The organism is Aliivibrio sp. S4MY1 (assembly GCF_028765545.1).
Lineage (GTDB): Bacteria > Pseudomonadota > Gammaproteobacteria > Enterobacterales > Vibrionaceae > Aliivibrio.
On the sequence record NZ_JARACP010000001.1, the window covers coordinates 57,672 to 113,131 of the forward strand.

Here is a 55,460-nt window from a genome sequence, read left to right on the forward strand (position 1 = left end):
TGAACATCATCAACGGTGGTGAGCACGCTGATAACAACGTTGACATCCAAGAGTTCATGATCCAACCAGTTGGCGCTAAAACTCTTAAAGAAGCTCTACGTATCGGTGCTGAAGTATTCCACAACCTAGCTAAAGTTCTTAAGTCTAAAGGCTACAGCACTGCAGTTGGTGATGAAGGTGGTTTCGCTCCTAACCTTAAATCTAACGCTGAAGCTCTAGAAGTTATCGCAGAAGCTGTTGCAGCTGCTGGTTACGAGCTAGGTAAAGACGTTACTCTTGCTATGGACTGTGCTGCTTCTGAGTTCTTCAACAAAGAAGACGGCATCTACGACCTTAAAGGCGAAGGTAAGAAATTTACTGCTGAAGAGTTCAACCATTACCTAGCTGGTCTTGTTGAGCAATTCCCAATCGTATCTATCGAAGATGGTCTTGATGAGTCTGATTGGACTGGTTTCAAACACCAAACTGAACTTCTAGGCGACAAAATCCAACTAGTTGGTGACGATCTATTCGTTACAAACACTAAGATTCTTGCTCGTGGTATCGAAGAAGGCATCACTAACTCAATCCTTATCAAGTTCAACCAAATCGGCTCACTTACAGAGACTCTAGCTGCAATCAAGATGGCTAAAGATGCTGGTTTCACAGCAGTTATCTCTCACCGTTCTGGCGAAACTGAAGATGCAACAATTGCTGATCTAGCAGTTGGTACAGCTGCAGGTCAAATCAAAACTGGTTCTATGAGCCGTTCTGACCGTGTTGCTAAGTACAACCAACTAATCCGTATCGAAGAAGCTCTAGGTGAACTAGCGCCATTCAACGGTCTTAAAGAAGTTAAAGGTCAATAATCTCAATTTTTGAGAGTATGACTTGATTCTTTAATCGTTCGATTAGAATTTAGATATAAAAACCGTCTCATTTGAGGCGGTTTTTTTTATTTCAGTAAGACAGCTAGTGAAGTTCTAATGATGGATTGATATAGTTAGCTTTCTTTTATCATTTCTTATTTTCGGAGCCATTATGCGTACATTTGCCATTTTCTTATTGATTGCTTTAGGGTGGTTGCAATACACCTTATGGTTTGGAAAAAATGGAATGTCCGATTATTCGCAAGTATCAAGTGATGTCGCTCTGCAAAAAGAAGTGAATCAAGGCTTAAGAAATCGTAATCAACAGATGTTTGCTGAAATTGACGATTTGAAAAAAGGCTCTGAAGCGATTGAAGAAAGAGCTCGCCATGAATTAGGAATGATAAAAAAAGGCGAAACTTTTTACCGAATCATAGATGAAAATAGTGAGGGGTAATTGATGACATCAACCAAACCGTCTTCTATTGTTGCAATTGTCCCAGCAGCAGGTGTTGGTAGCCGCATGAAAGCGGATCGCCCAAAGCAATATTTAGTTTTAAATGGAAAAACCGTTTTAGAGCATACTATCGAGCAGCTCCTTTCTTATCCTTTGATTGAAAATGTGGTTGTTGCTATTACCGATGGGGACCCCTACTTCCCTGAACTTGCTATTGCGCAAGACAGTCGTGTTATTCGAGTTTCTGGTGGTAAAGAAAGAGCTGACTCCGTATTATCAGGCCTATTGTATATTAAAGAAAATCAATTAACTGAATGGGTTATGGTTCATGATGCCGCTCGTCCTTGCATTCGACATTCTGATATTGAAAAGCTGATTGGTGACGTTATTCCAGAACATGTAGGAGGCATATTAGCTACGCCTGTTCGGGATACAATGAAACAAGCAAATACAGATACAACAATAGAGAAGACAATCGATCGTAGTGTATTGTGGCATGCACTTACGCCACAGTTATTTACCACAGAACTGCTTTATTTAGCTTTAAAAACAGGGCTAGATAAGGGGCTATCAATAACCGATGAATCTTCAGCCATTGAGTTGATGGGGTATCAACCTAAATTGGTTCAAGGTCGTGCCGATAACTTAAAGATCACTCAACCAGAAGATCTTGATTTAGCAGCTTTCTATCTTCAAAAAATGAAAAAGGAAACCAAAGAATGAGAATTGGACACGGATTTGATGTACATAAATTTGGTGGTGAAGGCCCTGTTATTATCGGCGGGGTTAGCGTTCCTTATGAACAAGGGCTTATTGCGCACTCTGATGGTGATGTTGCTCTGCACGCTTTATGTGATGCCTTATTAGGCGCGATTGCAGAAGGTGATATCGGTCGTCATTTCCCAGATACTGATGATAAATGGAAAGGGGCGGATAGCCGAGCTTTGCTAAGAGATGTTTATCGTCGAGTAAAAGAGAAAGGTTTAGTGCTAGGTAACGCTGATGTCACTATCATTGCTCAGGTACCTAAAATGGCTCCTCATATTCAAGCTATGTGTGCTGCTATTGCCGAAGATTTAGAAACCGGCTTAGACAACGTGAATGTAAAAGCAACAACATCTGAACGTCTAGGTTTTACAGGAAGAAAAGAAGGCATTGCTTGTGAAGCAGTAGTGCTATTAGTTAACGCATCTTAAGAGATTCATTCTATGTCAGACATTATGTCTACTTTTTCGTGGTTATACGGAAAGCCAGTAGCAACAGGTAAATTAAAGCAATTACCTGAGCATTTTATCGTTAAAGAAGTATTAGGTTTTACGTTCACAGGAAAGGGTGAACACTTAATGGTTAAGATCCGTAAAACGGGTGAAAACACTAAGTATGTAGCAAACGAGCTAGCAAAGTTTTGTGGTGTAAAATCAAAAGATATTAGTTGGGCTGGCCTTAAAGACCGTCATGCAATAACAGAGCAATGGTTGAGTGTTCATTTGCCAAAAAGTGATCATCTTAAATTTGCTTTGTTTGAAGCTACGCACCCAGGTGTTGAAATTTTAGAAATGACGCGCCATAACAAAAAATTGCGTCCTGGTGATCTTCTAGGAAATAGCTTCCAGTTAATTGCAACTGAAGTGACTGACATGGAAGATGTATTGGCTCGTTTAGAAAAAGTGAAGTTAACTGGAGTGCCAAACTATTTTGGTGCTCAACGTTTTGGTCATGAAGGCAATAACGTAACAGAAGCTCGCCGTTGGGGTCGTGAAAATGTACGAACTCGCGATAATACAAAACGTAGCTTCTATTTATCTGCAGCGCGTTCATGGATCTTCAATCACATTGTTTCTCAAAGAATAACAGAGGGTTACTTCACTCAGCCTGTTGATGGTGATATTCTCCTTGATCAAAATGGTCGTACGGTTAATGAGAATGTAACCTCGGAAGAGAATATTCAAAAAGTTCAAAATGGTGACTGGTCAATTAGTGCTGCATTAGCGGGTGATAATCAATTACCAACAAGTGAAACTGCATTAACTCTAGAGCAACCACAACTTGATGCTGAACCAGATTTAATGGCCTTGATCCGTGGTAATCGTATGCGCCATGAGCGTCGTGCTATTGAGTTACATCCAGAGAATCTTAGCTGGTCAGCTGAAGGCGATACGTTAACGCTTAATTTCTCTTTAACATCGGGCAGTTTTGCAACCGTAATTATGCGTGAACTATTACAAGAAATTGAAGTAGAACGTACATACGAGTAATTCAATTTTAAAGAAAGGAATGGAGATAAGAGTGAATAAGTTACGCATATTGTTAAGTAATGATGATGGTGTCTTTGCTGAGGGGATAAATACTCTCGCGGCCGTATTATCAGATATTGCGGATATTACCATTGTTGCTCCTGATCGTAATCGTTCTGGTGCATCAAATTCATTAACTCTTGAATCTCCACTTCGAGTTCGCCAAATTGAAACAAATATTCATTCAGTGCAAGGCACACCAACCGATTGTGTACACTTTGCATTGAATGAATTAATGAAAGACAACCTACCTGATTTAATTATTGCTGGTATTAATCATGGTGCGAATCTGGGAGACGATACGCTTTATTCCGGAACAGTTGCAGCAGCAACAGAAGGGCACTTTCTTGGATTACCCGCAATTGCCATGTCATTAGTAGGGCGTAATCATTTTGATACCGCCGCTCAAGTTGCCTTAGAGTTAGTTCGCAATCATATAGAAAAACCGCTAACAACGGAGAGGGTATTAAACGTTAACGTCCCCGATTGTGCTTATGCACAAATAACGTCTTGGGAAGTGACTCGTTTAGGTGCAAGACATCATTCAGAAAGTATGATTAAAGCAACAGATCCTCGTGGCGAAACGATTTATTGGCTAGGCCCTCCTGGTAAAAAACAAGATGCAGGCAAAGGGACTGATTTTTATGCAATTAAACATAATCAGGTGTCGATTACTCCGCTGCAGGTCGATTTAACCGCTCATGACTCCTTGGCCATGATGGCGGATTGGTTATCAATAGAGAGTGCTAAATAATGAATAATTCGCGTACTGAATTGCTTGTTCAATTTTTACGTCAAAAAGGCATTCAAAATGAGCAGGTACTGGCTGCTATTCGAGCTTTACCGCGCGAGCGCTTTGTATCTGAAGCATTAGCTCATCAAGCTTATCAAAATAATGCGCTTCCTATTGGTGAAGGGCAGACAATCTCTCAACCTTATATTGTCGCTAAAATGACAGAGCTTCTTGCTTTGCAACGTGATTCTACTGTTCTTGAGATTGGTACTGGGTCGGGCTATCAGACTGCGGTATTAGCGCAATTACTTGATCATGTAAACTCAGTAGAGCGTATTAAATCATTACAATGGAATGCAAAACGGCTTTTAAAACAGCTAGATATTTATAATGTATCAACAAAGCATGGCGATGGTTGGCAAGGTTGGGCAAGCAAAGGCCCATTTGATGCGATAATTGTAACCGCTGCTGCTGAGTCCATTCCTAATGACTTATTATGGCAACTTAAAGATGGGGGGCGATTAGTGATCCCTATCGGTGAGGAAACACAGCATTTATTGCTTATTCTTCGACATGGTGATGAGTTCAGCTCTGAAACTATTGAAGAGGTACGCTTTGTTCCATTAGTTGCAGGTGAATTAGCATAGTAGTAATGAATAAGATGATATTTATCCCCTCTCGTTTGTGGCTCATGGCTGCACTTTTTAGTTTATTACTTTCGGGTTGCTCTATGGGGCCGCACCGTCCTGCTCCCGTATCTAGTGTTAATAATACGAGTACTTCCTCTTATGGGGGCGCTGAACGTGGTAGCTATCGAGGCAGTTATTATCGAGTTGAAAAGGGAGATACACTGTATTTTATCTCTTATGTTACCAATAAAGATGTCAAAGAATTGATTGCCTATAATGAACTTCAAGCACCATATGTGATTCACCCAGGACAAAAAATAAAATTATGGGGCCCTAAGTATGTCGCTCCGGCTTATGGTGATGATGGGCATTTAGTTAGTAAAAAGAACACCTCCCCAACAACCACTGCAATAGCGGTTGCCGTAGTTCCTGTTGCTAATAATAAACCAGTCAGTAGTTCGACGCCAGTAAGTACAAGTAACAATAAAATATCACCTGTTCAAAAAGAAAGCACAAAAAAGGTTGAAAATCCGAAACCTAAGGAGTATGTTAATTCTAACAAATCGATAACATCTTCCAAGCCAAAGCCGGTTGCGAAACCTGCACCAAAACCGACTCCTAAACCACAGCCGGTAGAAAAAAAATCGGAAAAGGTTGATTCTTGGTTATGGCCAACAAAAGGAAGAGTTATAGCTAAGTTTTCAACAGGAGACCAAGGTAATAAAGGGATCGACATTGCAGGTCAACGAGGCCAAGACGTCATCTCAACCGCAAAAGGAACGGTGGTTTATGCGGGTAATGCACTAAGAGGTTATGGCAATTTAATTATAATTAAACATAACGATGATTACTTAAGTGCTTATGCTCATAACGAATCTCTTTTTGTTAAAGAAGGTCAAAATATCGCTGCGGGACAAAAAATCGCATCAATGGGTAGCTCAAGTACGAGCAGTGTTCGTTTGCATTTTGAGATCCGCTTTAGAGGGAAATCGGTAAATCCACAACGGTATTTACCGTAACAAGGATGACATAGCTGAGTTGTAATGTCTTGCTGGCTCGCCATGGGGAGGCGCTATGAGTAAAAGCAATGCAGTAACTAAAGAAGTTGAAGAGTTCGATTTAGAGACGATTAATGACAATGAGGTTGTTATTGAGGATGAATCGGAACGCCTTGAGGTAAGCAGTTCGCAAAAAGTAATGGATGCAACGCAACTATACTTAGGTGAAATTGGCTTTTCTCCACTACTAACAGCAGAAGAAGAAGTTTATTTTAGTCGCTTAGCCTTAAAAGGAGACGAAGCAGCACGAGCTCGAATGATTGAAAGTAATCTTCGATTAGTGGTTAAAATTGCCCGTCGATATAACCACCGTGGCTTGGCATTATTAGACTTAGTTGAAGAAGGTAATCTTGGGCTAATTCGTGCGGTTGAAAAGTTTGACCCAGAAAGAGGTTTCCGCTTTTCTACTTATGCGACATGGTGGATCCGTCAAACGATTGAGCGTGCGATTATGAATCAAACGCGAACTATCCGCTTGCCTATTCATGTCGTTAAAGAGTTGAATGTCTACTTGCGTGCAGCACGTGAGTTGTCACAAAAACTTGATCATGAACCGACACCTGAAGAAATTGCAGAAAAGCTCGATAAACCAGTGAGTGACGTCAGCCGTATGTTACGCCTTAATGAGCGAGTTACGTCTGTTGATTCCATGGTTGGTGGTGAATCGGATAAAGCGCTTCTGGATATTATTCCTGATACTAAACATTGTGATCCAGAGTCTGAAACCCAAAAAGACAACATAAATGCTTCTCTTGTTGGTTGGCTTGGTCAACTCAATCCAAAGCAGAAAGAAGTTGTCGCTCGACGCTTTGGTCTACTTGGCTATGAAACGGCAACGTTAGAGCAGGTCGGTAAAGAGATAGGATTGACGCGTGAGCGAGTAAGACAGATCCAAGTAGAAGGTTTGCGTCGATTAAGAGAAATTATGACGCAACAAGGTTTAAATATGGAAACGCTATTTGCGGTTGAAGAATATTAACCACGATTAATATCAGCATAGATTGATATACATAATTAAATAATAAGAAAGCCACAGCACATTATGTTCTGTGGTTTTTTATTTTTGGTTTAGTTAATTTTGATAATACGCTTTATTACCTATATCAAAATGAAGTGGCATTCGCCATTTTTTTATTGATAGGAAAAGAAAAATAATTCCGCAGAGAGCAAAGCAAATTATTGGAATAATCCAGACCTCAAGTGCAAACATGAAGGTCGAGATACATAAGAGAATAGGAACCATTTTTAATCCTGCCACTCTAAAGCAGAATGATTCTTTAAGTGCAATGCCTGAAAAAACAACAAACATAAAGCCTAAAGGTATCCAAAGGAGTTGAGAGTCATCAAGTTGAGTGAGTAATATCAGTCCAATCCATGCTGACCAAGTGATGATCATTCGTACCTTTTTATCATAAACATGTAAATTAGCCGCACTCATTGCACAAGATAAGGGAAGCAAAGCTAGCGAAAGTGTTTTAATTGGCAAGTTGATTAATATGAGTGAGATATCATCAGCAATAGCAAGGCTACTTAACAGCAATGCTAAGGAAAATAATGTTATCCCTGAGCGATAAGTCACGACGCTGATTTTATCGAGGAGATCAAGTGTTTCAATGTGTTCTGTATTTGCCATTTTGAGGCCTTATAGTAGGGAGCTCTTTATATTAACTCTAGCATGCTTGGCTTGATGAACTTATGTGATATTCGTAGTTAATGCGTTTTTTTGTTATTTTTGTAACTAGTTGTTTTTGTGATTTGTGTGTATTTGCTATAAATATTTTTCATGTAAGTAAAATTTGTGATTTAACTCACATATTTCGTGATTTTAAATCTGCTCTATGTATACTCCTACCCCCAATACAAGCCGTCACATGGAACAGTGAATGACCCCAAGGACTTGGACCAGCTACTGTTAAACAGCTTGTAAGGGTAATCAATGAACATACTTATTTCTATCATCACTTCCTCTTGGTGTAGTCACTCTTCACCGATCTCGTCATCTACGATGGCAACCCCTTTTGTTTCTTCTTTTTATTCTAAAATTTCATAGGCGTAATTATGACTATTTTATTTAGCCTATTAGGCATGTGTGCACTTATCTTTTGTGCATGGGTATTTTCTGAGAAACGTTCAGCAATTAATTGGAAGACCGTATCTAGAGCCTTTTTATTACAACTATCTTTTGCTGCTCTGGTGTTGTATTTTCCATGGGGGCAGGCCGCATTGGCAGGATTAAGTAATGGCGTCGCTAGCCTACTTGGTTTTGCTGATGAAGGTATTGCTTTCTTATTTGGTGATTTAGCTTCCAGTGGTTTCATTTTTGCAATTCGTGTTCTTCCTATTATTATCTTTTTCAGTGCTCTTATCTCCGCGTTATATTATTTAGGCATCATGCAAAAAGTCATCGCAATTCTTGGTGGTGCAATTCAAAAGTTCCTCGGTACAAGTAAAGTAGAATCTCTCGTTGCAACTGGTAACATCTTCCTTTCTCAAGGTGAATCTCCCCTTCTTATTCGTCCATTCCTAGCTCAAATGACACGTTCTGAACTGTTTGCTGTAATGGCGGGTGGTATGGCATCAGTTGCAGGTAGTGTGCTTGGCGGTTATGCAGGTTTAGGGGTAGAGCTTAAATACCTAATCGCAGCAAGCTTCATGGCAGCACCTGGTAGCTTATTAATGGCGAAAATCTTAGTTCCTGAGCAATCAACACCAGTTGACCAACATGAACTAACCATTGATAAAAGCGAACAAAGTAATGTGGTGGATGCGTTAGCAAGTGGCGCAATGAACGGCATGAAAGTCGCGGTTGCTGTAGGTACTATGCTGATTGCGTTTGTAAGTGTTATCGCAATGGTAAACAGTGGCCTAGAAATGGTAGGTGAATGGTTTGGCTTTGCAGGCATTACATTACAAACGGTATTTGGTTATTTATTTGCCCCAGTAGCTTGGATCATCGGTGTACCAAAAGCTGAAATGGTAATGGCAGGTTCTTATATTGGTCAAAAAGTCGTATTGAATGAGTTCGTGGCTTTCATTGATTTTGTTCAGCATAAAGACCAATTATCTGCTTATACTCAAGTTATCATCACGTTTGCATTATGTGGTTTTGCGAATATTGGCTCTATTGCGATTCAATTAGGATCTATTGGCGTGATGGCTCCTGAGCGTCGTGCTGAAGTTGCGAACATGGGCTTTAAAGCGGTACTGGCTGGTACTTTAGCAAACTTAATGAGTGCATGTTTAGCAGGTCTATTCTTTAGCTTATCGATGTAATTGTCTTAAGCTAAAACAAAGCCCATGCAGTATGAGAATACGCATGGGCTTTTTTATTTTTTAAATGACTATTTTAATTAACCAATTACTATTTGGCCTAATACATAGCCAAGCATACAGGCAGAAACTACCCCTATTAAACCGACTGACATAAATGAGTGGTTAAAGTAGTACTTACCAATTTTGGTTGTGCCTGAGCTATCAAAGTTCACTGTTGCAATGTCTGATGGGTAGTTCGGAATGAAGAAATAACCATATACCGCAGGCATTAAACCAATCACCAAGGCAGGCTCTAGCCCTAGAGCTAAACCAACAGGTAACATCATACGAGCAGTTGCAGCTTGTGAGTTTACTACAACAGATACAATGAATAATGCTAAAGCAAACGTCCAAGGATGAAGCGTAACCATATCTACAATCCCCGCTCTAAACTGAGGCATAGCGTATTGGAAATACGTATCAGACATCCATGCGATACCAAAGATAGCGATTGCCGCAACCATACCTGATTTAAATACCACACCATTAGGCACATCACGCGGATCGGTTTTCGTTGCTAATAGAATGACACCACCAAACGCCAGCATCATCATTTGGATAACAACAGACATTTTTATTGGCACACCGCCTTCAGTGATAGTTCTCACTTCTGGCCACATTGCGATAACAACGATAGAAATAATTGCACTTAAAAAGATAAGTACCGCGTTACGTGCTGTTGTTGGTAGTTTCTCATCTAAAGAAGTAGAGGTTGTATTTAAGATTTTTTCACGCCAAACAGGATCTTTTAAACGAGCTTGGTATTCTTCATCATCTTCTAATTCTTTACCACGGCGTAAGCTGTAAAGCGCTAACATTAATGTACCGAATAGCGTTGCAGGTACGGTTACCATTAAGATAGACATTAAAGTAATAGAAGCGTCAATATCCACTAGTTGTGCTAGATAATACACAACCGCAGCAGAAAGAGGTGAGGCAGTAATAGCGATTTGAGATGCGACAGAAGCCGCTGCCATTGGGCGCTCAGGACGAATGCCATTCTTTAATGCCACATCACCAATGATAGGCATAATAGAATACACAGCATGACCAGTACCTAGTAAAAATGTCATTGCATACGTAACAAAAGGGGCAATGATCGTGACGCGTTTAGGGTTCTTTCTTAAGATCCGCTCAGCCACTTGTAACATGTATTTCAACCCACCCGCCGCTTCTAATATAGAGGCGCAAGTAACAACGGCTAAAATGATCAACATGACGGTGACTGGTGGAGAGGTTGGTGGCATTTTGAAGATAAAGACCTCAATCACCAAACCAATCCCTGAAACAACCCCTAAACCTATTCCGCCAAAGCGAGAACCGATATAGAGTACGAGTAATAAAAAGAGAAATTCAAAATACAACATAGATCCACCTACATAAATTTTATTAATAATTAAAATTAACTACAGGCATTAATACCTTATATTTCATAGGGTTTTATTGAGCGAGTTCTCATTTGAATTGTTGTTGATTTTATAAATAGAGGCTTAATTGATCTGAATTAAATGAAGGAGTTGTTTCCATTTTAAAAGAAAAAAATGGGCTCTAGTTATCAGATAACAAAGACTGTTTTGTGCTTGTATTAGGCATTAACCGCGCATTAATGCCTGAAGATAAATTAATCTCGTGTAAAGTTCTGCTCTGAAAAGTGCTCAAGGTCGTACGGTGTTTGTTGGTAAACACAGTAATTTAGCCAGTTAGAAAACAGCAAATGTCCGTGACTGCGCCACGTTGCCTTAGGGGAAAGTTCTGGATTGTCATCAGGATAATAATTGAGTGGGATGGTTGGTTCCATGCCTTCACCAAGATCACGAACGTACTCATTATGCAGAGTAAAAGAGTCGTATTCAGGGTGACCTGTAACAAACACATTTCGTTTATCTTTAGTTGCTGCTAAGTAGACCCCAGCTTGTTCAGACGTTGCTAGAATGTCTAAATCAGTATGTTCGTTTAAGTATTTAGCTGAAAAATCAGCGTAACGCGAGTGAGGAGCTAAAAACTGATCATCGAAACCACGTAAAATAGGATGGTGTTGATCGAGGTTATCATGCTTATATACACCAGATAATTTCTCTTTACGTGTACGTTTTGGTAAATCATAAAGCAGTTTTAAGCCAGCCTGTGCAGCCCAGCAAACATAGAGACTTGAAGTCACATGATCTTTTGCCCATGTCATAATGGTTTGTAAGTGATCCCAATAAATCACATCTTCAAATTGCACTAAACCTAATGGTGCGCCAGTGATGATCAGTCCATCAAAGTTACGATTTTTAATACCTTCAAATTGACGATAAAAAGTATCTAAATGCTCGGTTGGTGTATTTTTGCTAGTGCGATTATCAATGCGTAATAGCTCTACATCTACTTGTAGTGGGCTATTAGAGAGTAAGCGTAAAAATTGAGTTTCCGTTTCAATCTTCTTTGGCATCAAATTTAAAATGATCACCTTCAAAGGACGAATGGCTTGCGTGGTGGCACGAGATTCTTGCATGATAAAGATATTCTCTTCACGCAATATTTCAGCAGCAGGGAGTTGATCTGGTATTTTTATCGGCACAACTTATCCTTAAGTTATTTTTCATCTATAGCATTCTATACGTCTATACCCCTAAACTACCTTATTATGAATAGTGTGTCGATAGTAGAAAGGGATCCTATATGCCCTTTCGATATTTATTCACTTTATTATTTTATAACAATTAAGCTTTTGCAAAAAGGTAGCTGCGATAGCCGCCAATAAGGTTACGAGCTTTAAAACCATTATTCACCAATTGACGATAAGCGACATTGCCACGTAAACCAACCTGACAATAAATAATGATCTCTTTGTCTTTTGGGAGCTCACCCATTCGTTGACGAAGTTGATCTACAGGGATATTAATCGCGCCTTCAATAAAACCTACATTTTGAAGTTCAGCAGGATTACGTACATCAAGTAAGATTTGGTTTTCATTTAGATTATCCACCTCATCAAAATGAATCGCTTTTGTATCGCCTTTAATAAGATTATTCGCTACAAAAGCTGCTTGGTTTATGACATCTTTCGCACTACCAAATGGTGGGGCATAAGTGAGCTCTAAATGCTCAAGTTGATCTACTGTCATTCCTGCTCGTTGAGCCACAGCCATCACATCAATTCGTTTATCTATGCCGTCTTTACCGACAGCTTGAGCCCCTAAGATCTTTCTTGTTTCAGGAGAAAATAACAATTTGAATGAAACAATCTCGGCACCAGGGTAGTAACTTGCATGGCTTGCAGTATGAACAAATACTTTTTCATAGTTGATGCCTTCACGTTTCAGTGCTTTCTCATTTTTACCTGTCGAGGCCACTGCTAAATCGAATACTTTACAAATCGCAGTACCTTGAGTTCCTTGGTAGCTTTCATTACGCCCAAGCATATTATCTGCCGCCATACGACCTTGACGGTTCGCAGGGCCAGCAAGTGGCACTAGAGTTTGGTTACCAGTAACGAAATCTTTTTCTTCAATAGCATCGCCAACCGCATAAATAAATGGATCGCTTGTTTGTAGTTGAGCATTGGTATAAATGCCGCCCAACTCTCCAAGTTGTAAGCCTGCTTCACTCGCTAATTTTGTTTCTGGTTTTACACCAATAGCCATAATTAATAGGTTGGTATCTAATGTTTCTCCCGTACTTAAAGAAAGTGTTAAGCCTTCTTTCGTTTCTGTCACACTTTGAAGTGCAGAACCTAATCGAAGATCTATACCTTTATCTTTGATTTCTTTATGAACAAAGCCAGCCATTTCACGATCAACCGGAGTCATAACTTGATCTGCTAGTTCTAATAGCGTTGTTTTAATACCTAGTTGATGGAAAGCTTCCATCATTTCTAATCCAATAAAACCGCCACCAACCACCGTTGCGTGTTGTGGTTTATTTTCTCTAATTGAGGCGATAATGCGATCCATGTCTGGCACATTACGCAAAGAGAAAGTTAGTGAGTTTTTAATGCCTGGAATAGGAGGAACAATAGGACCAGCTCCTGGGCTTAATAGAAGAAAATCGTAACTCTCTTGATATTCACTGTCATCAAGAAGACTTTTAATAGTAATCGTTTTTTCACTGCGGTTGATGCTTATCACTTCATTCATTACTCGAACATCGACATTAAATCGAGCAAGGAAACTATCAGGAGTTTGTAGTAGTAAATTATCGCGATCTTTGATGTCACCACCAATGTGATATGGCAACCCACAGTTAGCAAAAGAAACAAAAGGCCCACGCTCTAGCATGATAATTTGTGCATTTTCACTTAAACGACGTGCTCTTGCAGCGGCAGATGCGCCACCAGCAACGCCACCAATAATTACAATCTTAGTCATTCCGATTTACCCCATAATGAAAAATCAGAGCTATTTACGCTCAATTGTTTTTTACTATAGTTACTTAAATTAGCCTTGTCTAATATTTGTTTTGTTAAATTTGCAATAGCTAAATAAGCATTGACTAATATATGAATCATACGTATTCTTACTGATATGTTTAAAAAACAAACTAATGGGTAAGAATGATGACGATTCCATGGAGCTCTTTATTTGGCGGTATGTTGCTAGGTGTATCTGCAACGTTACTGCTTTTACTTAACGGTAAAATTGCGGGTATTAGTGGTGTACTTACAGGGTTAATGACACTGAAAAAACGCGATTATGCATGGCGATGGTTATTTGTTATTGGCATGGTAAGTGGTGGTTTAGTTGGGGTTTATTTTTTAGGTGCGGAAGTGCCAAAAGAATATCAAACTTCAATCAGTATGCTTATTATAGCAGGGCTCTTGGTAGGCATTGGCACTCGTTTAGGTAATGGTTGTACAAGTGGTCACGGGATTTGTGGGATTGGTCGACTTTCTGTTCGCTCAATGACAGCAACGGGGATCTTTATGTTTGTTGCTGCGGTAACCGTGTTTGTTCGATTGCATGTACTTTACTAAGGGATGGTTATGAATAATGTATTATTTCGTTTAGTTGCGCTTGTCTCTGGCCTTCTATTTGGTTTAGGTATGGCAATATCTGGCATGGCTGATCCTGCAAAGGTGATTGGCTTTTTAGATGTTGCTGGTCACTGGGACCCAAGCTTAATGTTTGTAATGGGTGGGGCGTTATTGGTGTTCATGCCTGCGTACTTCTTATTGATTAAATCAAAAGCAAAACCACTCAATGCTGAAGAGTTTTGTTTATCTACAAGCAAAAAAATTGATGCGAAATTACTATCAGGTGCAGCCATCTTTGGTCTAGGTTGGGGGATTGCTGGAGTTTGTCCTGGGCCTGCGGTATCGAGTTTAGGCCTTGGAAATGGGGATGTTGTTATATTCATTTTTGCCATGATGTTAGGGTTAGGAAGTACTCACTTTATTCTTAATCGAAATACATAACACCGAACCGTCCTCAAGGAGGAGCTAATCTCAGCATTAGCTCCTTTGCATTTATTTAAGTACGGATAACCTATTATTTACTCATAGAAATAGCGTTCTTCTTCTTTATCACTGCTGTATTCGACTAATTCCCATTCAAAGTGTGCTTTATCATAAAAATATAAGCGTCTGCCATGCTTCTCTCGCATGATCTCTCCATTCTGCTCATACCCTAAAGATAGTAATTTCTGCTGTATTTTATCTAAATCTTCAACGATTAAGCCAATATGGTTAATCCCTATATTTTGATACGGAGAGCGCGTGTCTTTTGAACTACTCATCTCTTGTGGTTCTTGCAGTGCAAAATAACAATTCGCATTTCCTATGTGAGCCCAACGATGAGCACCATCAGGCGTTTTATCTGCCTTGATACGAAAATCAGGCGCTGCGTTTAAAAGAAAAGCGGTAGCGGCATCAATATTAGGTACAGTGATATTAGCGTGTTCAAATTGTGTCATGGATGACTCCTTGTCATTGGCCTATCTTGTTAATGTCCGTTCACTTTAAAACCTCAACTTAACATTAGGTCAACCGTTTATTTTTTGTTTTCTTTTTAAGGCATGTTGAGATCAATTTCCCATAGTTGGTGGATATATTAATAATTTTTTAGATTTTATTTATCCTTATTATTTTTAATGATTTAAAAATGACAGGTTGAGGTATCTTGATCTATTTATATTCTATTTACATGGTGTTCATATTGGACGAATTATATTCATACTAATAACAGCTCTGTTAATGTAGTAGATAAAAAAGTGACAATGAATTATTCAAAACTCAGCTCGAGATGATGATTATTTATCTCTATTAAAAACATTAACTTATGATTTATTAATGGTTTTTTTTAATGCGTGTTTTTGCTTGAATTCTAAGATTGCATTTTTGAAAGTGAAATCCCATATAAAAGAGAGTAATGGTTATCTATAATCCATTTTTCATTTTATATAGACGTAAATATCACGCTAAAGATTATTATTTTTGAGGCGTTTATTTCACTCGTTTTATATTAATATTTAATCAAATATGAGTATCTTATGGTCGGGATCTGTTTTCAAATTAATGACTGGACACTAGTTATTGAAGAAAATAAGTTGTATCGCCAAGATAGGGAAGTCTCAGTCGAACCTCGTTTAGTCAACTTATTACAGTTTTTAGCCCAGCATTCCGGGGAAGTATTTTGTCGTGATGAACTGATTAAGCACGTCTGGGATGGTGCATTTGTCACTGACCAAGTCGTAACGCAATCAGTATTTGAGCTACGAAAAATATTACGTGATGGTCGATTAGACAATACTCGCTATTTAGTCACTGTGCCTAAACGAGGGTATAAACTGGTTGCTGAAACTCATCAGGTTCGTCTTGAAGATACCCCATATTGGAAGCCGTGTGATGGTGCAAAATTACCGTTAGAGAACGTAGTGTCATCAGATGGTGATTCGCAAGACATACATCAACACCAAGAAACAGAATCGCAGAGTGTATTGCCTTTTCCCGCTGCGCCACTGACTCGTTCTGTAACGGCAATTTCAGATCACGTAAATAGTGAAAAGAAAAAACAAGGTGAAAGCTTTAATAGCTTACATCGTTGGAAGCTACTCGCGTTTGATGGTTTTTTAATTCTTGTATTAATAGCCGTTATCTTTTCTGTGACCTATCAACAAACATCAACACATATTACCAAAGCTATTGATACTGATTTAATTGAATTTACCTTTCATACTAGTCGAAATGATAACAATGAAACGGAGTCTCTCGCTGATGGAATAAGCCAAAAATTAATGGCTGATTTAGCAAGCATTGGTGACTATCGCGTTCAATTAAACAAAACGACTTTTACCACTGGGATATTGCCTGGGAAAGCGGTGAATGTTCGTGTTGAGGAGCAGCAAAATAAAACGTATTTGGATGTAGAGTATCGCAGCAATACTTCAAATCGAGTCCTGTTTAGCCGTCAATATTTAATGACCAATGCAAATCTTGAGCATGTATTACGTCAGTCTTCTTTAGATTTAATGAGCGCGCTTAGTGTCACAATAACAGAAGCCGAGATGGATAGATTGATGCTTGGTTTACCGAAAGAGCGCGGTTTACTTGAAATGCTTATTCGAGCGAATCATTTTATTAATCAGTCTGATCCCGCAGAGTTTGAACAAGGGATTGCTTTATTAGAGAAAATTTCGTTAGCGGAGCCAAATAATGATTATGTACTTTCAGAGTTATACATTGCTTATAATGCTTTCTCTGCGTTAAATCCTGAATTGGATCTCGATGATAATACCACTAAGATCGAAAAGTTAAGTCAGGACCTAGCATTACGTTATTCGACGTTAAATGAAGAGGTGTTGCCTTCTCGTATCTATGAAGCGCTAGCAATGATAGCAATTAAGCAAGATAACAAAGAGGTTGCAGCTGAATATTTAACCTTGGCATTTAAGCATAGAGAGTCCGCATTCTCATACATACTAGAAGGGAAGTTAGCAGAGTTGAATGGGAATTTAGATAAAGCAGGAGATGCATACAGCAGAGCTTTCTTTATGGATACGTCTCTTGAAACTTATATGTTAAGTGAAAATCTTGCGTTCTATAGTGACTTAGAGACCGTCGCTTATTTTATGTATCGAGCGGTTAATCCAAGTGAAGTTCGTTTACTTGGATGATTGGTATAAATAAGAAAAGCCCGTCTAACTTATGTTCGGCGGGCTTTTTGTTTTTATGAAAGTAGGTTATCTAAAGTAGATTATGCTTTCTTTTTCTTTGGATGCCATGCACCGTCTAGGTCATCAAGTTCAGGGAACTTAGTTCTATCAAACTCAGGCGTTTTACCTGCTTTAAGTTGAACTTCGTAATCCTTGATAACGTTGATTGCTAGTTTAGACAGTAGAACTAAAGCAACAATGTTGATTAGCGCCATCATACCCATAGAAGCATCAGCTAGGTTCCATACTACAGGCAGAGAAGCTACTGAGCCGAACATAACCATTGCTAGCACACACAGACGGAAGCCAAATAAGCCCTTCTTAGAGTTACCGTTCAAGAACATTACGTTTGTTTCAGCATAGCTGTAGTTTGCAATGATAGAAGTGAAACAGAACAGAAGAATAGCTAGTGCCATAAAGTAGCTTGTCCAGCCGCCTAACTCGTTAGTTAGTGCTTGCTGAAGAAGGCTGATACCCGTAGCAGCATCTGGCTGATCCATTACGCCAGAAAGCATAATCATCGCAGCAGAAGCAGTACAGATAACCAACGTATCAACAAAAACACCTAGCATTTGCACAAAACCTTGTGATGCAGGGTGGTTAGGGTTTGGTGTTGCACTTGCTGCGATGTTAGCAGCAGAACCCATACCCGCTTCGTTTGAGAATAGACCACGAGCGATACCAGATTGCATTGCTTGAGCGATAGTGTATGCAACACCACCTGCCGCCGCTTCTTGCCAGCCGAATGCACTCTTAACGATAAGCGTTAATACTGCAGGAACTTCAGTAATGTTCATCACTACAATAATTAGTGCAATCGCAAGGTAACCAATTGCCATTACAGGAACGATTTTCGATGATGCGCTAGCAACACGACGTAAACCACCCATGATAAAGAAGCCAGAAACCGCAACAATTACCACACCCATGATAGTTTTATCAAAACCAAATGAGTGATTCAGAGCATCAGTAATTGTGTTTGCTTGAACCGCGTTGAACACTAAACCAAAAGCGATGATTAAGAAGATAGAGAAAAGTGTTCCCATCCAGCGTTGACCAAGGCCTTTTTCCATGTAGTAAGCAGGGCCGCCGCGGTATTGACCGTCAACGTCTTTAACTTTGTATACTTGAGCCAGTGTCGATTCAATGAATGCTGTCGCCATACCAAATAGAGCGATAACCCACATCCAGAAGATAGCACCAGGGCCACCAACGGTTAAAGCGACTGCCACACCTGCCATGTTACCCGTTCCCACGCGAGCTGCCATAGAGGTGCAAAATACTTGATAAGAGCTGATTCCGCTGTCGATCTCTTGACCGCTGCGTAAGATTTTAACTGAGTGACCAAGCTGGCGTAGTTGAATAAAGCCAAGACGTACCGTGAAGTAGATGCCGACACCAACAAGAAGATAAACGAGGACTTGTCCCCAAAGAAGGCCATTGATAGTGCCAATGACAGACATTAACGCCTCGTTCATTGACTCAATTAGCGTTGAATCTGTGTTTGTCATGAAATTTCCTTATTATTAATCGTTAATTTATTTTTCCTAAACAATGGATAACGAAATGCCAATCTTTAAGAAATATAAGTAACTTTGTTATAAAGTTGTATAAAATATCGTTTGCTAAGGATTTGCGGCGATTAATATAGTTCAGTCGACTTTAGCTAGTCAATCATAATGAAACAATATGTCGTACTTTTTTTACGTGTGGCGATAAATATTTACAATTTTTTCATTGAAATTTTCTCACTCAATTAACCATGAAAAAAATCTGGTCTTTAGTTGGTTGGTATTTTTATAACGAAGAGATAAAGGTCATAAATAAACCCTTATTCTTATCAATATTAGAGGTTTATATTTTTTGTTTTTTTTAATTAAATCTAAAGTTGAAATTTTAACTTGTTGAAAATAATCGTAATTTAATTTTTGGCATCTTCGCTTATCAGTGTTCTTCTTTATTTTTTTATCATTATTTTATTGATAATTTTATCCTTATTTTTTTTCGATTCATTGGGCGTAATCTTCATCTCAACATTCGAGCGGGATGTTGTGTATTTACCCCAACAGAGTTTGCATGCTCCGTCTAAATAACACCTCGCCCTCTTAAATAAAATTTCGCATCACGGGCTAAATAATAGAGCCCATTCGATAATCCCTGGAGATGTTATGGAATCGAATACAAAAAAAATTGGCTTAATTGCCTGTACGGGTGTTGTTGCCGGCAACATGATGGGGAGTGGTATTGCACTATTACCTTCTTCATTAGCGGCAGTTGGCTCAGTATCCATCTTTAGTTGGATTATCTGTTTAGTGGGTGCATTAAGTTTGGCGTTTGTTTTTGCCCGCTTAGCAACGAAAAACCCTCAAGAAGGTGGCCCAATTGCTTATGCAGGTGAAGTCTCTCCTGTATTTGGTTTCCAAACCGGTGTCCTTTACTACCACGCAAACTGGATTGGTAACTTAGCCATCGCGATTACTGGCGTTTCTTACCTATCTGTTTTCTTCCCTGCTTTGAATGACCCTATCCCTGCGGCTGCCGCGACGATTGCATCAGTATGGTTATTTACCTTAGTTAACTTACTAGGTGGTAGCTGGGTAAGTCGTCTTTGTACTTTAGGTTTAGGTCTTATCCTTATTCCTGTTGTGGGGACTGGTCTTGTGGGTTGGACTCACTTTGATCCTGCTTTATATAACCAAAACTGGAATGTATCTTCAGGCACAAGTAGCCACGCTATTATCAGTGCTGTGCTTATCTGTTTATGGTCTTTTGTTGGTGTTGAATCAGCAGCGGTATCGTCTGGTATGGTAAAAAATCCAAAACGCACCGTTCCTCTAGCAACAATGTTAGGTACAGCGATTGCGGGTGTGATTTATATCCTATCAACTCAAGTAATCAGTGGCATGTTCCCAGCAGCAGAAGTGGCAGCATCAGGTGCGCCATTTGCTCTAGCAACCACTGAGATTTTCGGTAGTTGGTCAGCCCCATTTGTTGCTGCATTTACTGCCCTAGCATGTTTCACATCACTGGGTTCTTGGATGATGTTGGTTGGTGAAGCCGGTAAACGTGCGGCTCACGATGGTAATTTCCCTAAAATCTACGGTGAAGTTGATAAAAACGGTGTTGCGAAAAAAGGTCTTGTACTTGCCTCGCTAAAAATGACAGCACTAATGGTTGTATTGACCGTGTTCAGTTCTCAATCTGCACATACTGCTGACTTATTTAACCAGTTAACGACTGATGCCGTACTACTAACAATGCTTCCTTACTTCTATTCAAGCATTAACTTAATTCGATTCGAAGGTATGACAACACGCAGTGGCTTTACCATGTTCTTCTCTGGTATCGCTTGTGTGTTCTGCATGATTGCTCTTGCTGGTGCAGAAGGCGCGACATTGACTGCAACCTTCATCGTGTCACTTGTTATCTTAATGTTCTACGCAAAGAAAATGGGCTTAAAACAAGCAGAGCAACACATTAGCACTGAAGCTACTGCCCATGAATATCACTCGATAGCGTAACGACATAACGCTACCAACTTAATAAATTTACCCTCTGGCGCTCCACTACCTCACCATCAAAAAGATGGGGAGCGCCTTGTTTCGTCTTGGAGATATAAAATGAATATTTTTGCTATCCTAAACCACTCAGGTGTTTTCTTTAAAGAAGAGCCAGTTCGCGAATTGCATGCTTCTTTAGAAAAAGCAGGCTATAAAGTGGTTTACCCAGTAGATGCACAAGATCTATATAAAATGATTGAAATGAACCCACGCATTTGTGGTGTGTTATTTGACTGGGATAAATACTCACTAGACCTATGTACTGAAATTAATACCTTGAATGAAAAATTGCCGCTATATGCATTTGCTAACCAACATTCAACATTAGATATTTCATTAACTGATTTACGTCTAAATCTACATTTCTTCGAATATGCCCTAGATATGGCTGACGACATCGCTCTGAAAATTAATCAAGCGACTGAAGAATACAAAGACCAAATAATGCCTCCTTTTACTAAGGCATTATTCAAATACGTAGAAGAGGGTAAATATACCTTCTGTACTCCAGGTCATATGGGCGGTACGGCTTTCCAAAAAAGTCCAGCTGGTAGTATCTTTTATGATTTCTATGGTCCAAACGCATTTAAAGCAGACGTATCAATCTCAATGCCTGAACTGGGTTCATTACTTGATCACTCAGGTCCTCATAAAGAAGCTGAAGAGTACATCGCTCGTACCTTTAATGCAGACAGCTCTTACATCGTAACTAACGGTACTTCTACATCAAACAAAATTGTAGGTATGTACTCAGCTCCTGCAGGTAGTACAGTACTTGTTGACCGTAACTGTCACAAATCTCTAACTCACATGATGATGATGAGTGATGTAACGCCTATCTATTTCCGCCCAACGCGTAATGCTTACGGTATTTTAGGTGGCATTCCACAAAGTGAATTCACTCGTGAAGTGATTGAGCAAAAAGTAGCAGCAACACCAAACGCAACCATGCCGGGTTATGCAGTTATTACTAACTCAACTTACGATGGTCTGCTATATAACACTCAATACATCAAAGAAACGCTAGATACTAAATACATTCACTTCGACAGTGCTTGGGTTCCTTACACTAACTTCAATAAAATTTATGAAGGTAAGTGCGGTATGAGTGGCGAAGCAATGCCGGGTAAAGTGTTCTATGAAACACAATCAACTCATAAATTATTGGCGGCGTTCTCTCAAGCATCAATGATCCATGTAAAAGGTGAGTTTGATAAAGAGTCATTTAACGAAGCATTCATGATGCACACATCAACATCACCTCAATACGGTATTGTTGCATCAACTGAAACAGCTGCGGCAATGATGCGTGGTAATACAGGTAAGAAACTGATCCAAGACTCAATTGATCGTGCGATTCGTTTCCGTAAAGAGATCAAACGTCTACAAGGCGAAAGTGACAGCTGGTTCTTTGATGTATGGCAACCAGAAAACATCGATACAACGGAATGTTGGAAACTGGATCCTAAAGATACATGGCACGGTTTCAAAGACATCGATGATGATCACATGTACCTTGATCCAATCAAAGTAACGCTATTAACTCCAGGAATGAACGAAAATAGCGAAATGAGCGAGACAGGTATTCCTGCATCAATCGTTGCTAAATACTTAGATGAACACGGTATCGTAGTAGAGAAAACAGGTCCATATAACCTATTGTTCCTATTCTCTATCGGTATTGATAAATCAAAAGCAATGCAATTACTACGTGCATTAACTGACTTTAAACGTGGCTTTGATCTAAACTTAACAGTGAAAAACTTCCTTCCTTCACTGTACAACGAAGATCCAAGTTTCTACGAAGGCATGCGAGTTCAAGAGCTGGCACAAGGTATTCATGACTTAACTCGTCAATACCGTTTACCAGAGCTAATGTTCAAAGCGTTTGACGTATTACCTGAGCTTAAAGTAACCCCACACGCAGCATGGCAAGAAGAGCTACGCGGTAATGTGGAGGAAGTGAAACTGGAAGAAATGGTTAATCGTGTAAGTGCCAATATGATCCTTCCTTACCCACCAGGGGTTCCACTAGTACTTCCAGGTGAAATGGTAACGGCTGAGTCTCGTCCAGTACTTGATTTCTTAGAAATGCTATGTGCTATCGGCGCACATTACCCTGGCTTTGAAACGGATATTCACGGTGTATATGCTCAAAAAGATGGCAGTTACACAGTGAAAGTTCTAAAAGAAGATTAAGCCCTAGGGTTTTGAAGGAATATCGTTTATTTTAGGGCACGGAAGCCCTTACTCTATTTAAAATTATGGTGATGTTATGAAACGTATTCTTTCCATTCAGTCTCATGTGGTATTTGGTTGTGCAGGCAACAGTGCTGCGGTTTTTCCAATGCGAAGAATGGGAATGGAAGTATGGCCTATTAATACGGTACAGTTTTCAAATCACACACAATATCAACAAGGTTGGAAAGGCATTGCCATGCCTGCTGGCCACATTTCAGAATTGGTTGATGGTCTATCAGCGATTGAAGCAACTCATGTTTGTGATGCGGTGTTAAGTGGTTACTTAGGATCAGCAGCGCAAGGTCAAGAGATCATCACAGCGGTTCAGAAAATAAAACAAGACAATCCAAATGCAATTTACTTCTGTGATCCAGTGATGGGACATCCTGAGAAAGGCTGCATTGTTGCACCAGAAGTGACCACTTTTTTTAAAGAGTCCGCACTTGCATCAGCAGATATTATTGCGCCTAACTTATTAGAGTTAGAAAGTTTAACCGGTATGACGATCAACACCTTAGAGCAAGTGATTGATGCGAATAATCAACTGCTTGAGCAGGGCGTTAAGATGGTGGTAGTAAAACACTTAAGTCGTGCGGGTATTAAAAAAGATCGCTTTGAAATGCTATTAACCACCAAAGAAGGTAGCTACCACGTTTCTCGTCCTTTATATGACTTTGATGCAAAGCGTCAGCCAGTAGGGGCAGGGGATTTAATCAGTGGTGTAATGCTTGCTAACTTAATGGCGGGATATTCTCCAATTGATGCGTTTGAACGTACTAATGCTGCGGTTGATTCGGTAATGCAAGAAACCTTCAATCGTGGAGCGTATGAACTGCAACTTATCGCATCACAAGAGCATTTCAATACACCAGAGATCACAGTGAAAGCAGAAAAGGTCGCTTAATTAATTCGATATAAAAATCACAAATAAAATAGAAAAGCCCATGGTGAGCAATATGCGTATCATGGGCTTTTTGTTTATTTTTAGCTATTTAATTACACCACAAACTAAACGAGCTCCACCGCCACCTAGTGCTGCTGGATGATCTGAGTGGTTATCTCCACCAGCATGAATCATGATTGAGCGACCTTTAAGATCACTCAGTTTAATTCTAGGTGCAATTACTGGTTGATTTGCCATACCATGGTGGTCAACGTATAGGGCTGGTAGATCTCCTAAATGATTATTACTGGTCCATGGAAAACCATGTTTTCCTGTATTTTCAGGATCATAGTGCCCACCAGCGGCACCGCCTAAGATTTTTTTGTTATTTATTGTTGCACTCTCACAAGATGAGTTGGTATGTATATGAAAACCATGTAAACCTGAAGGCAAGTTAGATAGTTCAGGTGTAAAAACAGTACCATACTCAGTACTGGTTATTGTGATAGTTCCAGCGGGTGTGTTGCTATTTAATTCAGTCATATCTACAACAGCTGAATGCGCTATTGAGCTGCTAGACAAAAAGCAAAAGACAGCAAAAAAAGTATGCTTTGTCATTTTATTTCCTTTTTAGTTATTAAATAGGTCGGATTGACCATATATTTTTGCGAATTCCTTGAGTGTTAAGCCTGTGTTATTTTTTATATCTTTAGAGCAATTTACAGCATATAGGCGCTTTACTATAGAAAGTTCACCTTTGATTACCGCACCCATAATGGCTGTATTTCCTCGTTTATCTTGTATACAGGCATTTGCGCCTTTTTCTAAGAGTAATTCGATTGATGAAGCATGTCCGTAATACGCTGCGGTCATTAGAGCGGTATAACTTTGATTATTTATTTGATCGACTGGAAATCCAGCAGTTAAGAATTTATCTAATACTTCATTATTGCCAACTCTTGCAGCAGCGAAATATAGTTCGATAAGCGTTTGGTAATCGTCTTTTGTTTGTTCTTTTTCTAAGGCTAGGCTAGGTATAGGTAGTAATAAAAAAAACAGATAAAAAGAAGTAATTAGTCGCTTCATATGATTACCCTTTATGTTATTTTTAATAAAATGGTTCACAGGAAAGACTATTTCTGGGCAGAAAAGAGTCATTATTAATCCTGTGAACCAAAGCTTTTTATATAGACGCTAATTGAATTACTTGTTTTATATTTCCTTTTACAGCTTTTGTTAGCCGAGTGCCGTAATCTTTATCTGCACGATAAAAGAAGCTCAGCATTGTAGTTTTAATCTTTTCATCTTTTACCTGTGCGAGGTCTCCTGAAAGATTATGGATTAAATCCATTTTATCCTGCTCATTAAGGCTTCGATAAAACTCACCAGCTTGATAAAAGTTTCGTTGTTGAGTTATTTCTTTTTGTTGTGTCACTCCTGAAAGAGACATTTGAGTTGTTTTATATTTAGGATTTTCAGATAGGTTTAAATACTGGCTTGGTTCGTAATTAATATCTGAATTTTTCGATTCTGTATTTCCGAAACCGTTTTGGTTGTGATTATTGACTGCAACTTTAGGTTGGTTTATCGGAAGCTGAAATAAATTAGAACCTAATCGATATAATTGGGTATCGGAATAAGCAAACAAACGGCCTTGTAATAAACGGTCTTCAGAAGGTTCGATACCTGGAATTAAATTAGCAGGTGAAAATGCTGATTGTTCTGTTTCTAAAAAGAAGTTATCAGGTATTTTATTTAGCGTCATTGTACCTACCTTTGTTTCAGGTACGTTTAACCACATTTTTGTTGCGTCTAATCCGTTATAATCCAATGAGTTGAGTTCGGTAGGAGATAATACTTTTACAAATAAGTCCCATTTAGGATAATTTCCCTGTTTTATTTGAGAATACAGGTCATTGGTTAAATGATTAAAATCTTTACCTTGGATTTCAATAACTTCATTTGAACGGAGGCTCTTTATACCTTGTTGGCTTTTCCAATGAAATTTAACGTAATTGATCTCACCAGATTGATTAATCCATTTATAAGCATGAACACCAAACCCATCCATTGTTCGGTAGCTTGCAGGTGTTCCAAGATTACTGTAAACCCAACTGAGCATATGGGTACTGCCAGGTTCCTGACTAAAAAAATCAAAGAAACGGTTTGGGTCTTGAATATTAGTGATTGGTGATGGCTTTAATGAGTGAACCATATCTGGAAATTTCATTGAATCACGGATAAAAAACACGGGTAAATTATTACCGACGAGATCCCAGTTACCTTGTTCGGTATAAAATTTGGTAGCAAATCCACGAGGGTCTCTAAGTGTTTCAGGAGAACCTTTTGGATGTATAACAGTTGAAAAACGAACAAATACAGGTGTTTCTTTATCGACTTTATTAAAAGGAGGTGATGCTGTTAGGTGGCTAAAGTCTGCGCTAGATACAAAATTACCGTGTGCTCCGGTGCCACGAGCATGTACAACTCGCTCAGGAATTCTTTCTCGAGCAAAGCGCTGTAGTTTTTGAATAAGATGAACATCTTGCAGCAATACACTTCCATTTTCACCAGCGGTAAGAGAGTTCTGGTTATCACCAATAGGTGCACCATTATCTCGTGTTAATATATCTGCTTGAACAGATGTTGCTGTTGCTAGACTTAATGTTATATATAAAAAGCTCTTTGACATTTGCATGGCAATTCTCCAACGTTTCATCAAACTCCTTTCTGCCCGCCAAAAATATATAATAAAATAAGTATTTAACTTAACTGAAAATAACTATTAATTTAATAGTCAAAACTTATCAAAGTTAAAACGTTAATTTAACCAATGTTCTACATGATTAAAGGTTGTTTTGTTGAATTTAGTAAAAATCCATTTTTATAAAATTGATCTAAAATAAGAAACCAGTGGCTAGTAATTTAACAAAAAACACACAAGTAAAAGTCTAATGTAATTTATCATTATGAAAAGTAAGGTTATTTAATGTTATCAGGTTGGGGTATCGATTAAATCGATGATTCTGATGATATTTCTTCCTTGGAAAGCGTTTTTTTTTCACTCTATCGTGTGCGCATATTCAGATTGCAGGAGAGAATGATGAAAAAAATAGGATTAATAATAGGACTTGGCGTCATTGCCTACCTTGGTACCGTTTATGTAGTTGACTCATCAGATGACGCTCGAAGTCAAAGAAAGCTAGCGAACTCACAAATTAAAGATGACCCTATATCTTCAGCTGCATTTCAAGTATTAACAGAGAATGGGTGTGGTTATTGCCATACTGAAAATAGCGAAATGCCTTTTTATGCCAATCTTCCTATAGCTAAACAATTGATGAAAAAAGACGTAAAAACTGGCTTACGTCATTTTCAATTTGATGAAGTGCTAAGTAGTTTTGAAGAGGGCAATCAAATTTCAGACGTCGCATTGGCTAAGATCAGTGGTGTGTTGAATGATAATTCTATGCCACCAAAAGCCTATTTATCTATGCACTGGCGCTCAAACTTATCCGACGAAGAAAAACAAACGTTACGCACATGGATACAACAGGAACAAACGAATAAACACTCATTGGCTAGTAGTGAATATAAATACGAAGCGATTCAACCGATTAATGAAAATGTAATTGTAGATGAACAAAAAGTGGCACTAGGTGATGCGCTATATCATGATAAACGTCTTTCTGGTGATAACACGGTAGCTTGTTCTAGCTGTCATTCATTATCAACGGGAGGGGTGGATAGATTAACCACATCAACAGGTATTAATGGCTCAAAAGGCCCAATTAATGCACCGACGGTGTTTAACTCATCTTACAATATTCATCAATTCTGGGACGGTCGCGCGAATGATTTGCAAGAACAAGCAGGTGGACCACCGATGAATCCTATTGAGATGGGGTCAACCTCATGGGATCAAATTACAGGCAAACTTGAACTTGATGAAGAGATGAAAGCGACCTTTGCTGCGATTTATCCTGATGGGATCACTGGTGACAACATTACAGATGCGATTGCTGAATTTGAGAAAACCTTGATCACACCAAACAGTCGATTTGACCAATTCTTAAAAGGTGATGCGTTAGCGTTGAATGCGCAAGAGCAACACGGTTATGAATTATTTAAACAAAACAAATGTTCGACTTGTCATGCTGGTCAAGCAATGGGTGGACAAACGTTTGAAGTCATGGGCTTAAAAACGGATTACTTTGGTGAGCGAGGTAATATATCTGAGGTGGATAATGGCCGCTTTAATGTGACTAATAAAGCACATGACATGAATCGTTTTAAAGTGCCCACCTTACGAAATATTGCACTAACTGCACCGTATTTCCATGATGGTAGCGCAGAAACATTAGATGATGCAGTTGCAGCGATGGCGCAATATCAAGTTGGTGTAACTTTATCTCAAACTGAAGTTGAAGATATTAGCGCTTACTTAAAAACTTTAACTGGTGAATATAATGGTGAAATGCTGAATTAGAACAAATACTAATAATAAAAAGGAGATCATATGATCTCCTTTTTTCGTTTTATTGCTGAGCAATATCATTTAAAAATCGCAGGCGTTCTTTTTCTTGTTCTGACATTTGATAGGGCTCATCACTTAAACTTGAAATATCAAAAGATGAAATAGTAAATACGGTTTTCCGACTTGTGCCATAACGCGTTTTCTCTTCTGGAAAATCAGACATTTTTTCAACCGTGATATTTCGTAGTTCAAACTCTGTCACATCATTTTTAAGTACTGAACTGTGTGCTTTTAGTTCAAATACAGCATCACCTTGAGAGAGTTTTTCTTTATTGTTCAAAGAAGCAATCGGCTTTCCATTTTGTTGAAATAAGTTGGCTCTAATTCGGTAGTTACCGGACTCTTTCACTTCAATGTTCAGCGGTAATATCATATCGCTTCCCGCAGAGTAAGGCGGCTCTATTGAGTTAACATAAGCCACTGGATTTGAAAATTGAATATCGGTAGTCAGGGTGTCCTTTCCATCAACAAAAGAGATTACCGCTTTAATTCTAATCTCTTGAGGCCACTCTTTTTGAGGTGAAAACTCAGTAGTTAACTCTTGTGTATATTGAGTTGTGAGGGATTTTCGAGTTTCTGGGTCTAATAACTCATACTCGATATGATCAACCGCGAGATCTGAATTGAGAGTGACGGTAATAGGCTCAGGGTAAGAAAATCGATATTTATCTAAAGAAAGGGAAGCTTTATGAGACCCGTCTAATACGGGGATCTTAACTTCACTGAAGTGATTCGGCTCAAGATAACTTTTATCGTTAGAAAGCAGTGGCGTTGAGTAAGATGGATAAATCATCTCTTCGGCGTAAGCTTTAGATAATAAGGCAAACTGTCTGCTTAGCTCTTGCGGTAAAGCCTTCTGTACCTCATCTTGTTCTTGTAGAGAGATAAGGTCTGTTTTTGTTTGCACGACTTCTTTTTTTAATTGCCTTGCTGAAGCTGCTTTTATTTTTTGGTGAGTTTTTACTGAAGAATGCTCTCCTACCATCGTTTGGGCGGTGCTATCCTGCATTATCCAATGAAAGGTCGCCGCTGAAGTCATCAGCAGCGCACCAATAAATAAAGCGTTTTTATTCATCACAATAAATCACTAACCAGTTCAGACATGCTTTCATTTTTTGAGTTATCAACGTAACGATATGTATTGCCGCTTAACCAATAAGTAGAATCTGTCGTACTTACTTTAATGATTGTACCATCGAGCAATGTTTTTTCTTGGCTTACGGCCGTTACTTTACCTTGATGTTTTGTGCCAATTAATCCGCTATGGCTGTAATTATCCCCCATTAATAGTGGGTAATGATAAGGAATAAAATTAGTCACCGCTTGTGGTTGGTTTTCTATTTTTCCATCAAAAGCGAGAGTTGTTGAGCAACTTGTAAATGAGCCAGATTGACTTGAACCACAAGAAGAATGGCTTGATACCACGCCATCATCTTTACCCGGTAAAAATCCACTGGTTGATCCAAAATAGTCACTGCCTTTACCGACAAAGCGAATGCGAGGAATACGGTTATCAGGTAAAGGGGCTAATTGACGTGCATTGGTAATTTTTAAATCATTAAGTACGCCAGTATTTCCTATACTAGGTGTTTCACCTAACCATAATGACATTGCATATTTTAAGGGGGCATTTAATACGCCACTGCCTTCTGAAATATTAATCGCCATATCACCCAGCTCAGAGCCACCACCTGCACCGGCAAAATCGAAGGTCGCAATAATATTAAGTGGCGTTAACCCTGCATTGATGAGCCAGTTTTCTTGATTGTCTAATAGATAACGAGCAACCAGATCCCCAGTAGAATGAGTGACTAAAATACAGCCATTTTGACAGGTGTTATTTTCAGAAAGAGCTTTTAATTTTGGCCACACATAATCGCTTGAGATCTTTCCTGTGACACGTTCGTGCGAAGGCCAGTCGATACGCTCATCGGCTTTAGCTAGCCAAAAATCTTGCCAGTAGGCTTTTCCATCAGTAATAACCGCATCATGATCGGGCTTGGTTTGAAGTTGACCAGCTTGAAAACCATGAATCAAGATAATGGGATGCTCACCTAGTGCAGCCAAACTAGGAAGAGAAGCTGTCGCTGTTATTAATAGGAATAGACGTGAAAGAAACTTCATAAGAGTTAACTCTTTTTGAGTAATTATATTTATAGAGTAATTGCTCAACTCTTATTTCGCAAATGGAGGTATCGATTGCGTTCTCATTTATGAGGCGGGAAGTGTTGATTGATTATTATTTAATCAACACTAACCTTTTTCTCATGACATATTTCTGAATGTAAATGAAGGGCCTATTTGCAATACCTCCTTACACACCGTAATGGTATCTTTTGCTGTTATTGGGTAAAGTCCGCCCGTCTTTGAATGCAGTTTCGCTGCTATCCATTAACCCATCTTGTTTATACAAGGAGACACATCATGAACACCAGTAAACAGGAACCCCCAAGTTGGTGGTTTAACTATTTTTCTACATGATGATCTGAGGGTGATATGTCTTCAGATCTGGAGACGTATTTATGGAATTTGTACAACAAAAAACGCATACAGAGCATGCACAAAAAAATGATAACCTTCACCATGAAGGACATATTAGTAACCTTGAAACCAGCATAAAAAACGCCTCAATTAGTGTGCTTTATAAAAAGCGCGTATTTTGGTTAGTGCTGCTTGTTTTTGGTAATGTATTTTCAGGGGCGGGTATTGCTTACTTTGAAGAAATTATTACCTCTTATGTCGCGTTGGTTTTTTTCTTACCTTTATTAATTGATAGCGGTGGTAATGCCGGCTCTCAATCTGCAACCTTAATGGTTCGAGCGTTAGCTACCGGTGATGTAAAACCAAATGACTGGGGCAAAATGCTTGGAAGAGAAGTATTTGTTGCTCTAGGGCTTGGTTTGAGTATGGCTGCTGCCGTTTACCTATTAGGGTTATATCGCGGTGGCTATGAAATAGCGATGGTCGTTGGCTTAAGCATGATAGCTATTGTACTTATCGGCAGCTTAATTGGCACGATACTTCCTTTTGGTTTACATAAACTCAATTTAGATCCCGCTTCTGCTAGTGCCCCAATGATAACCTCTATTGCTGATATTTCCGGCGTATTAATTTATTTTGCGATAGCTTCTGCGGTATTAGAGATAGGCTAACCACTCTCTTATTTAAAAACATTCGCTCATTGATGAATGGATTAAAGACACTATAAAGCTCAATGTCATTTGTGATATTGGGCTTTTTGCTTATATAAGAGATTATCGATTACAATCAGGTATCAGCGAGTTATTTATTCTTCGCATTTTTCAAGAAACATACCTTCAATAGATAAAGTCATTTAATGAATAAAAGTGAGTCAGCCTAGTAAAAGGAACATGATGATCTTATTGCTAATAAAGAGACTTTATTCTTGAGTTTAAGAGCCATAAAAATGAATACAGACAATAAACGATTAGTTTCTCAGCAAGTAATTGAAGACGCTTGTGAGTGGGCGATTATGCACGGTGTGGCTTTTCGACAAGCAGATAATACGGCAAGACACTGTCCGTTTAGTATTGCACCAATGACGATTGAGCGTGATGTATATCAGCACTTATTAGCAGTGACCCCATTGATAACTAAGCTTATTCATAATGTCTCTGAAGATCATAATTTTCTACAAACATCATTAAGTAATATGGCAAAAGCCGATCCTTTCTTTGGTTTATTAATGTCACGACATCAACAGTTGCATGGTGATGCAGGTAATAAACTAGTTGCTAAGCGTCAGCCATTATTATTGATGCGAACTGATTTTATGGATGACCGTCAGCACGGCGCAAAAGTCATTGAATTTAATGGTATCGCAGCAGGAATGGGGCCGTTTGGTCAACGTGCTGCAGAGTTTCACTCATTTATGAAAAATCAATGGCCAGAAACGTATGATCAATGGATTGAAGACAGCTCAGCGGTACCAGCAGATAATCATGCCTTAGAGCAATTGGCCTATGGTATTGCAACTACTGCGAGAGCGATTAAAACGGATTTTTCAGACCAAGGTAAACCCACGCTTTTAATGGTGATTCAGAAGAATGAAGATAACGTTTATGACCAACATTTACTTGAAGTTGAGTTGCAGAAACAAGGAATACGCACTGTAAGACGCACCTTTGAGCAGTTAAGTACTCAACTTTCTAGTGGTGAGAATAAGCGCTTACTATTAGAAAATGTCGGTGCAATTGATGTTGTTTATTTACGTGCTGGTTATCAATATGAAGATTATTTCGCACCGGAATTAAATGAACCTGTGTGCTGCCATACATTAAGTCAAATTAGACTGTTTATCGAGCTGCATCATGTCGCCGTGAATGCCACCATCAGTCAGCAATTAGCGACCAGTAAAACAATGCAAATGCTATTAACCATGATGCCAGAAAGTGAATATGCACGTTGGGGACTAACATTAGAAGAGGCTCAATTAGTAAAAAGTGTACTGGCAGAGATGAAGCCTATTAATACCCAAACAATTGATTGGTTTATGACAGAGGCAGACCAAAATCAATGGGTATTAAAAAACCAAGGAGAAGGTGGCGGTCATTGTATCTTTGGTCAGGATATCGCGAGAAAATTAAATCAGTTAGCACCAGAAGAATATGATGCTTGGGCGTTAATGCAACGCTTATATCCACATGAGCGTGATACTCCAACCATTGCTGTGCGTGATGGAGAGCAAACGCTAGTGAACGATTTAGTCAGTGAAATAGGTTTATTTACTGCGTACTATAATGGTAAGCCGGTAACAGAGTTTAATGGTTATGCAGGGTATTTAATTCGCAGTAAGCCAGCCAGTGAAAACGAAGGTGGGATCCACAGCGGTAAAGGAATTTTAGATTCATTGGTGTTAATTGATTAGTAAGGCATAAAAACAAAAAAGCCCAACCTCTTTCGAAGTTGGGCTTTTCCAAACGTTTGGTGGAGCTGGGGGGATTTGAACCCCATCATATACAGTAAAAACAAGCACTTATTTTACTTATCAATTAGTTATAGCGCTGTTAGCTACCATCTAAAGCCATAAACAGCCATGAATGCCGCCATTTAACCGCCATTTTTGGCGAGTGGGTTTAGCTTAATAGCATCTTCTAAGTGAGCTGGTGAAAAGTGTGCATACTTCATTGTGTCAGTGATACTAGCATGACCAAGAATCTGTTGTAATACCAAAATATTCCCCCCATTCATCATAAAATGACTCGCAAACGTGTGACGTAATACGTGTGTTGATTGCCCTTTAGGGAGTTGAACTCCCGTCCGATTTACTGCCATTTTAAAAGACTTAATACAATTGCTAAATAAACGGCCGTTCTTTTTTGGTAGTTCTTCGTAAAGTTCTTTACTGATAGGAACGGTTCTGTGCTTATTGCCTTTTGTATGAGTGAAAGTGATCCGGTGAGGTGTGAGTTGTGTGCCGGTTAATGATTCCGCTTCACCCCAACGACAACCCGTTGATATGCATATTTTAGAAATTAAGTACGCATCAAAGTTGCGGCACTTTTCTAATTCATCAAAAACAAGTGTGATCTCTTCGCTTGTTAAAAACCCCATTTCAGGTTGTTTGTATTTTAATGCCCTCAGTTCTGCGAGTGGATTATTGTAGTTCCATTCACCAAGGCGTTTTAATTCATTAAATAATGCGTTGAGATAAGTTTGATCATTATTGGCTGTTTTGATTGAAACGGTTTCAATACGCAGCTGGCGATACTTTGAAAAATCGCTGGCGGTAATCTCTCTTGCAATTGGATTTTTCATCATAAGAGACATGGCAAGCAGTTTGTTTTTTCTTTTTGGTCCGTCACTTAATGCTTGGCCGTGTAAGCCATACCACAATTCTATTAATTCATTGAGTGTACGGTTATCGTCTTTGGCTGGCATCCACGGTTTTTGAATAGATTCCGTTTGCGTAAATTGTTCAAAGCGTTTCGCTTCGCTTTGGGTAGCAAAGGTTTTTCTGATGCGTTTTTTATTCGGTAGGTAAATCTCAACAAGATACTTGCCGTTTGGTTGTTTTCTTATAGACATAATTTAATCTTAAAGTTTGAATTGCATCTCTTAGTAGAAACAACGAATTGTTTCAATATGGTTAGTTGGTTTGACGTTATGGTCATTATGTCGCATAATCTAAATGCAAACTTAAACAACAGATCGGAATTGTTGTTCAATGTTTTAGTTTTATTATCGGTAATCTAGCCTTTGTGGAGGTTATCATATGAAATGGTTTAAGAGTGATATCATGGGTAAAATGCTACGTAAGTTATTAGGTATTCCTGAGCTTCAAGGAATGATGAAAAAATCTGAGCTAAAGGTAACAATGCCTGATAAAGACACTATTGTTGTAGATATGAGCTCTTTAAGCTCAAGTAAAGTTGCGCAAGCTCAAATGAAAGCAGCGCAAGAAATTTATACTTAATAAAAAACGACATGTTCACTATATAAAGAGATGCTTGGGCATCTCTTTTTTATTGGGAGTTATAATTAATGCTTAGAGCAACATCATTGATTCTTATTCTTGCAATTTGTTTAATAGGCTATTTTTTATTAGACCGCTTACCTAATCGTAGGCATATACTTAGAGATGGTAGCGGGTACCATACGTTCTTCTCATCTGCAGCGGCGGGTTTAGTGTTAATGGTGCCAGCACTGCTGTTGTATGTATTGGCTGATTGTATCTTTACGAGCTTAAGTTGGTATTTTTCTTTAGGTGATATCATCCTTAATGATGTGCTTAAGTCTGAATCAACTGAAAGTACCGTCATATTATTTGACATGATGGCGTTTGCTTTCATTCTTAGTTTTGTTATTCCTTACATTGCCACACGAGGCGATAATGAGTATTTCTTTGAAAGTTTTGCGGATTATGGTGATAGTCCTGAGTTCACTGATTTGCTCTTGCGATCGACAAGAAAAGGGCTACCTATTTTATTTACTATGAGTGATAGAAAAGTATATATCGGTTATGCAAGAGAGATTCACGCTCAACATTTTACAGATATAAATATCATTCCAGTATTTGCGGGCTATCGAGATAAAAATACCCTTAAGCTTGTATTAACAACGCCTTATCGAAATGTGATTGAACAATTAAAAACGACGGATAAAGATACGCCAGGATTATTTACAATTACGCTTCCGGTTAAAGAAATTACCCATGCGCATATGCATAGTTTTGAGCATTATAAAAACTTTCAAGAGGCCGAAGGGCATGTTGAAGAATATTTAAAAAGTATCTAAATTAAAAAAAGCCTCCAGTTTGGAGGCTTTTTTGTATTCTATTAATATAAAACAATTTCATTTAAGAGATAACCACACCAACAATTGTGCAATTTCCATTAATAGGAATGTTCGGGGTTATCCAGTCAGGGTCGGTGGCTTGTTTAAAGAAATACTTCGCCAGATTTAACATCACAAATATTATTTATACGGTCTGCTCTAAACGTTCGAGCGTGCTCTCTTAGTAAGCAATGAGCTTTTATATATGGTGTATTTTCTTTACTTAACTGAATTGAATTTATTACGATGTGTCTATTACTCACCATTCCTGAACTATCTTCATAGCCCATAGCATACTCTTTTCCATTTTTTAGGTGCTTTAAAAAAGCATATGATGGTGTGTAGTCTGATTCTGTTAAAAATCTTGGTTGTGATTTTGTTGTTTTAATCGTGGATTTTTGTTCTTCTACAAAGTCACAGAAATCTGACAGAAGTGAGAATAATTCAAGTGATTCACTTTCATCTAACTCCTTATCATCTAAAGCTTGTTCAGCTGCGATGTAAAGTTTTTCTGTTCTGTAATCGTCTTTAGATTCAGGATAGCGTTGAAGCCAATTGCGTAGTTTTTCTGCTTCTTTTAGGTCAACTTTATCATCGTTTAATATGTCTAGAGCTAGTTTATACAGGTAAGTAACTCTTCGTGATGTTAATGTTTCAGTCCCTTTTATATCTCGTGTTTTAGGGGTAGAGCTTGTAGTAGTGATATTTCCATCGTAGGTAAATTTATTTAGCAAGCCAAGTAATGCGGCTTTAGGATTTTTGAATGTCCACAGGCTCAGGGTTAGTGTGGATAAGGTAAGGCTAGTGAAAAGATTAACGAGTAATCCAAAAATAGTTTTAGAACTCAATAGATCATCATTAAACATAAAACCTATAGCTAAAACTAAAAAACATAAGGCAAAGAAACCCGTAACAATAGAGAGTAACTTAGCTAGAAATTTCATTCCAATATCCTAAAACAATTTCATTGAAGAGATAACCACACCCACTATTGTGCAATTTCCATTAATCGGAATGATCGGGGTTGGCCAGTCAGGGTTGGCGGCTTGTAAAAATTTCTTACCATCTTCAATGATAAGCTGCTTGAATGTGGCTTGGTTCTCGTCATCTAAACGCGCAACCACATACTTGCCATTAACTGCTTCTACATCAGGGTCAACAAAAATCAATTCCCCTTCTCTAAAAACAGGATTCATGCTTTTACCAACCACTTTTAATAGAAACGTATTTTTACTGCAGCGCACCGGGCACGGATAATAATCCGCATCGTGCAAATCGGTTAAATGAATGTCGTTCCACCCACCCGCTTGCACCCAAGAAATAACCGGATAAGAGCCTTGTGGTTTTAATGCCACAGAAACCACCGTTGTTTCTTGTTCTTGTTTTGCAGGTTCGGGAGATCCTTGGCCTGTTAAAAGCCAATTCACATCACATTTTAAGGCTTTGGCTAAGAGAGTTACGTACATTCCTTTCGGTGTAGTTTCTCCTTTTTCCCATAGCGAAACAGAAACACGGCTAACGCCGACAGCCTTTGCAATATCTGCCTGGGTTAAGCCTAGTTCTTTTCTTCTTTTTAAAATATTTGCGTCACTCATGTAAGAAATCTTACCAGTAAGTAAGTAAAGTTTTATTTTTATTTGACGTAAGTTTGTTTACATTTGTAATTTTCATAGTTATTATTGCGAAAGTTAAGTTTCGTAGTAAGGAAAAGTTATCATGAAGAAAAGTGAAGCTATTGAACATTTCGGTTCAGTTACAGAGCTAGCTAAAAAGTTAAATGTTACTACCCAGTCGATATCTCAGTGGGGGAATGAAATTCCTCTTCGTCGCGCTTTTGAAATTGAGCGCATTACCAACGGTGCATTAAAAGCCGATTTCACACCAAACCAAGATCACGCCTAGAGGTGAATCATGAGCATGACATTAGCGATTGATGTTCCGATGCTGAGCATTCCTGAATACGCAAGACGCTCCGGTACCACCGTTGAGTCAGTAAAAAAGCAATGTGATAAAGGGCATTTACCTTTTATTCAAAACGAGCCACGCGGTACTCGTTACATCAACATGGTGCAGCTCATGAAACGCTGCGAAGAAGCCAACGCTGCAAAGCCTTGGAACTAGGGGAATTATGACAAATGGATTTCGAAAGCAAAATGGGCGCTTTTTGCGGCGCTGCCCAATCAAATTACGATGATGCTTGTGTGGCGTTCTCTGCAGCAAACAAATGCGCACCAATAGAGCGTGAAACAGGCGTTAAAAAATTAGCGGATAAATTAAACCCTGAACAGCCGCATAAGCTGTCAGTAATGGATGTAAAGCTAATCACAAGAGCATCGGGTGATTACACTATTGTGAATAGCTTGCTTTATTCGTTGGATATGGTCGCGGTTGCAGTAGATAAAAACGGCGAGCCAGAAACCTTTGTTAAACGAACATTAGATAATTCAATTTACGCCGGAGAGCTGGCGCAAGAAGCATTAAAACACGCAGGCCAAAAACGTATGACTGGCCGCAGCAAGAACACCATTGTTAAAAAAGCGCATACCGCTATCGGTAACTTGATTTTACTGATTAACGACATGGAAGGCCGCACACCAAATGCGAGTTCGTTCCTTTCAATGGGTATGGATCTTCTTTCATCTGGCGTGACAGTGCCAGGTTTAGCGTAAGGGTTTAGTTATGAGTCAGTTAGCACACGTAGCCCCACATACACCAAGCGCAATGGAAAGCATTGCAGCAGCAAAAGCGTTGTTTACAAAAGATCATAAACGTAAGCAGTTGAAAATTGTATTCAACTCATTTGATAAACAAGGCCGTGGCCTAATTTGCATTGCGGGTGGTTTATCGTCTCATGATTGCTTTCGTAATTTTGAAGATTTTAACGATATTGAGTTGCAAAAAATTCGTCGTGGTATGCAGGTTCTTCAAGGTATTACTAAGCGCATTTACACCAAAGTCGGTGACGTGAACAAGCTCAAGCCAAGTCACTTTACCCTTTAAATTCAAATACTGTGTTCTTTAGCCTCTGAATAGGGGGCTTTTTTTGTACCTAAATTTTGTTTATTGCATGGGAGCAATGAAATGAGTGAATTAAAAACAGCAGAGCAGTTTTATCAAGCATCACTGGAACACCTTAATAAAGCGAATGAACTGCATGAAAAAATGGAAGCTACAGAAAGAAAAACGGTAGCGTTATTCTCTCGTTTTATTGATGGCACAAAACCTGTTTCTGGCGATGTTGAACTTGCTGCGAAAGATAATCTTAAAGCTATCCAACAGCGCGATGTGTTAGCGGTGATTAATTCAATTACAGCAATGGCGTTAGATATGCCAAAACCGTTATACATGGGACTTAATATTGACACAATATCTTTAAGTCTTTGTGTTTGGTGTGACTCTTCTTGTACGCACCACCTATTGAACTCGATTATTTTTTTTAGTCACGATGGTTTTCTAGAAAACGCAATTCAATTAGAAAGCAACCTTGCTGAAATAATCATTAATGCAAAAGACAACGCAGAGGTAACGGCATGAGTGTTATTTCTGTGTATCAATCTGATCTTGAATTTGCTTTGCGCGGTGCAGGTTTTACCTCTCGAAAAATCAACATGTTTTTAAAAGCCTTCAACAAAGAAACAGTCTCACAAGGTGTGGTTTGTTCACTTGATTCACAACGCGCAATGCTTGTGAATGTTAACGGCACAGAGCAAGGTTTATGTCTTTCTGATTTTATCACCGCTTGGTGGTCGTTTTGGGTTGTGGTTTTTAATACCACTGAAAACCCAGATTTAGAGCAGCAATCACTTGGTGCTATTCGTGCCCTTTTCTTTATTTCCTCTTCGTGCCGTTCTGTTGCTCAGCAATCAATGATGCAGCAATGGTGGCGTGATTATGAGCCAGAACACGGTTCGCCAATGTTGGAGTCAATCTAATGAGTAAAGATAAGTTCTTAGCAAAAATGTCAATTGCGTTTATGCAGAACCACGGCGTTGCACCAACCGAAAGCCAATTAGATGGTTGGTTAGAGCTATATGAACAAATGACGTTGCGCTGCAAAGTGTCTTTTCCTGAATGATGTTTTTTGTAGCGGTGATTTTGAACAGTGGCGGTGGTGTAGTTCGTGATGCCAAAACTGACGAAATTAAAATTAAAGAGTTAGGCGAGTTTGAATCAAAAGAACTCGCTATTGATAACGCTTGCGCTCAATTGAAGTGCGAGCACATCACCAAAGGTGTGATCGTTCGTGGCAATCACACAGGCGGTTTTATGATTTGCGATACACAGGAGTTTGCAGAGTTATGAGTATTATCACTAAAGCAAAAGCAATCATGATTAACGATCGTTACTTCTATGATTTTGGCAAAAAAGGACAAGTACTAACGGCTTGGTCTTTTGGTGGTGCAAAGTTATTCATGGGTAGCTATACCATGGAGCCAGTGCTTAAAAAGTTAGATGAAAAACGTAAGAAATACCAAGTTGTTGATGTGGTAGTAAATCAGCCGTCTGGCTTACCAGTAAAAGAACTCTATAAGTATAATTCTAGCTTAAGTCGAACGATGTCAAATCTTAGCAATATAGGGGGAAAAATTGGTTTTGAGCGTGCAGCTTTAGATATTTGTCAGCTTACCTCAGGTACTATCGCGTTAGCAAAAGAACACCCGAAGTATGCTGCAAAAATTTCGGAACTGGTAGTTGGTAATAAGGATTTATGCTTTTTTGATTATTACCATAAGGGGGAACCGCTTTGTGTTCGATTAAACTCTTATAAAGAACGCAAATCATTACAAAATAATGTTGATTTTGCTTACGACGTTCCATTCTGATGACTAAGCTAACTTTCACCCCTCAAGAACAACGTGCTGCCACTAAAGCTTGCTTAAGCTTTGGTGGTTTGTGCGTATTCCCTCAAAAACCAAAAGCGATTCAAGCGCCTTATTCTCATGCAAGCTTTGAAACACCAGAGCCTGAGAACATGACAGTTATCGAGCGTAATTTATATGCGGTTGATACTGTTGACCATGAATGGCGTAAGCAATTCTTTGCTGATTTACCTAGTTACCTAAGTAAATATTTTGCTGATCGCTACATTGCTATTTTCAAGAAAAAAGGCCGTACACAGGCAAATACTTACCTACGTGAAAGAATGGGTGGCGAACTGCAACGTCGCGTAAGTCTAGTGCTGTATCGTTACCGCCAACTACCAACGTATAACAAAATTAAATTGATGAGCGAAGATGAAGACGTTGATCAATGTGATTTTGATGCTGCGCCAAAACAAGGTCAATTAGCGTTTGATCTAGAAAAAGTAGAAATCAAAAAGCCTAAGTCACGTCTGCTTGCTGAAATGGAGTTGGACGAGTTAAAAGACATGGCGTTTAAAATATCTCAAATCATGAACCGCCGTTTTAATCTGCTAAATAAAAAATACGCAGGCGAAACAGACCAAGAAATAAACGAAGGTTTACTTAATATTTATGACGAGCTGGCAGAGTTAACGTTATCTTTTGGCTTTGCTGCGCCTTGCACAAAGAAAAATCCAAAAACCAGAATAGCCCAAGATGTTTACGGCGATATTTTCCGTATGTTGGATGAGAAGTTTTGGTTAACGAACATTAAAAAAGCAAGAAAGATAATGCGTGAGCACTTGGCCATTGCGATGGGTCAGGTGTCTAAACGCGCCTCTGCATATTGCTCTTATGATTGCGTTCGTGAGCACAAAGAACAGCAAAGGAAGAATTGGGAATACATTCAAAACCAAATCTTGGTTGATGAAGAAACCCAAGAAGAATGCAACATGGAAGACATGGTGTTAAAAAGCGTGTCTAACCCTGCTATTCGTCGTCATGAGTTAATGACTCGCACGCGTGGCTGTGAAAACATCGCCGAAGAAATGGAGCTATGCGGTTTATTCTTAACATTAACCGCACCAGGTAAATATCATAATAGTTACCAACGTGGCGGTTTTATTGAGCACTGGAATGGCTCAAGCCCTCGTGATGCACAAGTGTATTTAAACGGAGTTTGGTCACGTATTCGCGCTAAGCTAGGCCGTGAAGAGTTTCGTTGGTTTGGTATTCGTGTTGCAGAGCCGCATCACGATGGCACACCACACTGGCATTTACTTCTATGGTGCAAGCCAGAAGAAAAAGAAGCCATTACTAAAATATTTATTGATTACGCAACAAAAGAAGACAAGCACGAGCTAATGAAAAAAGGCGTGTTTGATTATTCTGCACGTTGTGACATTAAAGCTATCGACTCAGAGCAAGGTTCAGCAACGGGCTATATTGCCAAGTACATTTCTAAAAACATTGACGGCTATAAAATGGATGATGAAGTTTCAGACGAAACGGATAAACCAATTAAAGACATGGCTAAAAATGTAACCGCGTGGAAAAGTCGCTGGTGTATTCGTCAATTTCAATTTATTGGTGGCGCACCGGTTACCACTTACCGCGAACTTCGTCGTTTAGCAAATCTTGATAAAGCGTCATACATGGATTTCTTACACAGTCAAAAACGTGAAGAGTTATTGACTGTGTACCGTGACATGACAGCTAACGATATGGGCCCACACCTACCAAACATCATGTTAACCAAACCAGTCATTATGAAGCGTTTGGGTGATGCGTATAAACCAACTATTAAGCACGAGAACAACAGCGTAGTTGCAACGATGCAATCAGCCGACGAAGGTAATTGGCAAGGTTACATCATGGGTCAAGGTGGTCCATTTGTTAAACGCGCTCAGTTAATGGTTCGTAACGCTTATGAAGAACTGCCGTTTTCGTCTCGCTACTCTGAAACCATTCGTAAGATAGAAGGTATTTTTGCGGCGGGTGAGTTTATTAAAACTCGCGTAAGAAAGTGGACAATTCAAAGCAAACCTAAAGTTGAAACTGAACTTGAAGCGGGGGCTCTTGCTCTTGATGGCAGCGCAGCTGCTCCTTGGAGTTCTGTCAATAACTGTACGGACGATATCCAAAAGGATCGTCAAGGACAGGTGAGCGATAAGCTATCTACTTTGTTAACACCTTTAGGTAAAACACCAGAATCCCTTGATGAACATGCACTTAATGCCTTTATGAAGGGCAGCACTTTAAACCTTCATGATGGTAGAAGAGTGAAATTACGCTCAGGTTATGTGGATATGGACGGCAACGTTCGTCAACCTGAGCTAATTGAAATAACAAAAGAGCCAGAAAACCTAAGTTGGCTTGATTTTAAAGGTTGGCCAGACGCGCCAACCGACACCAATTCTAATGAATATCAACAACCAGACCTTTCAATCTTCCCAGACTGCGATTTTGGTGATGATGACTGGCCGTTAGTGTGAGGAAAATACATGGAAATAATCCACCGTTCTGACGGAACGATAGAAATCGACAAAAAAAGATATTCATTCAAAGAAGACATGTACGTTCGCCGCGTTCGCTTTGTTCCAAAAAATAATGACGGTTGGGGAGTATCAAAAGATGTGAATTACACCACCAATTTCAATACCGAGTTTTTAGATGCTTTTGTTGAAGAAGCAAAACGATTTTTATAAGGAAATTATTATGCAAACTTTGAAATTCAATGATACAGAATATAGCCGTGTATTTTGCGGTAAGTCTTGCACTATAAGACTTGGAAATAAAACGAGTAATTATACGCTTGGTATCGCAAAGCTTGAAAACGTTGATTCATACGAGCAGTGCGGCAATTATGGCGTAGATATACATACAATAACATTCACCAAGATTTCACACGTAACAGAGGGGATGATTGATGGTGAATTGGTAATTAATATCAACCAACTATTAGAGAGATTAAGTGGTATTTATAATTGTGAAATTAATAGTGATTCATTCGTTACAGTAATTCAATTTGATAAACCATTTGAATTAAAAGAACAGCAAATACATAAGAAAGAAGAAGATAAAATTATCATCCCGTCTGACCTAAACGACGAAGAATATAAAGATTTTTTAGATGTAAACTTTGAACAATGTCCACAGTGCGCCGAGTATTTACATGATGATGAATATACGCATGATTGCGAAATAAAGCCAAAAATAGGCGGGTTGTTTTATAAGCCAAAAGAGCATGACGGTAGCACTATATCAGAAGCTCATTGTGAAGACTGAGAGAATAAATAAAGATAATTAACTCAAGCTTATGCGTTAAGTAAATGTTTAGCTTAACGCATAACGAAAATAAAATAGGATTTCAAATGAACCATTCACTATCAAAATTATTTTGCACATCCGTTTTGATCTCATGTGCCATTACATCCGCTTATTTAACGTACCTTTACATGAACGAGCTGGGCGCAGCCATCGGTGTTGCGGTTATTTTTTCATTGATAGGCATCACGCTTGATTTAGTGAAAACCATCACGCCAACATTTATCCCAACGGTTGCAAAACAAAACCCATTAATTGCTGTTTTACTGGTTTCCCTTACTGGCGTTCTGATAGTTATCAGCACCATTGCTTCAATATCTGCGATAGAAAAGGGTGCAGATAACATGGCCGTATCGACAAAACAAAACCTAGCAATTACAGAACAAATAAAACTAAAACAGCAGCAGCTTGCAAATTTGCAGCAACTATCTGATGAGCAACTTCGCATAAATTACGCGACACCCGCGGCAGCAACTGCAGTAATGATCTCAAGTGTAACGGATGACTTAAACGCACTTTATGAAGCGCAATCAAGTGTAAAAAGCACCTCAATGTTGCGTGAATACGATGCGACAATCACATTAATTATTGCGGTGACAATAGAAGTGGTTTCGGTAGTAATGGCACTCACTTTACACTCATTAAATACACTTGAAGTAAGTGTAAAAAGTGTATCAAACCCAGTAAATACAAGGGTTGAGCCACCAAGTGAAAAGCAAGTGATTCAAAGTGTAATGCCAAGTGTTGAAGTGTATAAAACGCCTGAAATGCAGTTTGCAGCAAGTGTTATGGATGATGTGAAAGAGGCGATTTTGTCAGGCGCAGTGAAACCAAGCCAACGCGCATTAAAAGCGGCGTTTAACCTGCAACAAGAGCAAATCAAAATTATTCTAAATGCATTACATGAGCAAGATGTATTAGAGCCATGGAACAACGGCGGGTTCAGAGTGAAAGCTTGATGAAAAAGCATATTGATTATTGCAGTGAAGTCGATTCTTGTTTTTTGCTCAAGTTAAATAAAGAAGCCTGGCAAGAAGTGAAAACGGAGGTATTTCGCTTGGCATCTGGTGATGTTTTACAAATTGGAGATTGCTTTACACAATTAGGTTCAAGGGGGTCGGCTGGTAATCAGCCGATCATTCTTACACGGCCTTGGGTTCAGAGATATATTGGTAAGTTGTTAGTTGATGATGACGTTATTGGCTTCCCTCCATCTTATCGAGGTCGTTTTATGATTTTATTTGAGGCAATCAATATGGCAGATATAACAGAGGGTTTTGTATCAAAAAAGAAGAGTGCCGACACATATAGCCGCAAAGATGGATATGCAATGGCTTATCTTGATACTGGAGATGGGAAGTTATTTCATATTCGTTCTAGTGGGTCATCTTCTATTTGTCAGTGTGATTCTTTGAAAAGAATAACTGTGCCGGTTGATACTTTGTAAGAGTAAGGAAATTATTTTATGTTAATAACATGCCCAACTTGTTTGACTAAAACGCGCATTGCTACATCGCGCTCTATCTCTCCAGAAACACGCGAGTTATATTGCCAATGCTTAAATTTAAACTGCGGAAGAGTATTTGTTGCTCATACATCATTTTCACATTTTATTGAGCCGACAGGCAATAAACCGAGCGCAGAACTGCAGCCAGAGTTGTGCAAAAATGCGAATCAAATGGATATTTTTGATAGTGCATTTGCGTGAAAAACTATTTAACGACACAAACAAACCCAAATATAGAGCGGTCAGCCGTGGCCGCTTTAATCCAAATATCTTCATAAATTCAATAAAACCAAAAAACGCAAGAAAACGATCTTAAAGGATCTCTAAAACGATCAGCTAGAACCCCATTTTATTCAAATCAAACAAATACTTGTGTTTAATAGAGTTGCATAATTTTTTTGCGGTTATTTTTCGTTTTATTGTAGTGCTGAATTTTAGTGCGGAGGGGAGGGTGAGCCGACGGAAGCCCTCGGCACCCATCCAGGCGAGAAAATTTCAGGTATTGCATAAACGGAATGATCGTATGTTTGGTTGATGAAGTGAGTCGTGTATGTGGGAAAGAAAATATGAACAAGGGCGCTGGAACGGCCTAGAGTTAAATATACTGACTACATCGCTGGATGGCGGTAAGCGACTGCAGGTTAGTGATATTCCTTATGCTGAATTACCATTAATCAAAGTGATGGGCAGCAAAGCAAATAATATTGATCTCGAAGTGATTTTTGTTGGAGTTAATTCATTAGTTGATTCCAATGCACTGATTAATAGTTTAAGCAAAACACCCAAAGGGGAATTAGAGCATCCATGGCTTGGTGAACTTCCTCTTGTATTCGATACCTACTCACAACAAATCACAACAAAACGCGGTGTTGTCACGCTGTCACTTACTTTTGTGCGAGATGGAAAGAAGCCTGTTCTTATCCGCACCATTACCACGACAACCAATACCACTCTGCAGCAAGCGAGTGAAGTAGATAACGTATCAAGCAAAACGTTTATTCAAGATGTTGAAAGCATGGATATCTCAGAGATAAGCAGTCTTCAACAAGATTTCACGCAATGCGTTAATGCCTTGGTGGGTATTGCAAGTAAATTAAGCGTGCCTAGCCAGATGTTGTCGGCATTAAATCAAGAATTAAACAGCGCGTTTATGGCTATTTCAAGTATTGCTAATGCGCCAGGACAATTTGCAGAGCAGCTCAGTAAAACAATAGACAGTATCGCAAGTGCTGTGCGTTCTGAGCCAAATTCAAAGAATGAAGCGGTAGATAATTCACGTACTGCACAAAAGACAATGCTATCCGCTGTTAATCCAAACACGCCAACCGCACATTACAATGTTAAAATGGTGACTGCAGCGGTAAAGATGAGTAAGGACATTGCCGTATTAGAACAAGACGATGCCTTTGATATTGCTGCAACAGTAAGCGAGCCATCATCTACAACTGAAATCACATCAAATAAGCAAGCATTAACGATCATGAGTGACTTGGCAACGCTATCAAAAGAAGTGGCATCACGAGTAGATGAAGTGACCGATGGTTCAACGCTTGAAAGCATTGAGCTGTATCACTCGTTAATTGCATTAAAAGAAGGCATTGATAATCAATACAACAAAGTGAAAAAAGGCAGTGAGCCACAAAGCTATGTTGATCAAGTTCGGCCGCTTCCGGCGTTGGTGTTAGCTCATCAATCCGATAGTAATGAAAAAATGGTGACGGCACTTAATCCATCAATGCACCCTCTTTTTTTGCACGGTACCGTAGCAATGAGGGTGAGTGAATGAGTCAGTTAACGTTATTAATTGATAGTAAGCCCGTTGTTTTTTTTAATGCTAGTTTAACGTTTTCTATTGAACAGCTTGCTCATACGTTTAACTGCAGTATTGAGCCAATGCAGATAGATAAACCATTGCCCGTCATGTTTAAGTTGGGAAGTACAAGCATATTAACCGGACAGATAGATCGGGTCGGAACATCAACCGCAAGCAGTGAATATTCAATGGCAATCAGTGGGCGTTCAAAGAGTGCCAATATGATTGATTCAAAAATCACAATGGATGCAGAGTACGGCCAGCCGCTTGATGAATTACTGCGTTCTATCGCTAAAGATTTCGGTTTAAGCGTGAATTGCTTGGTTGATTCATCAAAGTTAAAACCAATCTCAGAGTTTCAAATAAACGCAGAATCTCCGGTTGATAATTTTGCTCAACTCATTAAAGAGCAGGGTTTTATTCTTATTGAGCGCAATGGCGTATTAACGATAGAAAACCCAGCGCATGCAGTGATAGATGGCGTTACGTTAGAAGTGGGTAAAAACATTGAATCCCTGGCGATAGATAGAAATTTTGCAGAGCAGTTTTATCACATTGAAGTCCAAGGACAGTGGGACGATGCTCATGCTGTGATCACGTATGCCCCAGCTAACACGCAAAGAAGAACCGTAATTATTTCTGATCAACTGCAAAGTGCTGAGTCGTGTAAATCAAGAGCGGAATACGAGCGTGATCTCGCAATAGCAAAAGGGCTTACCGCATCAACATCATTACCTGCTTTGTTTATTGAGTTAACTGGCCGAGCAATTAACAGAACGCTGAGAGTAGTTGATAAAAAACAGAATTTTAATGAAATGCTGCTAGTTAAGTCATTAAGCCTGTCGGTGTCTGAAAGCAGTGCTGAAACGAAAATTGAATTATTCCGACCGTTCAAAGAGGTATCTCATGTTTAGCCGTTTAATGAGTCGAATTAAGAATATGGTGGCAATTGGTACCGTCACTGGTTCGTCGACAAAAGTATTACAGATTCAAACATCAACAGGCAAAACCAATGATCGTATTAAACGGCTGCATGACTATGGTTTTATGAGTCACCCAAAGGTCGGTTCTCGTGCGTACAACTTATTTCTTGGCGGTGTAATGAGTCGCGGTTTTTCATTTTGCGTTGAAGATGAACGTTATGAAATGGAGCTGGCCGAAGGTGAAGTGGCGATGTTGGACGATAAAGGGAATCTGGTTCATTTTACTAAGAATGGCATATCCATCACATCACTTGGTTCGGTTGAAGTGAATGCAAAAAAAGACGTAACGGTAACGGCCGAAGGCAATATTTTTGCGGATGGGAAAAAGATTAAATTAAATGACGGCTCAGGTGTTATTACTTGTGAAAGTATTTGTCCTTTTACTGGCTCCCCTCATGTCGATGGTTCATCAACTGTATTAGCAGGAAAATAATAATGGCATTAAGTAAGGATTCATTAAAATCCAAAATAGTAAAAGAAATGAATGGCAAAGGGATGGTTACTGAGGGCGAGTTTGCTAAAGCCGCGGATTTGGCTGAGGCTATCGCTAATGCTGTTATTGATGAAATAACAAGTAACGCAATGGTTATTGTTGATAAAGGCAGTTCAGCCGGAGCATATAAAGTGTCATGAGTCATTTTAATTTAAACGCATTGACGGCCCCAATGAACACGAAAGAAGGGTTAACTCATGCCGTGCTTCAAAGTGTATTGAATCATTCCGAATCAACAGCAAATGATCGCGCGAGAATGGATAGCGCAGAACGTGGCGGATGTTGGAGTGATGAATTTGTTGACGGTGTCGGTTCACGAGATTGGACATTAAAACGTGAAAAATTGACCGAGCAAACGGCAGGAAGAGCGAAGCGATTTTACGAAGAAGCGCTGGCTTGGTTAGTGAATGACAATCACGTTAAAACGGTAACGGTAAATGTTGTTAAGTTATCAGCCACTAAGCTTGGTAGAACCGTGATATTAACGTTAAACGATGGCTCAAAAATAGAGGTTAAGCCATGAGTACGCAGAGAAGTTTAAAGTCATTAATTGATAGAGCGACATCGACGCTTATTGCAAAAACAGGGCAACATAACCCAGCGATTGATGCGATAGCATGTGCAATTGCAGGTGTGAGCTATGGACAATACGGTTATCAAGATCAATTGTTCCGAGAGTTGCACCCTGAAACGTGTTCAGAAGCGTGGTTGTATCTGCATGCTAAGCGTCATAAGACCGAGCGCTTATTGCCAACATTTTCGACGGGCTTTATTCGATTTGAGCAGCTTGGTGATCCTGTCGTTATTCCAAAAGGTACGATAGTAAAAAGTATTACTGGCAATGAGTATGAAACGCTGTCAACTCAATATAGCAATGAAGATATTGACGCAATGGCATTGATGTCTGGTTCAGCAAGTAATTTACCCAGTGGTGCAATACTTAAACTGACAAAAGGCATTGGTGGTGTAAATCCTGATAATGTTATTTGTCTTGGTTTTGATGCCGGTTCTGATATTGAAGAGTTAGAACATTGGCGCCAACGAGTATGCACAGCATTTAATAAAGGGGAAGAAATCGGTCGTCGAGAAGATTACGTGAGCTGGGCAAAGTCCGCACATACCGATGTTGATTTTGCATGGGCATTAGATAACACACCGATGGTTGGCCATGTTCAAGTGTACATCGGGACAAAAGAGAATGATCCTACGTTATCGCCTGAGGTTATTTCTATCGTTCAAGAATTTATTGATAAAGAACGGTTGGCGGGTTGTCACCCTAGTGTTGTTATTCCTTCTCATAAACCGATCCCAATTGAAATTCAAAATGTTCATGATGAAGTGGTGAGAGCAAACATTGTCATTGCATTAGAGAATTTATTTAAAAGCAAAATGGGCGCAAGAAACACGGCTGCAAATGAGTATGTTCCTGAGTCTATTACGCCGACTGAAATTGTTCTGGCCATAGCTCCAATTACATCTAATTACATCGTGAAGCAACCAACTGAAGAGCAGTTTGTTACTAATACTCAAGTTCATACGTTGGGGGCCATAACATGGACAGCGCTGAATTAACTGTTGAGTACACAGAAGAAGATTTTGCCAATGCCATTCGCGCGTTCTTGCCGAAGGGAGAGTATTGGCAAGAGGCAGATAACAAAGAGCTGACAAATGTCATTCTTGGCATGGCTGCAGATTTCAAACTGACAAATGATGAAATTCAACTGTCGTTGTTAACGGATTTTTCGGCAAAGTTGTTCGGCTGGAAATTAAGTGATTATCAAGCGTTGCTTGTGGGCATTGCGGGCGATGATTCGGGGACCGTCTTTGATGATGAAGATAAACCGAATTTTATTTATGTGTCATTAAGTCCTGATGTTCGCAGCGAAGAAGCCTGGTTTGAGTTTGAAAAAGTGCGCTTGCCACACACATCTATTGAATGGCTTTACAACGCAACAATTAACGTACAAACGCAAATAGCCAATGCTCGGCATATTCGCAATGTTCATAAATACGAGGTAACTCAATGAGTTTATTAATTACCGATGCTGGCATTGCAGCCGCAACCGCTGCAGGTGATTTGGGTGTCAGTTATAAAATTGCTTATATCAGTGTTGGTACAGAGGGGTATATTCCTACCGCAGGCCAAACCGCGCTAAAAAATGAAGTCGCGCGAGAGCCTTTAAGTCGTGGCGCAGATATGGGGCAAGGGCAATTGCATGGTGAAGCAGTTTTTGCTGGAAAAGATGAATTTGAAGGTAAAGAACTTGGGTATCACCTAGAAGATGGAACTCTTTTTGCTGTTGATAGCCGAAATGGTGAAGTGATATCTATTAAGCGCAAAAACTCAGTTGTAACAGAAGCGTTCGAATTAAATCTGTCAGCCTCAAGCGTTGCCAACATTACAGTTGAAATCATGGGGGCACCTTATGCGACAGAGATTGTTGCAGGTATTGCGAAAATTGCTACGCATGAACAAGTGGCTAGTGGTGATAATGATAGCAATTTTATTACGCCGTTGAAGTTGGCTGTTGAAGTTGATGGGGCATCGAGAAAACTAGGTGCTATCAAATCAAATGGTCTTATTGCATTCTCACCGAATGTGATTTCAAAATCAGAAGTTATACCAGACAACATGAACGCCACCATCATCGGCCCTAAGATAACTATCGCTAGCGGCGTTAGTGTCACGGTCGGTCAGAACTCAACACTTACTATATAGAAAGGATGGAAAAATGAGTGAACTTGTAATTGAGCGCTTAACAGATAAAGCCTCTGGGAAAAGCGTAGCAATAGCAGAGTTACTTGCGCTTAATTCTACGTCAGTTTTTTCAAAGTCATTATTGCTAGAGCCAGCATTTCGGAAAAGCGGCGATCAACTTATAGTAAATGGTGACGTTGTAGTAACAGTTGCAGACTTTACATTAAAAGCAACGGACGGCTTGGGCATCACATTACCAACTCTTTCGGTCGGCACTGATTATGCAATATATGCAACGCAAGACGGCTTGATAGTTTCTAGTAACTTTACCGCCCCAGTTAATTACACCTCCGAAAACTCACGAAGAATTGGTGGCTTTCATTATCAAGATGGAACAATTAACGAACGCTCAATCTGGGATTTGAAATTCAAACCAACAGCGAAAGACCCAAGAGGCATGGCCATCGCGGTTGGTGATAACTTCTGGGCTGACCTTTACTGCCTCAATACTACGCCAGACTTGCTTGGAACCTCTGCATATAACGCCCAAATTGCAGATGGTTCTAGTCCGCCGAAAAAACCTCTCGCATGGGGCGGCAACGGAACGGAGCAATACACTACATTTTCTCAGTATGTTGCAACTGAAGTTTTAGCTGCGTATGGAAAGCGACTACCAAATTATCACGAGTTTAGCGTGTTAGCTAAGGGCTCAAAGGCTGGTTACGCAGTGGGTACTGACCCAGTTAAAACAAAGTTTGATGTAAATGCACGTTCGCTTATCGGCTGTGAACAGGTTTCTGGTCATTATTATCAGTGGGGCTCGGAATGTTGGGACCGTGGAAATGGCTCATCTGGTTACGATTGGCAAGCGGTGGACACTAATGGAGAGGGCAAGGTGTACTCAGCAGGCTCGCAAGGCGTTGGCGCCTCGCTTTTTGGCGCCGTTTGGGGCGATGCAGGCGGTGCTGGTTCTCGTGCGTCGAATTGGAGCTATGAGCCGTGGTACTCGACTAACATCGTCGCGGCCCGTGGCGTCTGTGACCACGTGGTCCTTTTGTAACGAGCGAGAGCGAGTGGATTAAATGCAACAATATCGAGATGCAGTAATAAGCAGCGACCAGATGATTATCATCAAGAAATTTGATGCAGTGGTTAACTACTTATATCCGATTATGCAAAATGCCCCACGAATACACGGGGTTCTGCGAAATAAAATATTAGATGCACTTTTTGAGCAGGTTGATTTATTTATAAAAGCAGGGAAAAGCAACCAGCGCTCAAAGCTATATTTGTGCGATGCAGGGCTTGCTAATCTTCGTTATTTGATTCGGTTCGCTACTGACAGTCGCCGTCGATTATTGACGAAAAAGCAGCATGAAGTGGCATTAATTCAAATAGCAGAGTGCGGTTCAATGCTCAACGCGTGGATTAGAAAAGTAAAATAGAAACAATGGTAGATATGGACGCTTCGCCTCGCTTTTTGGCGCCAATTGGGACAATGCAGGCAATGCTGGTTCTCGTGCGTCGAATTGGAACAATGAGCCGTGGAACTCGAATAACAACATCGCGGCCCGTGGCGTCTGTGACCAATTTACACCGCGCCAAGGTAGTTACGACTCCTTGGGCGACCACAATAAAAAAGTGGTCAGCCATATCAACCAGCTTAGGCGAATACATTACGAGGTTCACAGTAGGCGAGTAGCAATATGTGAAAGTCGAACGTGACATTATGGGAAAGAAAACAAAAAGATTAATCGAAAGTATAGCAAGTAAAGATAATATTCTTCTTGCTGCTCAAAAGGCCAGAAAAGGAAATCCATCAAGCGTGGGTGGCATGGTTTTTATGGATTACCTTGAAGCGAATATTGAGCTGATATCAAAGTCGATTCTTGATGGCTCGTATTATCCAGGCAAGCATAAAGAGTTCATTATCTTTGAGCCAAAACGCCGAGTTATATCAGCGTTGCCATTTAAGGATAGAGTCGTTCAGCACGCGATAAACAACATCATAGAGCCAATTTTTGAATCCACTTTCTACACTCAAAGTTATGGGTGTAGAACTGGAAAAGGAACGCATAGCGGAGCAATAAAGTGCCAAGCAATGCAGCGAAGGTTATTAAATAGCGGTGATGTGTGGATATTAAAGACGGACTTTTCAGGCTATTTTTACAATATTGACAGAGCTGTGCTGCATAAAAGAATACGCTCAAAAATAAGCTGTAAGAAAACGCTAGATTTAATCGCTAAATTTATACCGACTGACGGAGTAGGTATTCCAATTGGGAACCTAACTAGCCAGTTATTCGCTAACGTGTACGGAACCATTGCTGATGAGTGGTTGCTACACAATGCAAAACAAAAAGATTTCATTCGTTATATGGATGACATTGCTATCTTTGGAAAAAGCAAAGCTGAGATGCTAGGTCTTCAAGAAGAGATGCAGGAGTTTTGTAAAAGTGTAATGAAGTTAGATTTATCGCACTGGTCAGTAACAAATGTAAATCAGGGCGTTAATTTTCTTGGTTACAGAATATGGCCAACTCACAAATTATTAAGACGGCAATCTGTAGCAACCGCAAAACGCAAAATAAAACGATACAAAAAAAGTGGCGATGCTGAAAAATTAAACCGCTTTCTTGCGTCATGGCTTGGTCATGCGAAGTGGGCAGATAGTAAAAATTTAATTAAATCATTGGAGATAGAGCAATGCGCGGAAAAGCTAAAATCGTAAATTCACAAGATGATGCAAGAGTGGCAAATTTAACAGATGAAATAATCATTGAAATGGCAACAATCTCTGTTCGTTATGATGATGCTTTTTATCCAGAAAATTATGACAAATCATTAAAAGAAGGTGATGACGGGTACATCGAACCGATTGAGCGCTTTGAAAATGAGATCGATCAGTCGGTTTTAGAACGATTTGGAGTTAATGTATAGTTATTAATCTCCTCACCCATCAAGCCCCGCCATTGTGCGGGGTTTTCTACATTTGGAATATAGGATGTTCACAAATATTACTGGTTTTACGCGCGCGATACACTGAGCACTAACGTAGTAGTAATAATATTGAGTAAATCATGCCAGAGAAAGATATTGCGCGTATTGATGTAACGATGAGCAATCTTGTCGAATTAACGCGTGAGCAAAATACAACATTAAAAAAGGTTCTTGAAATGCTAACAGAGACTCGCACAAAGCAAGAGTCACATTCTGAGCGCATCGGTAAATTAGAATCAGATAAAACATGGTTAGTAAGATTAATACTGGCCGCACTCATCACAGCAATCGTTGCTGCAGTTAAGGCGTTATAAAATGAATAAATTCAGTAAAACAAGCGCGGCACGTTTAGCTACTTGCCACCCTGATTTAATAAAAGTATTCACTCGCGTTCTTGAGCTTTGTGACTGCTCCATTCTTTGTGGTCACAGAACAGAAGAAGAGCAAAATGCATTACCCGCAAGTAATACGCAAGTTCGTTACCCAAACAGCAAGCACAATAAAATGCCAAGTAAAGCTGTAGATGTGACACCATATCCGTACGACGAAGATGACCGAGAGCGATTCAGTTACTTTGCAGGTTTAGTTGTTGGTGTTGGTGCATCAATGGGGGTTGCGATCCGTTGGGGCGGTGACTGGGATAAAGATAATGAACTTAAGGACAATAATTTTGATGACTTAATGCATTTTGAATTGTGTTAAATGACATGCACCAGCGCATTGAAAAATGGCGGTTATGGCCAAAGCTAATGAGCTTATTTGTCGGTTACATGTGGCTTGAGTTTAACGACTATTTTTTTGCGGTACCCATTGATAAGCA

At 39.4% G+C, this 55,460-nt stretch carries 65 protein-coding genes (2 of these 65 cut by a window edge); 51 read left to right on the forward strand and 14 right to left on the reverse strand.

Annotated features, from left to right (window positions below):
* The 9 genes from eno to rpoS all read left to right on the forward strand — a co-directional run.
* A protein-coding gene (eno, locus tag PVK71_RS00255; protein ID WP_130047765.1) for a phosphopyruvate hydratase crosses the window boundary here: on the forward strand, positions 1 to 848 show its 3' portion. 451 nt of this gene lie to the left of the window's left edge; only the last 848 of its 1,299 coding nucleotides appear in the window; its start codon lies off the left edge, out of view; its stop codon occupies positions 846 to 848.
* A gap of 172 nt (positions 849 to 1,020) precedes the next feature.
* Complete coding sequence (gene ftsB, locus PVK71_RS00260) at positions 1,021 to 1,305, forward strand: cell division protein FtsB (protein WP_274417513.1); 285 nt, start codon at positions 1,021 to 1,023, stop codon at positions 1,303 to 1,305.
* 3 nt (positions 1,306 to 1,308) lie between these two features.
* A complete protein-coding gene (gene ispD, locus PVK71_RS00265) occupies positions 1,309 to 2,028 on the forward strand; it encodes a 2-C-methyl-D-erythritol 4-phosphate cytidylyltransferase (RefSeq protein ID WP_274417512.1) in 720 nt (239 codons plus the stop codon).
* Positions 2,025 to 2,501 (forward strand): 2-C-methyl-D-erythritol 2,4-cyclodiphosphate synthase, encoded by a 477-nt coding sequence (ispF, locus tag PVK71_RS00270; RefSeq protein ID WP_274417511.1) that lies wholly within the window; start codon positions 2,025 to 2,027, stop codon positions 2,499 to 2,501. The genes ispD and ispF overlap by 4 nt, the downstream gene beginning before the upstream one ends.
* A gap of 12 nt (positions 2,502 to 2,513) precedes the next feature.
* Complete coding sequence (gene truD, locus PVK71_RS00275) at positions 2,514 to 3,560, forward strand: tRNA pseudouridine(13) synthase TruD (protein WP_274417510.1); 1,047 nt, start codon at positions 2,514 to 2,516, stop codon at positions 3,558 to 3,560.
* A gap of 19 nt (positions 3,561 to 3,579) precedes the next feature.
* Positions 3,580 to 4,353, forward strand: coding sequence for a 5'/3'-nucleotidase SurE (surE, locus tag PVK71_RS00280; protein WP_274417509.1), 774 nt, complete (start codon positions 3,580 to 3,582; stop codon positions 4,351 to 4,353).
* On the forward strand, positions 4,353 to 4,979 hold the full coding sequence (locus PVK71_RS00285) for a protein-L-isoaspartate(D-aspartate) O-methyltransferase (RefSeq protein ID WP_274417507.1): 627 nt from the start codon (positions 4,353 to 4,355) through the stop codon (positions 4,977 to 4,979). The genes surE and PVK71_RS00285 overlap by 1 nt, the downstream gene beginning before the upstream one ends.
* 5 nt (positions 4,980 to 4,984) lie before the next feature.
* Complete coding sequence (locus PVK71_RS00290) at positions 4,985 to 5,980, forward strand: peptidoglycan DD-metalloendopeptidase family protein (protein ID WP_443111698.1); 996 nt, start codon at positions 4,985 to 4,987, stop codon at positions 5,978 to 5,980.
* 55 nt (positions 5,981 to 6,035) lie between these two features.
* On the forward strand, positions 6,036 to 6,998 hold the full coding sequence (rpoS, locus tag PVK71_RS00295) for an RNA polymerase sigma factor RpoS (RefSeq protein ID WP_130047771.1): 963 nt from the start codon (positions 6,036 to 6,038) through the stop codon (positions 6,996 to 6,998).
* Between the two features lie 93 nt (positions 6,999 to 7,091).
* On the opposite strand, the gene PVK71_RS00300 is transcribed toward rpoS, so the two are convergent.
* Positions 7,092 to 7,652, reverse strand: coding sequence for a DUF2301 domain-containing membrane protein (locus PVK71_RS00300; RefSeq protein ID WP_274417506.1), 561 nt, complete (start codon positions 7,650 to 7,652; stop codon positions 7,092 to 7,094).
* Positions 7,653 to 8,077: 425 nt separating this feature from the next.
* Here PVK71_RS00300 and PVK71_RS00305 point away from each other — a divergent pair, with 425 nt between their 5' ends.
* Positions 8,078 to 9,292: a NupC/NupG family nucleoside CNT transporter gene (locus PVK71_RS00305; RefSeq protein ID WP_274417505.1), complete on the forward strand. Its 1,215-nt coding sequence runs from the start codon at positions 8,078 to 8,080 to the stop codon at positions 9,290 to 9,292.
* 77 nt (positions 9,293 to 9,369) lie between these two features.
* Here the strand turns inward: PVK71_RS00305 and PVK71_RS00310 are convergent, their stop codons facing one another.
* From PVK71_RS00310 to PVK71_RS00320, 3 genes are all read right to left on the reverse strand, one after another.
* A complete protein-coding gene (locus PVK71_RS00310) occupies positions 9,370 to 10,698 on the reverse strand; it encodes an anaerobic C4-dicarboxylate transporter (RefSeq protein ID WP_274417504.1) in 1,329 nt (442 codons plus the stop codon).
* A gap of 254 nt (positions 10,699 to 10,952) precedes the next feature.
* Positions 10,953 to 11,891: a homoserine O-acetyltransferase MetA gene (gene metA, locus PVK71_RS00315; RefSeq protein ID WP_274417502.1), complete on the reverse strand. Its 939-nt coding sequence runs from the start codon at positions 11,889 to 11,891 to the stop codon at positions 10,953 to 10,955.
* A gap of 142 nt (positions 11,892 to 12,033) precedes the next feature.
* A complete protein-coding gene (locus tag PVK71_RS00320) occupies positions 12,034 to 13,680 on the reverse strand; it encodes an FAD-dependent oxidoreductase (protein ID WP_274417500.1) in 1,647 nt (548 codons plus the stop codon).
* Between the two features lie 188 nt (positions 13,681 to 13,868).
* Between PVK71_RS00320 and PVK71_RS00325 the strand changes: the two genes are divergently transcribed.
* Together PVK71_RS00325 and PVK71_RS00330 are read left to right on the forward strand one after the other, a co-directional pair.
* A complete protein-coding gene (locus PVK71_RS00325) occupies positions 13,869 to 14,285 on the forward strand; it encodes a YeeE/YedE family protein (RefSeq protein ID WP_274417566.1) in 417 nt (138 codons plus the stop codon).
* 9 nt (positions 14,286 to 14,294) lie between these two features.
* A complete protein-coding gene (locus PVK71_RS00330) occupies positions 14,295 to 14,726 on the forward strand; it encodes a YeeE/YedE family protein (protein WP_274417499.1) in 432 nt (143 codons plus the stop codon).
* A 77-nt stretch (positions 14,727 to 14,803) separates the two neighbouring features.
* On the opposite strand, the gene PVK71_RS00335 is transcribed toward PVK71_RS00330, so the two are convergent.
* On the reverse strand, positions 14,804 to 15,223 hold the full coding sequence (locus PVK71_RS00335) for a VOC family protein (protein ID WP_274417498.1): 420 nt from the start codon (positions 15,221 to 15,223) through the stop codon (positions 14,804 to 14,806).
* A gap of 576 nt (positions 15,224 to 15,799) precedes the next feature.
* Here PVK71_RS00335 and cadC point away from each other — a divergent pair.
* Positions 15,800 to 17,422 (forward strand): lysine decarboxylation/transport transcriptional activator CadC, encoded by a 1,623-nt coding sequence (gene cadC / locus PVK71_RS00340; RefSeq protein WP_274417497.1) that lies wholly within the window; start codon positions 15,800 to 15,802, stop codon positions 17,420 to 17,422.
* Between the two features lie 80 nt (positions 17,423 to 17,502).
* On the opposite strand, the gene PVK71_RS00345 is transcribed toward cadC, so the two are convergent.
* Positions 17,503 to 18,972, reverse strand: coding sequence for an alanine/glycine:cation symporter family protein (locus PVK71_RS00345; RefSeq protein ID WP_274417495.1), 1,470 nt, complete (start codon positions 18,970 to 18,972; stop codon positions 17,503 to 17,505).
* A 657-nt stretch (positions 18,973 to 19,629) separates the two neighbouring features.
* Between PVK71_RS00345 and cadB the strand changes: the two genes are divergently transcribed.
* From cadB to pdxY, 3 genes are all read left to right on the forward strand, one after another.
* The gene (cadB, locus tag PVK71_RS00350; RefSeq protein WP_274417493.1) at positions 19,630 to 20,982 is read left to right on the forward strand and encodes a cadaverine/lysine antiporter; all 1,353 of its coding nucleotides are present in this window, start codon (positions 19,630 to 19,632) and stop codon (positions 20,980 to 20,982) included.
* 99 nt (positions 20,983 to 21,081) lie between these two features.
* On the forward strand, positions 21,082 to 23,220 hold the full coding sequence (locus PVK71_RS00355; protein ID WP_274417492.1) for a lysine decarboxylase CadA: 2,139 nt from the start codon (positions 21,082 to 21,084) through the stop codon (positions 23,218 to 23,220).
* A gap of 76 nt (positions 23,221 to 23,296) precedes the next feature.
* Positions 23,297 to 24,166, forward strand: coding sequence for a pyridoxal kinase PdxY (pdxY, locus tag PVK71_RS00360; RefSeq protein WP_274417490.1), 870 nt, complete (start codon positions 23,297 to 23,299; stop codon positions 24,164 to 24,166).
* Positions 24,167 to 24,250: 84 nt separating this feature from the next.
* Here pdxY and PVK71_RS00365 read toward each other — a convergent pair whose 3' ends face one another.
* The 3 genes from PVK71_RS00365 to PVK71_RS00375 all read right to left on the reverse strand — a co-directional run bounded on the left by PVK71_RS00365 (position 24,251) and on the right by PVK71_RS00375 (position 26,843).
* Positions 24,251 to 24,763, reverse strand: coding sequence for a superoxide dismutase family protein (locus tag PVK71_RS00365; RefSeq protein ID WP_274417489.1), 513 nt, complete (start codon positions 24,761 to 24,763; stop codon positions 24,251 to 24,253).
* 12 nt (positions 24,764 to 24,775) lie between these two features.
* Positions 24,776 to 25,231: an ankyrin repeat domain-containing protein gene (locus PVK71_RS00370; protein ID WP_274417488.1), complete on the reverse strand. Its 456-nt coding sequence runs from the start codon at positions 25,229 to 25,231 to the stop codon at positions 24,776 to 24,778.
* 97 nt (positions 25,232 to 25,328) lie between these two features.
* Positions 25,329 to 26,843 (reverse strand): catalase, encoded by a 1,515-nt coding sequence (locus PVK71_RS00375; RefSeq protein WP_274417565.1) that lies wholly within the window; start codon positions 26,841 to 26,843, stop codon positions 25,329 to 25,331.
* 405 nt (positions 26,844 to 27,248) lie between these two features.
* On the opposite strand from PVK71_RS00375, the gene PVK71_RS00380 reads away from it, so the two are divergent.
* Positions 27,249 to 28,634 carry a cytochrome-c peroxidase gene (locus tag PVK71_RS00380; protein ID WP_274417564.1) on the forward strand — a complete coding sequence of 462 codons (1,386 nt, stop codon included), beginning with the start codon at positions 27,249 to 27,251 and terminating at the stop codon, positions 28,632 to 28,634.
* Positions 28,635 to 28,683: 49 nt separating this feature from the next.
* Here PVK71_RS00380 and PVK71_RS00385 read toward each other — a convergent pair whose 3' ends face one another.
* Together PVK71_RS00385 and PVK71_RS00390 are read right to left on the reverse strand one after the other, a co-directional pair.
* Positions 28,684 to 29,757, reverse strand: a complete 1,074-nt coding sequence (locus PVK71_RS00385) for a hypothetical protein (protein WP_274417562.1) — start codon at positions 29,755 to 29,757, stop codon at positions 28,684 to 28,686.
* Positions 29,757 to 30,806 (reverse strand): hypothetical protein, encoded by a 1,050-nt coding sequence (locus PVK71_RS00390; RefSeq protein ID WP_274417487.1) that lies wholly within the window; start codon positions 30,804 to 30,806, stop codon positions 29,757 to 29,759. The genes PVK71_RS00385 and PVK71_RS00390 overlap by 1 nt, the downstream gene beginning before the upstream one ends.
* 398 nt (positions 30,807 to 31,204) lie before the next feature.
* Between PVK71_RS00390 and PVK71_RS00395 the strand changes: the two genes are divergently transcribed.
* Together PVK71_RS00395 and PVK71_RS00400 are read left to right on the forward strand one after the other, a co-directional pair.
* Positions 31,205 to 31,834, forward strand: coding sequence for a magnesium transporter (locus tag PVK71_RS00395; protein ID WP_274417486.1), 630 nt, complete (start codon positions 31,205 to 31,207; stop codon positions 31,832 to 31,834).
* A gap of 275 nt (positions 31,835 to 32,109) precedes the next feature.
* Positions 32,110 to 33,570, forward strand: coding sequence for a glutathione synthase (locus PVK71_RS00400; protein WP_274417485.1), 1,461 nt, complete (start codon positions 32,110 to 32,112; stop codon positions 33,568 to 33,570).
* 182 nt (positions 33,571 to 33,752) lie between these two features.
* Here PVK71_RS00400 and PVK71_RS00405 read toward each other — a convergent pair whose 3' ends face one another.
* Complete coding sequence (locus tag PVK71_RS00405) at positions 33,753 to 34,730, reverse strand: phage integrase (protein ID WP_274417484.1); 978 nt, start codon at positions 34,728 to 34,730, stop codon at positions 33,753 to 33,755.
* 187 nt (positions 34,731 to 34,917) lie between these two features.
* Here PVK71_RS00405 and PVK71_RS00410 point away from each other — a divergent pair, with 187 nt between their 5' ends.
* Together PVK71_RS00410 and PVK71_RS00415 are read left to right on the forward strand one after the other, a co-directional pair.
* On the forward strand, positions 34,918 to 35,118 hold the full coding sequence (locus PVK71_RS00410; protein ID WP_274417483.1) for a hypothetical protein: 201 nt from the start codon (positions 34,918 to 34,920) through the stop codon (positions 35,116 to 35,118).
* 68 nt (positions 35,119 to 35,186) lie between these two features.
* Complete coding sequence (locus PVK71_RS00415) at positions 35,187 to 35,939, forward strand: hypothetical protein (protein ID WP_274417482.1); 753 nt, start codon at positions 35,187 to 35,189, stop codon at positions 35,937 to 35,939.
* Between the two features lie 143 nt (positions 35,940 to 36,082).
* Here the strand turns inward: PVK71_RS00415 and PVK71_RS00420 are convergent, their stop codons facing one another.
* Positions 36,083 to 36,922, reverse strand: coding sequence for a hypothetical protein (locus PVK71_RS00420; protein WP_274417481.1), 840 nt, complete (start codon positions 36,920 to 36,922; stop codon positions 36,083 to 36,085).
* Between the two features lie 9 nt (positions 36,923 to 36,931).
* Entirely contained in the window at positions 36,932 to 37,573 is a 642-nt protein-coding gene (locus PVK71_RS00425) for a LexA family protein (protein WP_274417480.1), read from the reverse strand.
* Positions 37,574 to 37,694: 121 nt separating this feature from the next.
* On the opposite strand from PVK71_RS00425, the gene PVK71_RS00430 reads away from it, so the two are divergent.
* The 30 genes from PVK71_RS00430 to PVK71_RS00575 form a co-directional block, all read left to right on the forward strand.
* Positions 37,695 to 37,880 (forward strand): Cro/CI family transcriptional regulator, encoded by a 186-nt coding sequence (locus PVK71_RS00430; protein WP_274417479.1) that lies wholly within the window; start codon positions 37,695 to 37,697, stop codon positions 37,878 to 37,880.
* A 9-nt stretch (positions 37,881 to 37,889) separates the two neighbouring features.
* Entirely contained in the window at positions 37,890 to 38,099 is a 210-nt protein-coding gene (locus PVK71_RS00435; protein ID WP_047863476.1) for a hypothetical protein, read from the forward strand.
* 14 nt (positions 38,100 to 38,113) lie between these two features.
* On the forward strand, positions 38,114 to 38,647 hold the full coding sequence (locus PVK71_RS00440) for a phage regulatory CII family protein (RefSeq protein ID WP_274417478.1): 534 nt from the start codon (positions 38,114 to 38,116) through the stop codon (positions 38,645 to 38,647).
* A gap of 10 nt (positions 38,648 to 38,657) precedes the next feature.
* Positions 38,658 to 38,978: a hypothetical protein gene (locus tag PVK71_RS00445; RefSeq protein WP_274417477.1), complete on the forward strand. Its 321-nt coding sequence runs from the start codon at positions 38,658 to 38,660 to the stop codon at positions 38,976 to 38,978.
* An 81-nt stretch (positions 38,979 to 39,059) separates the two neighbouring features.
* Complete coding sequence (locus PVK71_RS00450; protein WP_274417476.1) at positions 39,060 to 39,512, forward strand: hypothetical protein; 453 nt, start codon at positions 39,060 to 39,062, stop codon at positions 39,510 to 39,512.
* Positions 39,509 to 39,910: a hypothetical protein gene (locus PVK71_RS00455; RefSeq protein WP_274417475.1), complete on the forward strand. Its 402-nt coding sequence runs from the start codon at positions 39,509 to 39,511 to the stop codon at positions 39,908 to 39,910. The genes PVK71_RS00450 and PVK71_RS00455 overlap by 4 nt, the downstream gene beginning before the upstream one ends.
* Positions 39,910 to 40,053 (forward strand): hypothetical protein, encoded by a 144-nt coding sequence (locus tag PVK71_RS00460; protein ID WP_274417474.1) that lies wholly within the window; start codon positions 39,910 to 39,912, stop codon positions 40,051 to 40,053. Before PVK71_RS00455 ends, PVK71_RS00460 begins: the two co-directional genes overlap by 1 nt.
* Positions 40,050 to 40,280, forward strand: a complete 231-nt coding sequence (locus PVK71_RS00465; protein WP_274417473.1) for a hypothetical protein — start codon at positions 40,050 to 40,052, stop codon at positions 40,278 to 40,280. Before PVK71_RS00460 ends, PVK71_RS00465 begins: the two co-directional genes overlap by 4 nt.
* Positions 40,277 to 40,801: a hypothetical protein gene (locus tag PVK71_RS00470; RefSeq protein WP_274417472.1), complete on the forward strand. Its 525-nt coding sequence runs from the start codon at positions 40,277 to 40,279 to the stop codon at positions 40,799 to 40,801. Before PVK71_RS00465 ends, PVK71_RS00470 begins: the two co-directional genes overlap by 4 nt.
* The gene (locus PVK71_RS00475; protein WP_274417471.1) at positions 40,801 to 43,314 is read left to right on the forward strand and encodes a replication endonuclease; all 2,514 of its coding nucleotides are present in this window, start codon (positions 40,801 to 40,803) and stop codon (positions 43,312 to 43,314) included. Before PVK71_RS00470 ends, PVK71_RS00475 begins: the two co-directional genes overlap by 1 nt.
* Before the next feature lie 9 nt (positions 43,315 to 43,323).
* Positions 43,324 to 43,527: a hypothetical protein gene (locus tag PVK71_RS00480; protein ID WP_274417470.1), complete on the forward strand. Its 204-nt coding sequence runs from the start codon at positions 43,324 to 43,326 to the stop codon at positions 43,525 to 43,527.
* A gap of 10 nt (positions 43,528 to 43,537) precedes the next feature.
* On the forward strand, positions 43,538 to 44,107 hold the full coding sequence (locus tag PVK71_RS00485; protein ID WP_274417469.1) for a hypothetical protein: 570 nt from the start codon (positions 43,538 to 43,540) through the stop codon (positions 44,105 to 44,107).
* 86 nt (positions 44,108 to 44,193) lie between these two features.
* Positions 44,194 to 45,105 (forward strand): hypothetical protein, encoded by a 912-nt coding sequence (locus PVK71_RS00490; protein WP_274417468.1) that lies wholly within the window; start codon positions 44,194 to 44,196, stop codon positions 45,103 to 45,105.
* Complete coding sequence (locus PVK71_RS00495) at positions 45,105 to 45,593, forward strand: hypothetical protein (RefSeq protein ID WP_274417467.1); 489 nt, start codon at positions 45,105 to 45,107, stop codon at positions 45,591 to 45,593. The genes PVK71_RS00490 and PVK71_RS00495 overlap by 1 nt, the downstream gene beginning before the upstream one ends.
* An 18-nt stretch (positions 45,594 to 45,611) precedes the next feature.
* Positions 45,612 to 45,854 (forward strand): ogr/Delta-like zinc finger family protein, encoded by a 243-nt coding sequence (locus PVK71_RS00500; protein WP_274417466.1) that lies wholly within the window; start codon positions 45,612 to 45,614, stop codon positions 45,852 to 45,854.
* 349 nt (positions 45,855 to 46,203) lie between these two features.
* A complete protein-coding gene (locus PVK71_RS00505) occupies positions 46,204 to 47,439 on the forward strand; it encodes a DNA circularization N-terminal domain-containing protein (protein ID WP_274417465.1) in 1,236 nt (411 codons plus the stop codon).
* On the forward strand, positions 47,436 to 48,380 hold the full coding sequence (locus PVK71_RS00510) for a tail protein (RefSeq protein WP_011262489.1): 945 nt from the start codon (positions 47,436 to 47,438) through the stop codon (positions 48,378 to 48,380). Before PVK71_RS00505 ends, PVK71_RS00510 begins: the two co-directional genes overlap by 4 nt.
* Positions 48,373 to 48,882, forward strand: a complete 510-nt coding sequence (locus PVK71_RS00515) for a phage baseplate assembly protein domain-containing protein (RefSeq protein WP_274417464.1) — start codon at positions 48,373 to 48,375, stop codon at positions 48,880 to 48,882. The genes PVK71_RS00510 and PVK71_RS00515 overlap by 8 nt, the downstream gene beginning before the upstream one ends.
* Before the next feature lie 2 nt (positions 48,883 to 48,884).
* The gene (locus PVK71_RS00520) at positions 48,885 to 49,082 is read left to right on the forward strand and encodes a hypothetical protein (RefSeq protein ID WP_274417463.1); all 198 of its coding nucleotides are present in this window, start codon (positions 48,885 to 48,887) and stop codon (positions 49,080 to 49,082) included.
* Positions 49,079 to 49,465 carry a phage GP46 family protein gene (locus PVK71_RS00525; protein WP_274417462.1) on the forward strand — a complete coding sequence of 129 codons (387 nt, stop codon included), beginning with the start codon at positions 49,079 to 49,081 and terminating at the stop codon, positions 49,463 to 49,465. The genes PVK71_RS00520 and PVK71_RS00525 overlap by 4 nt, the downstream gene beginning before the upstream one ends.
* Positions 49,462 to 50,514, forward strand: a complete 1,053-nt coding sequence (locus tag PVK71_RS00530) for a baseplate J/gp47 family protein (protein WP_274417461.1) — start codon at positions 49,462 to 49,464, stop codon at positions 50,512 to 50,514. The genes PVK71_RS00525 and PVK71_RS00530 overlap by 4 nt, the downstream gene beginning before the upstream one ends.
* Positions 50,496 to 50,969 carry a hypothetical protein gene (locus PVK71_RS00535; protein WP_047863479.1) on the forward strand — a complete coding sequence of 158 codons (474 nt, stop codon included), beginning with the start codon at positions 50,496 to 50,498 and terminating at the stop codon, positions 50,967 to 50,969. Before PVK71_RS00530 ends, PVK71_RS00535 begins: the two co-directional genes overlap by 19 nt.
* Positions 50,966 to 51,661 (forward strand): phage tail-collar fiber domain-containing protein, encoded by a 696-nt coding sequence (locus tag PVK71_RS00540; protein WP_274417460.1) that lies wholly within the window; start codon positions 50,966 to 50,968, stop codon positions 51,659 to 51,661. The genes PVK71_RS00535 and PVK71_RS00540 overlap by 4 nt, the downstream gene beginning before the upstream one ends.
* A 13-nt stretch (positions 51,662 to 51,674) precedes the next feature.
* Positions 51,675 to 52,700, forward strand: coding sequence for a phage major tropism determinant (locus PVK71_RS00545; protein ID WP_274421720.1), 1,026 nt, complete (start codon positions 51,675 to 51,677; stop codon positions 52,698 to 52,700).
* A 22-nt stretch (positions 52,701 to 52,722) separates the two neighbouring features.
* Entirely contained in the window at positions 52,723 to 53,085 is a 363-nt protein-coding gene (gene avd, locus PVK71_RS00550) for a diversity-generating retroelement protein Avd (protein ID WP_274417458.1), read from the forward strand.
* A gap of 263 nt (positions 53,086 to 53,348) precedes the next feature.
* Positions 53,349 to 54,371 (forward strand): reverse transcriptase domain-containing protein, encoded by a 1,023-nt coding sequence (locus PVK71_RS00555; protein ID WP_274417457.1) that lies wholly within the window; start codon positions 53,349 to 53,351, stop codon positions 54,369 to 54,371.
* Positions 54,347 to 54,580 (forward strand): hypothetical protein, encoded by a 234-nt coding sequence (locus tag PVK71_RS00560; protein ID WP_274417456.1) that lies wholly within the window; start codon positions 54,347 to 54,349, stop codon positions 54,578 to 54,580. Before PVK71_RS00555 ends, PVK71_RS00560 begins: the two co-directional genes overlap by 25 nt.
* Before the next feature lie 140 nt (positions 54,581 to 54,720).
* Positions 54,721 to 54,954: a hypothetical protein gene (locus tag PVK71_RS00565; protein ID WP_274417455.1), complete on the forward strand. Its 234-nt coding sequence runs from the start codon at positions 54,721 to 54,723 to the stop codon at positions 54,952 to 54,954.
* 1 nt (position 54,955) lies between these two features.
* Positions 54,956 to 55,342, forward strand: a complete 387-nt coding sequence (locus PVK71_RS00570) for a M15 family metallopeptidase (protein WP_274417454.1) — start codon at positions 54,956 to 54,958, stop codon at positions 55,340 to 55,342.
* A 47-nt stretch (positions 55,343 to 55,389) separates the two neighbouring features.
* A protein-coding gene (locus tag PVK71_RS00575; RefSeq protein WP_047863515.1) for a hypothetical protein crosses the window boundary here: on the forward strand, positions 55,390 to 55,460 show its 5' end (the start). The gene runs 88 nt beyond the window's last position; the window shows 71 of its 159 coding nt (coding positions 1-71); it begins with the start codon at positions 55,390 to 55,392; the stop codon falls past the right edge of the window.

Excerpts from the sequence above, each read along its gene's own strand:
- ftsB (WP_274417513.1), top strand. The coding sequence starts at position 1,021 with ATGCGTACATTTGCCATTTTCTTATTGATTGCTTTAGGGTGGTTGCAA.
- ispD (WP_274417512.1), top strand. The coding sequence starts at position 1,309 with ATGACATCAACCAAACCGTCTTCTATTGTTGCAATTGTCCCAGCAGCA.
- ispF (WP_274417511.1), top strand. The coding sequence starts at position 2,025 with ATGAGAATTGGACACGGATTTGATGTACATAAATTTGGTGGTGAAGGC.
- truD (WP_274417510.1), top strand. The coding sequence starts at position 2,514 with ATGTCAGACATTATGTCTACTTTTTCGTGGTTATACGGAAAGCCAGTA.
- surE (WP_274417509.1), top strand. The coding sequence starts at position 3,580 with ATGGAGATAAGAGTGAATAAGTTACGCATATTGTTAAGTAATGATGAT.
- PVK71_RS00285 (WP_274417507.1), top strand. The coding sequence starts at position 4,353 with ATGAATAATTCGCGTACTGAATTGCTTGTTCAATTTTTACGTCAAAAA.
- PVK71_RS00290 (WP_443111698.1), top strand. The coding sequence starts at position 4,985 with ATGAATAAGATGATATTTATCCCCTCTCGTTTGTGGCTCATGGCTGCA.
- rpoS (WP_130047771.1), top strand. The coding sequence starts at position 6,036 with ATGAGTAAAAGCAATGCAGTAACTAAAGAAGTTGAAGAGTTCGATTTA.
- PVK71_RS00300 (WP_274417506.1), bottom strand. The coding sequence starts at position 7,652 with ATGGCAAATACAGAACACATTGAAACACTTGATCTCCTCGATAAAATC.
- PVK71_RS00305 (WP_274417505.1), top strand. The coding sequence starts at position 8,078 with ATGACTATTTTATTTAGCCTATTAGGCATGTGTGCACTTATCTTTTGT.
- PVK71_RS00310 (WP_274417504.1), bottom strand. The coding sequence starts at position 10,698 with ATGTTGTATTTTGAATTTCTCTTTTTATTACTCGTACTCTATATCGGT.
- PVK71_RS00320 (WP_274417500.1), bottom strand. The coding sequence starts at position 13,680 with ATGACTAAGATTGTAATTATTGGTGGCGTTGCTGGTGGCGCATCTGCC.
- PVK71_RS00325 (WP_274417566.1), top strand. The coding sequence starts at position 13,869 with ATGACGATTCCATGGAGCTCTTTATTTGGCGGTATGTTGCTAGGTGTA.
- PVK71_RS00330 (WP_274417499.1), top strand. The coding sequence starts at position 14,295 with ATGAATAATGTATTATTTCGTTTAGTTGCGCTTGTCTCTGGCCTTCTA.
- PVK71_RS00335 (WP_274417498.1), bottom strand. The coding sequence starts at position 15,223 with ATGACACAATTTGAACACGCTAATATCACTGTACCTAATATTGATGCC.
- cadC (WP_274417497.1), top strand. The coding sequence starts at position 15,800 with ATGGTCGGGATCTGTTTTCAAATTAATGACTGGACACTAGTTATTGAA.
- PVK71_RS00345 (WP_274417495.1), bottom strand. The coding sequence starts at position 18,972 with ATGACAAACACAGATTCAACGCTAATTGAGTCAATGAACGAGGCGTTA.
- cadB (WP_274417493.1), top strand. The coding sequence starts at position 19,630 with ATGGAATCGAATACAAAAAAAATTGGCTTAATTGCCTGTACGGGTGTT.
- PVK71_RS00355 (WP_274417492.1), top strand. The coding sequence starts at position 21,082 with ATGAATATTTTTGCTATCCTAAACCACTCAGGTGTTTTCTTTAAAGAA.
- pdxY (WP_274417490.1), top strand. The coding sequence starts at position 23,297 with ATGAAACGTATTCTTTCCATTCAGTCTCATGTGGTATTTGGTTGTGCA.
- PVK71_RS00365 (WP_274417489.1), bottom strand. The coding sequence starts at position 24,763 with ATGACAAAGCATACTTTTTTTGCTGTCTTTTGCTTTTTGTCTAGCAGC.
- PVK71_RS00370 (WP_274417488.1), bottom strand. The coding sequence starts at position 25,231 with ATGAAGCGACTAATTACTTCTTTTTATCTGTTTTTTTTATTACTACCT.
- PVK71_RS00375 (WP_274417565.1), bottom strand. The coding sequence starts at position 26,843 with ATGCAAATGTCAAAGAGCTTTTTATATATAACATTAAGTCTAGCAACA.
- PVK71_RS00380 (WP_274417564.1), top strand. The coding sequence starts at position 27,249 with ATGAAAAAAATAGGATTAATAATAGGACTTGGCGTCATTGCCTACCTT.
- PVK71_RS00385 (WP_274417562.1), bottom strand. The coding sequence starts at position 29,757 with ATGAATAAAAACGCTTTATTTATTGGTGCGCTGCTGATGACTTCAGCG.
- PVK71_RS00390 (WP_274417487.1), bottom strand. The coding sequence starts at position 30,806 with ATGAAGTTTCTTTCACGTCTATTCCTATTAATAACAGCGACAGCTTCT.
- PVK71_RS00395 (WP_274417486.1), top strand. The coding sequence starts at position 31,205 with ATGGAATTTGTACAACAAAAAACGCATACAGAGCATGCACAAAAAAAT.
- PVK71_RS00400 (WP_274417485.1), top strand. The coding sequence starts at position 32,110 with ATGAATACAGACAATAAACGATTAGTTTCTCAGCAAGTAATTGAAGAC.
- PVK71_RS00405 (WP_274417484.1), bottom strand. The coding sequence starts at position 34,730 with ATGTCTATAAGAAAACAACCAAACGGCAAGTATCTTGTTGAGATTTAC.
- PVK71_RS00410 (WP_274417483.1), top strand. The coding sequence starts at position 34,918 with ATGAAATGGTTTAAGAGTGATATCATGGGTAAAATGCTACGTAAGTTA.
- PVK71_RS00415 (WP_274417482.1), top strand. The coding sequence starts at position 35,187 with ATGCTTAGAGCAACATCATTGATTCTTATTCTTGCAATTTGTTTAATA.
- PVK71_RS00420 (WP_274417481.1), bottom strand. The coding sequence starts at position 36,922 with ATGAAATTTCTAGCTAAGTTACTCTCTATTGTTACGGGTTTCTTTGCC.
- PVK71_RS00425 (WP_274417480.1), bottom strand. The coding sequence starts at position 37,573 with ATGAGTGACGCAAATATTTTAAAAAGAAGAAAAGAACTAGGCTTAACC.
- PVK71_RS00430 (WP_274417479.1), top strand. The coding sequence starts at position 37,695 with ATGAAGAAAAGTGAAGCTATTGAACATTTCGGTTCAGTTACAGAGCTA.
- PVK71_RS00435 (WP_047863476.1), top strand. The coding sequence starts at position 37,890 with ATGAGCATGACATTAGCGATTGATGTTCCGATGCTGAGCATTCCTGAA.
- PVK71_RS00440 (WP_274417478.1), top strand. The coding sequence starts at position 38,114 with ATGGATTTCGAAAGCAAAATGGGCGCTTTTTGCGGCGCTGCCCAATCA.
- PVK71_RS00445 (WP_274417477.1), top strand. The coding sequence starts at position 38,658 with ATGAGTCAGTTAGCACACGTAGCCCCACATACACCAAGCGCAATGGAA.
- PVK71_RS00450 (WP_274417476.1), top strand. The coding sequence starts at position 39,060 with ATGAGTGAATTAAAAACAGCAGAGCAGTTTTATCAAGCATCACTGGAA.
- PVK71_RS00455 (WP_274417475.1), top strand. The coding sequence starts at position 39,509 with ATGAGTGTTATTTCTGTGTATCAATCTGATCTTGAATTTGCTTTGCGC.
- PVK71_RS00460 (WP_274417474.1), top strand. The coding sequence starts at position 39,910 with ATGAGTAAAGATAAGTTCTTAGCAAAAATGTCAATTGCGTTTATGCAG.
- PVK71_RS00465 (WP_274417473.1), top strand. The coding sequence starts at position 40,050 with ATGATGTTTTTTGTAGCGGTGATTTTGAACAGTGGCGGTGGTGTAGTT.
- PVK71_RS00470 (WP_274417472.1), top strand. The coding sequence starts at position 40,277 with ATGAGTATTATCACTAAAGCAAAAGCAATCATGATTAACGATCGTTAC.
- PVK71_RS00475 (WP_274417471.1), top strand. The coding sequence starts at position 40,801 with ATGACTAAGCTAACTTTCACCCCTCAAGAACAACGTGCTGCCACTAAA.
- PVK71_RS00480 (WP_274417470.1), top strand. The coding sequence starts at position 43,324 with ATGGAAATAATCCACCGTTCTGACGGAACGATAGAAATCGACAAAAAA.
- PVK71_RS00485 (WP_274417469.1), top strand. The coding sequence starts at position 43,538 with ATGCAAACTTTGAAATTCAATGATACAGAATATAGCCGTGTATTTTGC.
- PVK71_RS00490 (WP_274417468.1), top strand. The coding sequence starts at position 44,194 with ATGAACCATTCACTATCAAAATTATTTTGCACATCCGTTTTGATCTCA.
- PVK71_RS00495 (WP_274417467.1), top strand. The coding sequence starts at position 45,105 with ATGAAAAAGCATATTGATTATTGCAGTGAAGTCGATTCTTGTTTTTTG.
- PVK71_RS00500 (WP_274417466.1), top strand. The coding sequence starts at position 45,612 with ATGTTAATAACATGCCCAACTTGTTTGACTAAAACGCGCATTGCTACA.
- PVK71_RS00505 (WP_274417465.1), top strand. The coding sequence starts at position 46,204 with ATGTGGGAAAGAAAATATGAACAAGGGCGCTGGAACGGCCTAGAGTTA.
- PVK71_RS00510 (WP_011262489.1), top strand. The coding sequence starts at position 47,436 with ATGAGTCAGTTAACGTTATTAATTGATAGTAAGCCCGTTGTTTTTTTT.
- PVK71_RS00515 (WP_274417464.1), top strand. The coding sequence starts at position 48,373 with ATGTTTAGCCGTTTAATGAGTCGAATTAAGAATATGGTGGCAATTGGT.
- PVK71_RS00520 (WP_274417463.1), top strand. The coding sequence starts at position 48,885 with ATGGCATTAAGTAAGGATTCATTAAAATCCAAAATAGTAAAAGAAATG.
- PVK71_RS00525 (WP_274417462.1), top strand. The coding sequence starts at position 49,079 with ATGAGTCATTTTAATTTAAACGCATTGACGGCCCCAATGAACACGAAA.
- PVK71_RS00530 (WP_274417461.1), top strand. The coding sequence starts at position 49,462 with ATGAGTACGCAGAGAAGTTTAAAGTCATTAATTGATAGAGCGACATCG.
- PVK71_RS00535 (WP_047863479.1), top strand. The coding sequence starts at position 50,496 with ATGGACAGCGCTGAATTAACTGTTGAGTACACAGAAGAAGATTTTGCC.
- PVK71_RS00540 (WP_274417460.1), top strand. The coding sequence starts at position 50,966 with ATGAGTTTATTAATTACCGATGCTGGCATTGCAGCCGCAACCGCTGCA.
- PVK71_RS00545 (WP_274421720.1), top strand. The coding sequence starts at position 51,675 with ATGAGTGAACTTGTAATTGAGCGCTTAACAGATAAAGCCTCTGGGAAA.
- avd (WP_274417458.1), top strand. The coding sequence starts at position 52,723 with ATGCAACAATATCGAGATGCAGTAATAAGCAGCGACCAGATGATTATC.
- PVK71_RS00560 (WP_274417456.1), top strand. The coding sequence starts at position 54,347 with ATGCGCGGAAAAGCTAAAATCGTAAATTCACAAGATGATGCAAGAGTG.
- PVK71_RS00565 (WP_274417455.1), top strand. The coding sequence starts at position 54,721 with ATGCCAGAGAAAGATATTGCGCGTATTGATGTAACGATGAGCAATCTT.
- PVK71_RS00570 (WP_274417454.1), top strand. The coding sequence starts at position 54,956 with ATGAATAAATTCAGTAAAACAAGCGCGGCACGTTTAGCTACTTGCCAC.